This window comes from Ruegeria sp. AA3 (assembly GCF_056542905.1).
The window spans coordinates 1-55,556 of sequence record NZ_JBQGAQ010000013.1 but is presented as its reverse complement, the minus strand read 5'-3'; the positions used below and the strand labels follow the sequence as shown (position 1 = coordinate 55,556).

The following is a 55,556-nucleotide window of genomic DNA, read 5'->3' as shown; positions in this document are numbered from 1 at the left end:
GTGGTGCTGACTTCAGGTGTCGCCACGGGTCACGCCGCCGACCTCGGAAAGATAGAAACGTTCCGAAAAAACTGCGGTGATACGGCGCTTGGAATTGCATCGGGTGTCACCCCTGAAAACGCGAATGACTACAGCGATGATGTCGACCTGTTCATGGTCGCGACCGGAATCAACCATGAAGGCGATTTCTACAACATCAATCCCGCTCGCCTTCAGCAACTTATGACAATCACCAAGAGATAGAGAGGTAACTTAACATGGCACTCGACAAAGGACCCCGCGAAGACCGCTGGTATTTCGGCATCATGGCCCCCAACACCAAAGGCGACAAATTTGCCTGGCTGGATCCAACTTCGATCTACATCAATGGTAAAGCATACCACGATCTTCTCGATGATCTGTGCGCCGATCTGGACCCCGATGAGATCGACGTTGTCGCTGGCCTGGATGCTATGGGATTCGTTTTGGCCGCTGGTATCGCTGCCCGCATCGGTACGGGATTTTTGCCCATCCGCAAAGCCGGCAAACTGTGCGTCGAAACCGATAGCTCATCGATGACCAATTACTCGGGCAAAACTCAAGACATGGAGATGCGCTTGCCTGCATTCCGCCCTGGCACCCGTGTGCTGCTGGCAGACCAGTGGGTTGAAACCGGAGGCACTATGCACGGAGCTATCCAGCTTGTCGAACAACAGCAAGGCATTGTTGCTGGCATGGTTGCCGTCGTGATCGAAGAAAACGAAGCCACGGCCGAGTATCGCAAAAAGTACAAGTGCACTACGGCCATTCAACCCGGCACCAAGTGGCAGGAAGAGGCAAACAACCACTTCCTGGAGAGCTTCCGTTCCTACGATCCATCCATGGCCTTTCCCACCTAACTAGACCACTACTCCCCGACTTGCACGAGGTAACGACCAATGAAACTTATCTGCGGTAACAGCAATACCGATCTGGCTCAATCCATTGCCGGATACTTGAAAACCCCATTGGCCGAATGCCTCGTGCGCCGTTTTGCCGACGAAGAAGTCTGGGTTAAAATCGGAGAAAACGTGCGAGGAGACGATGTGTTTGTGATACAATCGACATCATTTCCCGCCAACGACAATCTGATGGAGTTGCTCGTTCTGATCGACGCGTTGAAACGAGCATCTGCAAAACGAATTACCGCTGTTATTCCATATTTCGGGTATGCTCGCCAGGATCGCAAACCCGCACCTCGCACTCCCATTTCGGCTAAATTGGTTGCAAACCTCATTACGTCGGCGGGTGCAGACCGTGTGCTTACGATGGATTTGCATGCAGACCAAATTCAAGGGTTCTTCGATATCCCAACAGACAATCTTATTGCTGTCCCCGCGATGGTACGCGACATCGAAAAAAACTATGACACTGGAAACACAATCGTCGTATCACCTGACGTTGGAGGCGTGGTGCGCGCGCGCCAACTTGCCAAACGTATTAAGAGCCCATTAGCAATTGTTGACAAGCGTCGGGACAAGCCGGGCCAATCTGAAGTCATGAATGTCATTGGGGATGTATCTGGCAAGTCGTGCATTCTGGTCGACGACATCATCGACTCTGGTGGCACATTGTGCAATGCCGCCACGGCTCTTCTGAAGAATGGCGCAAAAGATGTTTCTGCCTTTATCACCCACGGGGTTCTTTCAGGCAAAGCCGTTGAACGCATCAATGGGTCCGACCTGAAAGAGTTGGTCATTACCGACACGATTTCAGCAACCGATGCGGTCAAGGCCTCGGATCGTATTCGTGTGATCACAGTTTCCGATATGTTCGGCAAAGCCATCGTGCGTACGGCAAATTCAGAATCAGTCAGCGTTCTTTTCGAGTGATACAGCAGGGGAAGATCAGCCGGAGAGTTTCCGACACAGAATAAGGAGATAGATATGTCGCGTTTAGAGCAAAGGGCCTTTGTCAGCGGTTATGATTTTGTGCCGAAAGGTGCCGCCTCATTCCAAGTTCCCGAAGATGCACCCACGCGTGACTATCTATTTCTGCTTTTACCAAATCTAACTCTACTCGCTCTTAGTTCGGCCATCGAACCCTTGCGTGTGGCCAATCAGCTTACCGGCAAGCAGTTGTATCGCTGGTACACTACGTCGATCCAGAACAATACCGTCAATTGTTCAAACGGGATCTCAATAACGCCGGATATTGCGCTGCCACAAAACGTGGATGACAGATACACATTTGTTTGCGGTGGAACGGAACCTGGACTTAATTCCGATAGTCAAACCATAAACTGGATCCGCGGGCAGCACCGCTTTGGGCGCAACTTTGGAGCGATATGTACTGGGACATATCAATTAGCTCAGGCGGGGATTCTAAACAAAAAGCGTTTTACGTTGCACTGGGAGAACCAGTCGGCGTTTTGTGAAGCTTTCCCAACACTCGTCCCCACTATGAATCTATTTGAAAACCACTCCGGGCTTTTGACCTGCGGTGGCGGTTCAGCAGCTGCAGATATGATGTTGTCCATCATCGCCAAAGACCATGGGAATGAACTCGCCGCTCTGATAGCTGATATGTGCATCCATGGACGCAAGAACAGCGATCATGTCCCCCAAAAATCTTCCATCGCTCATATGATCGGAAATCGCAACAAGGCCCTCATAATCGTATTGGAACTCATGAAAAACAATCTTGAAGAACCATTGGCGCTAAACGAAATGACCAAGGCTGCGGGTATTTCGCGTCGGCAGATCGAAAGATTGTTTCAGATTTACTTAGGCACCTCCCCAAAGCGCTTCTATTCAGATTTGCGCCTCGAAAGGGGGCATGTACTACTTGGGGAAACCAATTTGTCCATCATGGAAATCGCGTCCGCGTGTGGGTTTTCCGTGGGACATTTCACTAATCGCTTCAAAAAGCGATATGGGGTTAGTCCGCGCGACTACAGCGCGCAGTGGCGCGTTAACCAACCGCGTGAATCTCTAACGAAACCGATGAGCTGACGGAGGCTGTATCGCTGCAATGAATGCCGGAAAAATGACACTGCCAGCACTCGACGTCGGCGCACCGATGCAGCCAATCCGGGCTTTAGTTGAATCGCCCGAACAAGGCGCCCTAGCTGTGATTGTGAATATAGAAGGACCTTCATACCGCCCGCTTGGAGCAATGATGGCAGTATTCAAAGACAAGCGGCGAGTAGGTAGCTTGTCGTCGGGCTGCGTCGAAGCCGATATAGCACTACATGCGCTGGAAGCGCTTTCAAACGGACGGCCAAAAACTGTGCATTACGGCCGCGGCTCATCGTATCGCGACATCCAGTTGCCTTGTGGGGTAGGAATGAGCGTGCTGCTCATACCTGCACCTGACCTCACTGTCCTTCACGACATATGCGAGTGCCATGCCGCCCGAGAGGTCTTGACCCTGCGCATCCACACCGAAACCGGAGCACTTTCTCTATTTGGTGATGCCGAAGCGACGGTCGAGGACGCAACTTTCGTGCTTCAGATCAACCCAGAGCTCAGATTCTACGTTTTCGGAAAAGGGCCTGAAGCAAGTACTTTTACTTCATTGGTTCAGACGATGGGTCACGCCAATCTTTTGCTTTCCCCGGACACCGAAACGTTGGAAGCAGCCATGCGAGTGGGTTGCAATACGCAACACCTGACCAATCGAAGCTTTCCACCAGGTCTTTCCGTCGATGCATACACGGCGATTATTCTCTTTTTTCACGACCACGATTGGGAACCACCGATACTCGCCCAAGCGCTCGAAACACCTGCATTTTACATCGGCGCTCAAGGTAGCCGTCGCGCCAGAGATAACCGGCTTGCTGAACTTAGGAACATGGGTGTTCTCGAAGCTTCGCTGGAACGACTCGTGGGTCCTATGGGTATTGTCCCATCGGCGCGCGATGCTGGCACTCTCGCGGTCTCTGTGTTAGCCGAAGTGCTTGCAAGGAAATCAAGTGCTTAGCATTTTGAGCTTTCAAGACTCAAAATTCGCTGATTTTACACGTTGACGATCCAGAGGACAGCCCAAGCGTTTTGATGGGCACTTTAACTTTGCGGATACAGGCATGAGCGGCGTAATTGCAATTATGTGAAGTTCTTTGGGCCGAATGCTCACCATCTAAAGTCAAGATGGGTCGTGTGGTGAATTTCGGGCAGTTTTCTCAAAGCCGCAGACGCGCTGCGGGCGAGAGCTCCACCACCTTCAAACCGCTGTTGGACGCAACACTGACTTGCCCGTTGTTCCACGCGTAAACAACCGCCATTGTTTTGCCTGTGCGCGCGTCCTGCACTTCAATTATCGGTTCGCCTTTTTTTGCGCGCTCGGTTTGTTGGTGTGTCGACATCTGCATTCCTCGGTGTTCGTAAAACCCAACCGCCACAGGCTGGTGTTGCCGGCGGGCAGGGCGTGTTTCACTGTTCTATTGTTGCGTTCCACTCTCTGACTCAAGCGGATTATGGCTCAACTCTGAGGAGAGTATGGCGGCTCGTTGACAATCGCACGAACTGGAACGAAACAGGATGAAACGGAACGAACCATAAGCGTGTAATCGATTGATAAAACACGGTAAATATTTTGTTCCCCCGCTGAAAGATGGCAGCGACTTCAAGGAACTCTTCAGGTATCTGGTTTCAGTAGGAGCCGGCCTTCCCGTTGACCAGGCGGGACTTCCTGTGGGCTCATGGACCCCAGAGCTGCTTGCCAGCACCATCTCTCAGTTTGATTCCAATAGGTCGGGTGTCGAGCTAAGGACAGTTCAGCATTGGTTTCAGGATAACGACAGAGGAATTAGCAACGACAATATTCGCTGGTTGGCGCGCGTTTTCGGTTGTGACGATCCCGACGCTATCAGCGCGTGGCGTGCGGAACTTAGCGCCGCCAACAGGCGGCTTGCCGCGAAAAGACGGGGGAAACGGAACGCCCAGAAACGGGGTGCGATTTCTCCAATCGGCGTGGCCAACGGCAGCGAAGAAGTAACGCAGGCCAAGGTTTCGAGACGCAATGATCCGGTGGAACCGAAGAGAATTCCCGGAATAGCAGGAAGAACAGAAGCGATCTTCAGCACTCATTCCTCTTTGGGTTTACCAGTCGTTGTTTTTGCCGCCGCTACCGCACTTGGCCTTATGTCGTTTTCGCTCAATATCCACAGCGTCGTCTTTGTTCCTCCAACAGGTCCTCCAAAACAGGTCGGATTTCTTTGGGCGCCAAACTGGATAATCGTCTTCACGGCAATTCTACCAGCTTACTTTGCGATACTGATCAATCTATTGCGTTCATGGAAGAGAAAGTGGCGAATAGGTTTGTCCAACTTCCTCGATCGCAAAAATCCGTTCCCGAGCTGGTCGGAAAGGGTAGCGACCGTGTCCATCGCATATTGGGCGGTATTTGGGGTCACTGTGGCAATAGCCTCCGGATTCAACTGGGTGGAAACTCATCTGATCCCACTGTTGATCGGGAACGCGGGTAATTGGACCGTCGATTGGGGCAGAATAGCTATCTTTCGTCCTGATTTGATATCTGTTCCAAGCGCGGTAATTTTCTCCGGCCTCGTCTTCCTCCTTAACGCTTTTGGCTCTTACCTGTTCTTCACTGGCCTCATTGTAATCTATTCCATTACGGATGATTTCGTTGACTTGGTGCGAGGGCTCGGGCGCGGCGAGGCGGATGAAGAACACCTGTACATAGAAATGGTAGGCCGAGCAGTCATGGCCGGGATATTTCGGTGCACGTCCCTGGGTTTGGTGATCACCATTTTGATGAAACTACAAGCCAGCTATTTGCTGTCGCATAGCAGGGATATCGTCAGTTGGATGGTGGCCGACGGTCTGAGTATTTTTCGCGGCGACGAGGTATTTTTGGACCAGTATGGGTTCGGTCGGAACGCGCCGGGGCACTACTACAGCTTCTTTTGCATGATCATCATTGTGGCTGTCTTTATCATTTGTTCTGCCAGAATACGGACCGTATTGGCCCAAATGAGTTCTCCGAAGCGGGATGATGAGGATCACATCCCGTGGATGGCGATGTATGGCGTCATGGCATTGTTGGCGATGACGTACCTTACTATTGGTGTGTTTCCCGGCTTCACGATCCTCCTGATTGCTGCCCTGACCTTGGCTGCATGTTTCCTTGCACGACCCACCCTGGGTCAGCTTAACGCAACAAAACCGAGAGAATTAGATGCCTAAGACGAATGCCCTGGACAAAGCCCCCATACATCCCGAAGTCGCGGAAGGCCCATCCGATGTGCGCGCCTATTGGTTTCACGCCGATGACAATGTGCGCCTCCGGGTGGCTCACTGGCCAACGGAGAAACCATCCAAAGGCACGGTTTTTCTGTTTCAGGGGCGAACGGAAAACATAGAAAAATACGGGCGCACCGTCGAGTATCTACATGAATTCGGTTATACGGCGTTCGCAGTTGACTGGCGTGGCCAGGGGCTTTCGGACAGGCTCACCGAAGATCGACTGATGGGCCATGTCGTTCGGTTTTCTGATTACCAGAAAGATGTTGCTGCCACGATTGAAGCGGCCAAGTCTCTCAACCTTCCACAGCCCTGGTATCTGATTGGACACTCGTTAGGTGCCTGCGTCGGTCTCCGCGCAATTGCTGAAGGGTTTCCGGTGGCTGCCTGCGCATTCACCGCTCCCTTGTGGGACATAAATCTCCCACGGTTGCAGCGTCTTGGCGCCTGGCCTTTGTCATGGGCATTTCAAGCACTGGGGAAGGGTGACACATACGCTCCTGGTACACGCGGGGAAAGCTATGTCCTTACGACTGATTTCAATGACAACAGGCTGACATATGATCCTGACATGTACGAATACTATGCAAACATATCGGAATCTCTGCCTGAGCAAGTGATTGGCGGACCAAGTATGGGGTGGCTGTTTCAGGCCCTCAAAGAGACCAGGTCGTTGTCAAAAATGCGTTCTCCCAACACGCCATGTATCACGTTCTGTGGTGCCGAAGATGAAATCGTTGCCATATCCGCAATACAGGATCGAATGGCGCGTTGGCCCGGCGGAAAGCTGGAACTAATTCCGAATGCCAGACATGACGTGCTTTATGAGACGCCGAAGGTTCGGGAGCATGTGTTGTCTCAGATTTGTGAGCTTTTTTCGGCATCAACGGCGGAAAAACCGAGAGCGCCGAAAAAACCAAGTAGTGATGCATTGGTTTAGCATCAATCAACCGGTCGGAGATAGAGTTTCTCCTGAACAGCATTGTGCGCTCAGCTGGCTCGCCTGGACGAGTTGGTCAATATGGGACCAGCTCATAATCATAACGGCCAAAAATGTCTGTCCACTCGACACCAACACCGCGAAAATAGCTTGGACAGTCTTTGCGGAGAGGCAGCCAATCCGGTCTTGGCCCAGGAGTACGATCCGACCAACGGAAATTGGCGTTCTCGTCATAGGTTCCGACAACCATATCCAGGCGCACGGAACATGGGCCTTCGCGTTCGCGGACCCTGTAACTGTAGTGCCGCACATCCCAAACGCGGATGGACCTGATCACGTCAAAGTCCGCTGACGAAAGATCGACGCTTGCCTGTGTTGGCACGGGTGGGGCAGGGGAACCGATCGGCATCCAGCTCGCATTCTGGTCTGCGTCGCTTGTTGACCACAATTCAGAGGTGAACGAGGCCTCGACAACAATTGCACTTTCTTCATCGTCGGGCAGCTCGGGAGTTGGTGTTGCACTTACGGCCTTTATGGCTTCCAGGCGTTGCATCGGCGTGAGCTGGGATGAGCCAGAGGCAACGCCCATCGGGCAGCGCCAAAGTTGCAGCGGCGGCTCTACGGGCATCGGTGTTATGCGTCTAATGAACTCTGCCCGGGCCGCATTGCAGTCAGGGTCACTCGGCCACCCGCCAGCGAGGCAAAGGAGTATCGCGCAATCAATCGGGTAGCCTTCGGCTGGGGCTGATAAACCAAGTGCCAGGGCGGACGTGCATCCAAGTAGCGTCATGCGAAACATAGTAGGATCCTTTCAAGCAACAGAGATTGAGTGAATCGTGTCGGCTGAATTCTGCTTGAATTTTTAGAACACATTATTTTCTGTTTTGCAAATTTGAAATTATGCATTATTGAAAATACCAGATCTGAACTTTCGCAGGTTTCGAAAGGATGTAAGAAGTCGTCTCATAGGGGGACGACCATGCCGCACAGAAAGAACTTTCCATTGATCACACAAGGCGAAGCACGAGACCTTGTTGAATCAGGAAAGGACTATGAATTTCGGTATGACCTAGTCGAGCTGGGGCAAAATGGACGTCCGCAATACATTTGCATCTATCGCTACGATGGGAAGGACAACGTCCTCATCTCTGAAAGGGCGACGTCTCAAGGGGTTGTTCCTCGAAGACTGTCTCTATTTCCGGGCCTGTTCAATTTCCACAGCCGCTTCAGACAAGGCAGTGACATCATCCTCCACAATGATCTCACGATCACGACCGATGGAGTACGAGGACACATCAACTTGGATTTTGATAAAGACCCTGATCAGGACGATTCAAACGACGACGGCAAAACCAAGTAGTCCGAAGGTTTGCTTAATACAGGCATTGTCTGTCGGCCGTCTGGGCCAAGCCGTTTCTCAGCTAGCCTTCGAAAAAGCGCAAGAGACCGCGATCCTGCTGACATGGCGCGGGGCAGGGGGCACGCCTGTTGTTGTTCCCTGCCTCGTTGATCGAGGTTCCGACTTTCTTTTGCAGAAAGGAGGGCAGGGCGCATGAATAAGCTCCTTCTTTGTGGTGCGGTGCTGGCCGGGCTGCTGGTCGCAAACAATCACCTCGGCCAGTCGACCAAGGTCCTGAGCGCCTCAGAGGTTGTTGCCGTTGACGGCGACACTATCGACCATGGCGATGATCGCTATCGCCTCATCGGCTTTGACACGCCTGAGACCTACCGCCCACAATGTGATGCGGAAAAGGCTCTGGGCCTGAAGGCGAAAGACAGGCTGACAGACATCATCGACACAGCCGGCCAAATTAAGTTGGTCATCAAACCAGGACTGGACGTGCATGACCGTTTTCTGGCGGTCGGGCGCGTGGGCGGACAGAACGTCGGGACCATCCTGATTTCCGAAGGTCTCGCGCGACCATACAGCGGCGGCAAGCGCCAGTCGTGGTGCACGTGATAGGAGAAAAATGCAGCAAGAGGAAGAAAACTAATCGAGCGAGGAACGGTCCTGTCGGTTGCGCCAACAACCGGCAGGACCAGAAAAACGCCCCAAAGCCATCCGGGGCCTTCCTCAAACATCAAGAGAGGACCGTAACGATGAAGAAAACAGTAACCTCCGATGCTGCTCCTAAAAAGGACAGCTACTGCACCGGAGTCAATGCCTCTGAGTCCGCGGGGCATTAACGATGTCTGAGCGTTGGCCGAGTGTCTGAAGCCTGCGTGCTCAAACGCGCCGGCCTTCCGCGCCATAAGGTTTATTATGTAAATAATGCTGACCTTTTCTTCACGACAGAAAGGACAACTGAATGACATTACATCTCAATGGCGTACCCTTGCTGGTCGATAGTCCACACGGACAGCGCGCCCTGAAGGCTGCGCACAGCACGGGCACGCGCGTTGAGTGCGGATGCCGTGTGCCCGCCCCGAAAATGTACGTTGCTGCAATGGCGGGCAAATTCATCGTCAAGCGGATGCCCGGCACTGGCCCGGATCACGCAGTTGGCTGCCCGTCATTTTTGCCGCCAGACGAACTGTCGGGACTGGCACAGATCCAGGCATCGGCCATCGCCGAAAATCCCGACGACGGTACAACCACGCTCAAACTGGGCTTCCCACTGCGAAAGAACACCAAGTCCCGGGCCGCTCCGGAGGCAACCGGTCGGAAGCCAACCGAAGCGAAGGCCGCCCCGCGTAAGCTGACTATTACCAGCGTTCTGCACTTCCTCTGGCATGAGGCTGATTTGGGCAAGTGGTATCCCCGGATGAACGGAAAGCGGTATTGGGGCCTTATCCACGCCGCCCTGCGCCGGGCCGCTGCGGGAAAGATCGTCAAAGGCCAGGACCTGTCCCGCATTCTCTACGTCCCGGAATACTTCAAAGTGAACGATAAGGCAGAGATAGCAACCAGACGGAACCGGATTTTTGCCGACCTCCGACCAGCTGGACGCGGGGCAACTCCATTCGGCCTTGTGATCGCCGAGTACAAGACCTTGGAAGCCACGGCGCATGGCGCGCGGTTCATCTTCAAACATGCCCCCGATTGCGCGTTCTTCGCTGACAAGGATTTGGCGCAGAAATTCGACAAAGTGTTCGGCGATCAGCTGCGCCTGATTGAAGCCATGGGGTCCGGCCATGCCATCGTGATCGCCAGCTTCTCCATCGCAAAGGCAGGTTATCCGGTCCTCCATGAACTTGGCCTGATGCTGGTGACGGCCAACTGGATACCGTTCGAGGGCCTGCGTGATCGGGATGTTCTGACGGCGCTGACCGAACAGTCCCGCGCCTTCCAGAAACAGATGCGGTTCAACTTGCCGCCAGATGCGCCGATCGCAACCGCCGTGCTGCTGGATACGGCTGATCCAGTGGCCCTGTTCGTTGCCGACAATCCCGACGATTCCGGAGCACTGGCGCAACTCACGACCGCCTCGGAAGAAACCCGCTATCCGAGCTGGTGCTGGTTCGACGGTGGTCCGATGGGTCCATTCCCGGCTCGCGGCGTGCGTATCTCCGGCCACCACTCACAAACATCGGAGGGACGTGCGGGCAAGCACGCGGACTCTGAGGTTCCTGAGTATTTGGCGGAAAGCAATCCCGATGAAGACGGTAAATTCCCTCCCCGCCGACAGGACGATGTCGCGACGGAGAGGGATGCCGATCAAACTCATTTTGGGATGGGGTTCGACCAGCAATCTCCCCCTACTTCAACCTCTTCAAGGTCACAAAAGGACAGTTGGTCGACATGAATAACTTGTTCAAACCGTTGCTGATTAGCCTCCCTTTAATTGCGGCGTTCGCATCATCTGCCCAGGCGCAGAATGACGAGGCTGCAATCTGCGCGAGTCGTGATGGCCCGCTGTTGAGTGGAGGGCGCTTGCTATGCGCGACCGCCCCCACCCGCACCTGCCTGGAACCGGCATTCCGGGCAGGTGCAATGGTATGCCTCAAGTACGAGGATGGCGGCCATGCTGCACAGGCTGCGACCCAAAAAGCAAGCCCGCGTAGCAAAGGCGAATGGGCCGATGAAGCGGAACGGGCTGCAATGCGCCACGGTGTTCCGGTGCCCCTGTTCCACGCCCTGATCAATCAGGAAAGCCGCTGGAACGCCAACGCGATCAGCCCCAAGGGGGCACTGGGATTGGCGCAGCTGATGCCCCCAACAGCCGCCGCACTTGGCGTCGATCCGCATGATCCGGTTCAGAATCTCGACGGCGGCGCGCGATATCTCAAGGCCATGTTCCTGAAATTCGGCAACTGGCGGCTGGCGCTGGCAGCCTACAACGCCGGACCCAAGGCAGTGGAACGCTATTCCGGCGTGCCGCCCTACTCCGAGACCACCCACTATGTCGCAACCGTTCTCGAAGGGGCCGGGCTACCCCCCGACGCCTGACCCACTCAATCCAAGGAGACTGAACCACATGAAACGCAACCCGAAGAACCTCGCAGCGCTCACAATGCTGACCCTGCTTGCGTTCAGCAGCCCGGCCCTGGCGCAGGACCTGTTTGCGGCCCCTGTATCCATTCTGACCCAGATACGCGCCTTCATCACAGGCGCCAACGGCATCCTGCTCGGCGGCGCAGCCATTGCACTTGCCGGCATCTCCGCCGCCAGCCCGCGGGTGCCGGTCACCTGGGGCCATTTCTTCGTCATCATAATCGTGTTGGGCATTTTCTTTGGCGCATTCGGGATTGCGGAAGCCATTCAGGGATTTGCGACCTGATGAGTGATGACAACCGGATATTCCAGGCGATCACCCGGCCCTCGGAGAGGGCCGGGATGCCGATGAGCTTTCACATCTTTGCCCTCAGCATCCCCCTGATGATCTTCATCACGACGCAAGGCTTTCTCGGCTTCTGGGGATTGCCCTCCATTGTCCTGTCATATCTCGCCGCCCGCTGGATCGTCAGCGTTGATCCTTACCTGCCGGATCATCTGGCAACGATGGCCGACTGCAAATTGTTCACCAAAAACAAGCCCTTCTGGGGCGGCAATTCTTACGCCGGAGACTGACATGAATGTGCACCCGGAGATTCAAAAGGCCATGCCGTCGGCACGCCGCGCCGCGCGGGAGGTACCAGCCACCACGCATATTCCATTTGTGCGCTTCCTGCAGGACGGGACATTCACAACCCGCAACGGTGATTTGGTCGCAGTGTTGGAACTCAAAGGGTTCATCCACGAAACCGCGGATCGAGTTGCAGTCAAAGCGGCCAACGACACGCTCGCCCGCCTTGCCTCCAGCTTTGAAGACAATCGAACAGCCTTCTACAGCCATATCATCCGGACCAAAGTGAACCTGTCCAACACGCTGCCGCCCGTGACCGGTCCCGCGTTTTCTGAAGAACTGGATCGCCACTATCGGGAACAGCTGGATCAGGACGAGACGTTTCAACTCCATCACTTCCTGACAATCGTGCGACGCCCCTATACCAGCGGCAAGCGGTTGATTGATGCCGGGTTGCGGTCTCTTCGCGCGGCCACCTCAGATCCGGCCGGAACCGCCGCACGTGACAGGAACCGCAAAGCCCTGCATGTGGCGGCGGAACAAGCGATGCGCGATCTGTCGGTGTTCGGCGCGCGCCGGCTCACCGGGTCAGATGCGGATCGCAGCCACACGCTGTCCTTTCTTTCGATGCTGCAAAGCGGGATTTGGCAAAAGGCTCCATCCGTCTGGACCCACCTGGCCGATGCCGTGCCAAACGGGCGCATCACGTTCCGCAAAGACCACGTTCACAGCCTGTCACCGGGCGGGAACAAGGATCGTTTTGCGGCCGTCTTTGCAGTCAACGCCTATCCGGAACGGTCCAAATACTACATGTTCGATGAGTTGCTGGGGGAGCGATGCGAGTTCATTGCGACCCAATGCTACGCGCCGCTGGACCGTGTATCAGGCGGCACCAAGATCCGAGACGCCAAGCGGGGAATGGAAGATGCAGGCGACGAAGCGGAATCGCTGCAAAAGGATCTGAATGAGGCGCGCGACGCGGTTGCCTCCCGTGCCATGTCCATTGGGCGGCACCACTTCACCGTTGCCGTTCTGGGAGAGACCCGCGACGAGATGGAAGACGCGGCCACGCGCGTGAACTCCTCACTGAACGGCGCGGATCTGCGCACAAGGCGCGAAGACATCGGGTTAGAGGCGGCCTGGTGGGCGCAGCTGCCGGGCAATTTCGCCTACCAGGCGCGCGCCAAGAAGCGCTTTGTGTCCGACAAAAACTTTGCCGACTTTGCCAACCTGCATTCCTGGCCGACGGGCTCGTGGGAAAGGCTACGCTGGGGCGGGCCCGTGGCTGCGTTCCGAACACTTGCCGGCACACCGTTCTGGTTTTCGTTTCACCGGGAAGGGTCTGACAAGGACGCGGGTCCGGGCACAACCGCAATTTTCGGTGCACCAGGAGAAGGAAAAACCCTGCTGGCAAACTTCCTGATGTCCTGTTGCTATCGCCTGCCCGATCCGCCCCATTTCATCGCCTTTGACAAAGACCGTGGGTCCGAGACATTTATCCGCGCGCTTGGAGGCACATACCTTCAGTTGAAACCGGGCCTCAATCTGGGATTCAACCCGTTTGCCGTGGCAGCCGATAAGGCCGGGATCGAGTGGCTTGAGGGGTTCATCAAACGCCTGACCGGCGCAGAAAAGCTGACGCCGGAACAAGAACGGCGGATTGCCACCGGCCTGCGCCGCCTTGCGTCGGGTGATGCAGCCCTGCGCACCTTCTCAGACTTTGTTACTACCTTGCGGTCGGTCGATGACCGCGATGCGCCTATACAGCTGCTCGATGCACTGGAAAAGTGGCACGGGTCCGGCAGTCGTGCTTGGCTGTTTGACAACCCGCAAGACAGTTTCAGCCTCGACCAGCCCATTACCGCGTTTGATATGACCGCGTTGCTGAAAGACACCGATATCCGGTCGCCGCTGCTGGATTATTTGTTCTACCGGATCGAGCGCAAACTGGCCGCTGGCAAACCGCTGATCATCGAAATCGACGAAGCCTGGAACCTGTTTGACGACCCAAGGTTTGTTGGCCGCATTCGGGACTGGATCAAGACCATTCGGAAGCTCGATGGCATTTTGGTGTTCATGACACAGGAGGCGTCGGACGCGTCGAAATCTGCCATTGCCGACACGCTGGTTCAGTCGTCAGAAAACAAGATATTCTTTGCCAACCCGCAGGCTGACCGCGAAACATATATTGATACCTTCCGCCTGACCGAAGGTGAGTTCAACGCGGTTATGTCCATGCCGCCAAAATCCCGCCTCGCACTGATCCGCAATACAGAAGGCGCCGCCGTGGTTTCGACCCGGTTGGACTTGCCAGAACCTTTCTATCGCGTGCTGTCCGCCACCGGTGAAAGTGTCGCAGAAATGGACCGGCTGCGCACGGAGCACGGTGAGGACGGCTGGCTCGATGCCTTCATGATCCCCATAATCCCACAGGAGACCTCCCAATGATCCGTAACATCGTTTTCGTTGCCCTCGGCCTGTCCCTGCTCGGGGCCTGCACGATTGCTGGCGATGTCGTCGACCCGCCCCGCGAGCTGAAAGCCAATTGCAACATCGCTGACGCAGAACCAGTTCCGCAGACCGGCCTTGCCACCACCCCGCCGCTCAGCATCGGCAAAGTCTGACCCACCCCACGAAAGGACTTGATGATGAAGACCCTTCTCAAAACCAGCGTAGCAGCCGTTGCCCTAGCCGGGTTTGTTGGAATGTCCGACAAAGCCAGCGCGCAGGGTGTTCCGACCTACAGCGCCACTGAACATGCCGAACTGATCGCCCTGCTGAATTCCACCGGTGAAATGGTGAACCTCGATACCAAGATGTTGGACAATGCGTTGCTGCAGTTGAACGAGCTGCAGGAGCAACTGCGCCAGGCTCGGGCAACCCATAATGCGATCACAGGCGCGCGGGATCAGATAAGCAACCTGTTCAACGGCGATATTACGCCGAGGCGTTTGGCATCCTCGCTGACCACTTTGTCCATGACCGGCAACTCGGTGAACAACCGTCTCGGAAATCATCTGGAGGCATTGAAAGTCGATTTCCAGCCTTTGAGCGGGTTACAGGCGATGGGACGGTCTGAGGCTGATCCGGTAACAAAATCCCATGATTTAGTGTCCGGATCGAGCCTTGCAGGCCTAGCTGTGGCCGAAGAAGGCTTTGCCGGGGCTGGCGAAGCGATGCAGCGCTATGACGGCTACCGTCAACAGATCGCGTCTACCGAAGATCTGAAAGCCAGCATCGATCTGAACACACGTATAGCGGTCGAAAACGGCATGATGCTCGCCACAATCTTGCAAACATTATCCGCACAAGGTCAGCTGGACGCTGCAATCGTCAACGAACGTCTGCGTGGTCAGGACCTCGTGGCCCGCAAGGCGTACCGACCTCAGGGAGCCAACTGATGCGCATCACCACTCACACTTTAATAATTGCTACAACCGTCGTCACCGCTCTGTTGGCGGGTCACCCGGCAATGGCACTGACAGAAGAGCAGATCGAAAACATGCGGATGCTGGATGCAAAACGTGTTGCCCGGTACCGCAAGGCAACCACCGTCAGACTCGCTTACGCCGAAACATGTGAGGCAGCATTCACCGCAAATGAACCGATGCCGGAGAAAGATGTTCGGCTCAATGGCCCCATCGAAATTGACGACGATTTGATGGAGATGACCCCAGAAGAGATCTCGGAACAATTCGGGCTTGCTTCAGCTGCGTTCCGGGAATCCGACAAAGCTGTCAACAACTGCCTACGCAAATACAGGAAAAGGAATGAAGGGTCATGAGCATCAGAGATTTCCTTGTCGGAACCGATCAGAGCTTTGACGATATTATCAATGGCGGCTCACAACAGGTGTTCCAGGCGCTTGCGACGCCAAGCGCGGAATTTCTGACCTTTCTCGCAGGAGCCGCGCTGGGGGTCTGGGCAATTACTGCCGGGTTCCGAGGCAGTTTTTCACTGGACGGCTTCATTACCTTCGTTTTTCGATTTTCCTTATTCTATCTGGCCGTGTCTGGCGGCGCGCTTTGGACACAGTACGTTTTTCCATTCCTCACCCAATTCCCCATCAATGTCGGCAACACTGTACTCAGCCAGTTTGGGGGAGCCGGGAACGCCGAGGGCGTAGCAACTGCATTTGCCGATGTTGCAGACACATCCTTCAATAACATCACGACCGCATTGGGTTCGTATGGGGTGACGGACTACCTGTCAGGCGAAGCACTAGGCGTGGTCATCATGGCGTTGCTCGCTGCGGTCGCGATCCTAGCCATGATCGTCATTGCGCTTGCGCTGCTCGTTGCTTCGAAAGTCCTGATGGCCATTCTGCTCGCCATCTTCCCGGTCATGGCCGTCTGGGCTTACCTGCGCAGCTCTGCGGAGATCTTCAACGGCTGGGTGCGTGGCATCACCATGCTGGTTCTGTTTCAGATCCTGCTCTTTGGAGTCATGGGCATTGCTCTAGCCGCGACGAAGGGTGTCTCCGATTCTGTCACTGATGGCGTTCTTTCAGACACAGACATTCCTCTCGAGATGTTCAAACTGGCGGGCATCAGCGGCATAACCGCCGGACTTCTCTTGATCTGTCCGATGATCGCGCAGCGGATCGGCGGTGCGGCGCTGGCTCTGGGCGAATCCCAGATCAAAGGTGCTGGTCATCACGGAGTGAAACTCCTGGGCGGAAGGCTGACCGGTGTAGGATCCGGCGGAAATAACCTGGGTGACGTTGCCAATCAACGCGCCAACGCAGCCAGCGCGGCAGACGGCCCCTCCCCTGCAGAGGCGAACAGTCAGCGTATTCGGGATTCTGTGAGACGAGGAGCCGAACGCATGGCCGAAGAAGCCAGATCTCGACGAACCTGAACTGAAACCACGACTGAAACCGCCGGCGGGCTGGCCCCGCAACAGACGAGGAGTCACCAGATGCAACACGCGATGGTAGAATTTACCCCTGATCCGTGCACTTCTGACGGTCACGATCTGTCTTCCCCTCTTCCTGACACGACTACCATTCATGACGGTCATGACCGTTGGGAAGATGAAATGTATCTCTCGATGCAACGCCGGGCGCGGATGGCCTACGTTGTAGGCGGGGTTGGCGCATTGATCGGCGTGATGGGCGTTGCGGCGGTCATGGGTCTGACGCCTTTGAAGCAGGTTGTTCCGATCACCATGACCGTCGACAAACATACGGGCCTGGTCAATGTGGAATCGCGTCTGGGCAATCTCACACTGGATGACGACGAGTATGTCACCCAGGCGCTGTTGTTCCAATATGCCCGCGACCGGGAAACCTATGATGCCTATGATCAGCGGGACCGCCTGAACGCTGTCTACGGCCAGACATGCCGCGGGGCTGCTGAGGATTTGGCTGCCCTCTATGAAGAGGGAAACCCCAACAGCCCTATGAACATCTATGGCAGTCATGGCCGGGTCGATGTGCGCATTCGGTCTGTCACCCTGCACAACGGAAAATCGGCCACGCTGCGCATGACGAAAAGCGCGCGGGCGCAACAAGGCGCACCCGTCTCAGAGCGCAACTTCGTGGTGACGATGGGGTACGAATTCGATCGCACCGGGCACATGACGCTCGAGGAACGTTGGGAAAATCCGACCGGGTTCTGCGTCACCAATTACCGCTTGGATGAGGAGGCGCGCTGATGCTTCGTTTTGTTTGCACTGCCGCTTTAACGCTAACTTTAGGTGCTGTCTCGGTCTCGGCTGAACAACAGGGGCGCGGCACACGTACCGATGGGCGAATACGAATGCTCAACTACCATCCCGACGACGTCTACAAGATCGACGCCTATACCGGCTACGCCACAACGTTCCAGTTGGAAGAAGGCGAGGTGATGGTTGATGAGGTCCGTGGAGACCCCAAGACCTGGGACTTCATTCCGAACACCGCGCGGGACGGGTTTGTCATCAAGGCAAAATACGCCACGCCGCAGGCCAGCAACCTTATTCTGGAAACCAATCTGCGCACCTACGTGTTCCTGCTGCACGCCCACAAAGGCGGCCCTCCCGGAGATGTGGGGTTCCTTTACCGATTCAACTATCCGGATCGCAAAAAGGGATTCAGACCCCGGCAGGCTGGCAACATTCAGGCGGCATTCAACACATCCGGGCGGCCCGCCAATCTCCAGTACAGCGCCAGCGGTGATAGGTTGCTGCGCCCGGAAGTGGCCTTTGACGATGGGCGCAAGACCTATCTGCGCCTGAAACAGCAAAGCGTTCGGCCGTCGGTCTTTGCATTGAGTGCGGATGGACGCGAGCGTTTGGTGAACTCAACCGATCTGGCAGACGGAACCATTGTTGTGACCGGTGTCTACCCGCGCCTGATCCTGCGCGACGGGCCGTATGTGGTCTGCGTGTTCAACAACCGGCTCTATGCGATCGATCGAAACCGCGACCCTTACAAACCACAAAAATTGTCACCGCGAAACGCCGCTGTGAGTGGGGAGAACCGCTGATGCCAGAGCAAAGCAAACTCCTGTCAGATCGTATCGAAACGGGCGAAGAGCCGAAGCGCAGCGTCAATTTGCCCATGATCCTGGGGGGACTCGCTCTTATCGGATTCATTGGGACTGCACTGTGGATCAATATCGGAGGCGGTGATGCCGGTCGGCGCTCCGGCATCATTCCGGAGGTCAATCAAACACCCGATCCGCGTAGTCAGGGCGGTTCGCTGTTTGGTACCGTTCCAACGCAGCCGCTGGCCCCTGTTGAGCCGCAGGTGGACCCGCGCGTGGCCGTGCTGGAGGCTGAACTGGCGGAGCTGCGTGAGCTGATTGCTGCCGCCCAGGTTCAGGACTCTGACCCTGCTCCTGAACCGGAAAAGCCGACCAGCAACCTAGATGCACAGGCGCTGGCGGCTCTGGAAAAACGGACACAACGGCAAGAGGCTGCATTGGAAGCCTTCCTGAAGAAGCTGGAGGATGATCGGCTGGCCTCCGAGCGGCGCCAGCGTGAACTGATCGCACGGATACAGGCAAGCAAACCGATTACCGAACCGGGCCAAAATCCGGAGGCTGCACCAAATGGCGACACAGAAGCACAAAGGCTTGAAGCGGAACGCAAGGCTGAAGAGGAACGGCTGGCGCGGCCATTGACCAACAGCTTGGGCGGCAGCAGCGCAAGCGTAGCTGCTGACTCTGGCGCGAGCAACAGTACCGGAAGCGACTTCCTCGACGCAGCGGCGTCCCGCTCGGTTCAGACGGCGCGGGCCACCCAGTTGCAGGACGTTCACCGCCTTGTTCCGCAAGGGCGCACCATCCCCGCCATCCTTGAAACGGCTATCTCATCGGACTTGCCGGGTGAGCTGCGCGCGCGCGTCAGCCGGGATGTCTGGTCAGCGGATGCCACAACGGTCCTGATCCCGCGCGGGTCAACGCTGGTCGGTGAATACTCCTCGGATATCTCGCTCGGCCAGCGCCGGGTTCTCGTGGCCTGGAACCGGGTGATCACAACGGATCAACGGTCCATCATGATCGGGTCGCGCGGTGTGGATGCTCTGGGACGTGCCGGGATAACCGGAAACGTGCAGCATCATTTCGGGCTCAAGTTTGAGGCTGCGTTTTTCATCTCGATCTTCTCAGGCATATCGAGCTTTGGAAATCGGACCCTCAATGACAACGACCTGAACACCGGTACCGATGGGTTTGCCGATTCCGGTCAAAGCGCATTTGAGGAATACTTGTCGATCCCGCCGTCGATCTGGATTGACCAGGGCGAACAGATCAACGTGTTTGTCTCGCGGGATCTGTACCTGTGACGTTTTCTGCGTGAACGCCTCCAAGATTGCCGTGAAGGAGTAAGTCATGAGCACCATACAGGCAAAAACTCACCTTCCTTATACGATTGCGGCAGCGGTCATCAGCATCCCGCTCTGGGCGGCGCTTTTGATTTCCTGGAAAGTGAACGGGGACATCGAGACGTGGCGGCCCTGGTTGCTGGTCAGCCAGTGGAACAGCCTTCACCCGAAGGATTGGGATATGGTACTTTGGGGCGGTATCACGTTTGGGCTGATGACCGGAGCCGGGCTCGCATATCTGTTTGGCGGCATGGTGTTTGGCGTGACCGCAACCGATGCCCATGGCGACGCCCGATGGGCCACGGTGAAAGAGATCCGCGCGGCCCCGCTTGTGAGTGATTGGGGGCTGGTGCTTGGCAAACTTGGCAAACCAGAGAAAAAAGCACCTCACCTGCGCGCCCACACCGATGACCAGGGCACAATTCTGGTCTCGGGCCCGCCGCGATCCGGAAAGGGCGTCGGCATAATCATCCCGACGCTGCTCGACTATCCCGGTTCACTCATCGTCTACGATGTGAAAGGCGAGCTTTTCGAAACCACGTCGCGGCGCCGGCTCGAAAAAGGTGACAAGGTGCGAGCACTGTCGCCCTTCGATATGCGGTTTCCCAACAACCCGGATGGCTCCCTTGTAGGTCGATCTCATGTGTTCAACCCGCTGATTGAAATCTCTCAGATGGTCGATCTGGAAGACAGACTTGTACGCATTTCTGAAATTAGCGCTGCCCTGCTCGCCCCGAAGAGCACCAGCGGTGCGGAAGTATCATTGATGGAAGATGCGCAGGAAATCTTCAAAGCCGCAACGGCAGTTGTTTGCAACGAACCCCTGCCCTCAATCGGTCGGGTGCTTCAGATGCTCACTCCGAAAGTGAAGGGGGATGATGAGGTGCCCGACTACAAGACCATGTTTGCGTCGCTGGCATCCCGAGCCCCGGACCCGATCTCGAAAGGGGTTCTGCTGCGCATGGCAGGTCAGGACAACAAGCAGTTGGGGATCTACCTGTCGGTGTTGATGGGCGGAGGTCTAAACGCCTGGAGCAACCCGGCCATCGTTCGGGCAACGGCCGCGACGGAGAGAAACGACTTCGACTTTGAGCAGATGCGGTGGAAACCGCAGACGTGTTACCTCTGCATTCCCGAAGCCCACAAGCAGGTATCGCGCCCCCTTGTCCGCCTGTTTGTCCAGTGCGCCATCAACGCATTGAGAAGGCGGCTCATGGCATCACATGAGGACTTCCTGCCGGTTCTGTTCCTGATCGACGAGTTTCATTCGCTTGGGAAAATGCAGGGCGTCCTCGATGCGGTCACCACCCTGCCCGGTTATGGCGGCCGTTTGTGCCTGGTTGTGCAGTCGCCCGCATCGCTGCGGGAACATTATGGGCCAGCAGGGGAAGAAATTCTGACCGAAAGTTCGCACCTGCATGTGTGGCTGACACCCAACTCGGAAGAAACCAAAGCCAAACTGTCCAAGACGCTTGGCAACAAGACCGTGACGCAGAAATCCGTGTCCGGGCGCAACTGGTCGAAAGAACCCGGGCGGTCTGAAAGCTGGTCGGAGAAAGGCCGGCCATTGATGACACCGGAAGAGATCGGTCGTCTGGGCAAGGAAGAGGTTATTATCACCGGCAAAGGCATGTTCCCGATCCGGACAAACCGAGTGTCCTACTATCTGGACCATCGGTTCAAAGCCCTGAATGACAGCCAACAGGGTAAACCCTGGCCGGAGATTCCCGTCGTCAAAGATGGAGTGGTGACCCGGTATGATGAGTTTTTGAAGGACGCTGGCTCCTCGAGGTCAACCGAGCCTGAAGAACCAGAACCTGAGCCGAACCCGAGACAGACGCTGTCTCAGCGTGCGGCAGTCTCGCACCCGCGCTCGCCGTTGTTTCCCGACACTGGCACTGCAGATTATGGGTTTTTCGAAGATCCGAGCGAGGTAGCTGCTAACAATGAAACGCAAGAAGATCGAAAGCTTGCGGATGCAATCGAGTCCGTCAAAGCCCCGGTTCTGGCCGCACATCTCGGCGATCTGCTTAACCTCGCGCCAATCAACCCGGAAACAGAGCATCAGTTGGCAGAGCTGGCGCATCGGCTCTCTCCGGACGAGCTGATCAACCGATTGTTGCCGCTGTTCGGAGGCGGAAATCCGAAACTGGTCTAACTCAATACGCCCAATACATACAGCCGTCCTCTGCATACGGGTGACCAAAAACGCGATCATGCTGGAAATTGCGGACATTGGCTGCGCCTTGTTCGAACTGGAAAGAAGCGGACATAGCACCATTTCGCTGCACAAACCCCAACGGCGGCAATCATCGCATCGCGAATACGGTGGAAAACGCCTTGGGCGGGAGGCTGATCTTCTCCATGGTCGCAAAGTAATCGGTTAGTGAGCGAAAAAGCCGACATTCAAGTTGCGCGACATCCAGTCTCTCTTCTGCATGCCTGCACGGCGGTTCGATGCTCGTCGCGCCAGTATTCACTGTCTAGCAAGAGATATCTGGGCAAAGATTTCACCGACAATACCTCCATCCCGAATTTTGCCAGCACCACACTTGCATAACACTAAGGGCTCAAACGCCTCCCATTGTATGAGACGGTCTCATATTTCTGACCAGTCTTATTAATTTCCTTGGGAGGTCATGAGGATGTAGCCTCATCATCAGTACCGCGTCAAAATCAGGGTAGTTCGCAATGGATCAACAGGCACCAGCAAAACAGGGCCAACAGGAAGAGCTCCCTAGAGGGCGGCGGAAGCGAGGGCGATCCAATGCTGGTTCGGACACTTCCGGCACAGCCGCTCGCAATTCGAACTATTGCGCTTTGAAAAATGGCCTCATCAGGCAACCCGCATTTTCCGAAGACCGGTTGGAGAGTTTGCACCGAACCGCCTTGCGGGTCCTCGACGAATTGGGAATTCGCGTTTTGCATGCTGAGGCCCGAAATAGGTTTGCAGCGGCGGGTGCGAACGTGGATGAAGCGACGGAGATCGTCCGAATTGATCGCGCATTGGTGGAACAGGCCCTCACGTCAGCACCCAGCGAATTTACTCTGCATGGCGCCACGCCGGAAAAGGATGTCTCGCTGGGAGGAGACAGAGTTGTTTTCTGCCCAGTAATTGGTCCGCCCTATGTCTCCGATCTTGATCACGGCAGGCGCACGGGGACGCTGGAGGATACTCGGAACTTTATTAGGTTATCCGAACATTTTGATGTGATCCATGTACAAACCACCAACGTTGAATCCCAGGATATTCCCTCTCAATTTCGGCACTTGCATACTACTGAAAGTCAACTGACGCTCAGCCGGAAGCCAGTTTTCATTTATTCTCGTGGCGCGCCACAGGTGCGTGACGCACTCGAGATGGTAAGAATCGCGCGTGGCCTAAGTGGCGAACGGTTTCGGGCGAAGCCTTACTGCTACACGTCGATCAACACAAATTCCCCGCGTCAACTGGATGTGCCCATGTGTCAGGGCATCATCGACTTCGCGGAGGCGGGGCAGATGCTGATTATCACGCCTTTCACGCTGGCGGGTGCCATGGCGCCAGTTACGTTGCCCGGCGCGCTTGCCCTCCAGCATGCAGAGGCATTGGCGGGGATTACGCTTGCGCAGATTGTCCGGCCCGGTACGCCCGTGGTCTACGGTTCCTTCACCTCAAATGTCGATATGAAATCCGGGTCGCCAGCCTTCGGGACACCTGAGTTTGTGTCCGCCGCATTCGGGGCTGGCCAACTGGCGCGGCATATCGGCCTCCCATGGCGTGGTTCTGCCGCAACTTCGTCGAACGCTACGGATGGGCAAGCCGTCTACGAAACTGCAATGTCCGCCTGGGGCACTTTGTTGGGAGGGGCAAATTTCATGATGCATTCGGCTGGCTGGCTGGAGGGCGGGCTCACTGCATCGATGGAGAAATTCGTCCTGGATGTGGAGCTGTTACAAATGTTCGGTGAGATCTTTCAAAGACAGCAACTTGACGATGCCGACACGGACTTTGAGGCGATTGCAAGCGTTGATCCCGGTGGGCACTTTTTTGGCAGCGATCACACTTTGTCACGCTACCGAACCGCATTTTACGAACCGCTTGTCTCAGATTGGAACAACTTTGGCACCTGGACTGAGGCAGGCAGTAAATCTGCACCTCAACGTGCCAATGAGATCTGGAAACGCATTCTGCGCGAGTTTGAACCTCCGCGCTTGGATGACGCGGTCGCCGAAGAGCTCAGGGGCTTTGTGGAGCGCCGCACGAGCGAGGGCGGTGCGCCGCCGGAATCTTGACTTCTCCGAAAACTCGGAAGCCCTAAAACGAGGCACTATCGTATGCGTATCAGCGAAATTCATGTCTTTCAAAAAGATCTGCCGATAAAAGGTGGCCCATACACTTGGTCAGGAAATTCTTTGCATTCGGTTGATTCCACTATCGTAAAGATGGTTTCCGACACAGGGCTGGTTGGTTGGGGAGAGGTCGCACCCGTTGGGCCAACTTATCAACCGCAACATGCACTTGGCGCACGCGCGGCGATTGCGGAAATGGGGCCAAATCTGATCGGGCAATCAATTCTTACGCCACTTCTCTTGCGTCGGCGGATGGACGGTCTTCTCAACGGTCACAACTACGCCAAGACGACAATCGATGTCGCGGCTATGGACATGCTGGCCCGGAACTATGGGGTTCGGGTCTGTGATCTGCTCGGTGGTGCGGCGGCCGAAAGGCTGCCCGCATATTATGCGAGCGGTCTAGGCGAGCCTGATGAGATCACACGACTGGCAAAAGAAAAAGTTGCACAAGGCTATCCAAGGTTTCAGATCAAGGTTGGGGGCCGGGACGTTGCCATTGACATTGCGGTCGTCCGAAAAGTTTGGGAGGCGGTTGGCAACGGGACACAAATTGTTGTCGATGCAAACCGCGGCCTGACGGCAAGCCAAACCTTGCGGTTGAGCTTGGCCTGCAAGGATATTCCATTCGTTCTAGAGCAGCCCTGCAGCACCATAGATGAGATCGCTTCTATTCGGGCACAGGTTGCTCACCCCATCTATCTCGACGAGAGTACGGAGAGCCCCAACGACGTCCTTCGGGCCATCGCACTGGGGATTTGCGACGGGTTTGGTCTCAAGTTGAGCCGTTTGGGTGGTCTGACTCCCTTTGCAACAGTGCGTGATATATGTGCGATGCGGTCTCTCCCGCATACCTGTGAAGACACCTGGGGTGGCGATATTGCCGCAGCTGCCTGTATTCACATCGCAGCAACCGTTGAGCCACGTCTGTTAGAGGCTGTCTGGACGGCAGGAAGCTACATTGAGCAACATTATGACCCTGAGAATGGCATTGCCATCGAGGGCGGTCACTTCGCGGTCCCCAAAGGGGTGGGACTTGGCATCACGCCCGACGAAAGCCTGTTCGGTGAGCCTGTTGCAAGCTTTGGCTAGAGTTTTGGCGCACATCCGTCAAGGTCTAGGTCGGGCCAGCGGGTGCCAATCTAGTCGACACCTTGGCACCAGTTCTGGTCGGATTTTGCTTGAAGGCTTCAAAGATTACACATGAGAAAATAGCGCGCCTGCGCTCCAAAACATGTGCGATCGCATTTTTCACAAGTGAACGCGGCAGCAATGCTATTTTGCATCGAACACACGCTTAATCGGAACCAAGCAGGACGGGCCGATATGGCACTCATACTGTATATCGACCACCGAATTCATCAGGAAACCCAATCACCTGTTGCACCGAGGTTTCCCAGAATTTGCCGAAATGCTGTGTGACCTCGGTGCAGGGCGTCGCTCTCAAGTTCGACGAGCTTTTCGGGGCTGAACTCCGATTGCTGTAACACGACGACAGCCGGGTCGAATGGAGGGTCGAGAAATGCAAATGTGCCCTCGCCCAAGTTTACCCCATCCAGCGCTGTGCGACCTTCTTGAATAGGCGCGCTATAAGCCCAGACGTTTTCGAAAGTGAACCGCCGCAATCCCTGATTAAGCAAACGGAGGGTCAGTTCGGTAAGAGGCAGGAATCCGTCCCCCACCGGGACACCCGCAACGGTGAGCTGGCCAGCGTCCTCAGGGCGTATCATCACATGGTCTTTGAAATGGATGGAGTGGACATGGGGCAGCACCGCTTCCAACGCTGCAATCGGGTCCTCGAGAACCATCTGCGAATTGCCGTAATCATAGAGGATTTTCAGATTGGGGTGGGTCACCCGCTCCACAATCTCTGCCAGTTCTGGCCCGGTGAAATCCTCGTGGTTTTCCAGCACGATGATCACGCCCAGTTCACCCGCCTCCTGCATCACCTCCGCCAGATCAGAAGCCGTGTTTTGCATCATCTCCCGCACCTCCCCGCCATGGCGGGTATAGGTGCGCAAGGACGTTGCCCCCATGCGGTGGGCCACCTTCAGCATCTCGGACATATTGCCCGGTGACGTGTCCGAAGTGTCGATCTCCAGGCTCATCCCATGGGCTGTCAGATAGGTGCGCAGCCGATCCATCCGCTCAGTCTCGCGACCGCCCAGATGACGGTAGCTGGTATCATTCAGCGAAAGGCTGATGCCCTGAAAGCCCATTGACCGCGCGAGATCCGCAAAGGCAACGGCGTCAAATCCGGGCTTGTGCGCGAAGTGATGCCAAAGGCTGAAACTGTGGATGGTGGTCTCAACGATCATGCAGGTTGCCTCATGTAATCCAGTTCTGCGCCAAGCGCGCGGCGGTACCGGGCGCAAATTTCTGCGTCCATCAATACTTCGGCCCGCCATGCGCAATAGCCCGCAAAGCGCCAGGCATAGGCCGGGCGCAGCAAGGCATATCGTTCAGCAAGATCCGGGCGGGCCAAGGCTTGCCAGAAGGCATCTACCTCTATGCTGGTTAAAGCCTCACGTTCCGCAAGGATCTGAAACGCAGGTGAGAGAAAGCTATAGATGTCCTCGCAGATGTCACCAGCAGCAGGGCATTGCCAGTCGATCAGACGCAGCGCCGTTTTCGAGCCGACAAGGTTCACACCTATGTCCGTATGGATAAGGGACAGCTTTTCCAGAGCGGGTACCCCGGGCGCCGGCAGCGGTGCGGAAGCTGGCATGTGCTGGCAGCGTGCGAAAAACGCAGCCCCCTCGGCTATGATATCCGGGGACGTCAAAGGCACTTTGCGAAACCCGGAGGGATCGGCGGCTTCCTTGCGTAAAAGCAGCTCTGCGACGCTTGGCATATCCCCGTCCCACATGTCCCCTTCGACAAATTCGTAAACCAGCAGCGCGGCTTCAGGCCAATACCCAACCAAATCCGGAGCAACGTCCAGCCCAGCAAGGCGGCGCAAGGCCTCTGCTTCATCATCTGGCAAATTGGGAAAGAGGGTGCCTGTCATCGGCTCTGCAAACTCTTTGGCGACAAGGCGCACGCCAGGCGCATCGACACGCCAGACAGTGTTGAGATACCCTCCCTTGAGTTTCCGAAAACCCGTCCGGTTGCCTGCCAGACCTTGCTCACAAAGGAACCGTCGCAGTTCAGCCTCTGTCATGCGAAACCTTTCAGCGTTTCATAGAGTTCTACGTCAATCGGAATGCCCTGTTTTGCAAGGTGCTGCTTGTTCGCCTCGCGCCGCGCATTTGGCAGACGGGCGCCGTCCTGTTCGGTGATGGAGGCCACAAGCGCAGTGATCGTCTGATCGAAACTGCCGCCAGACAGTTTGCCCGGATCAAAGGCCACAAAGAACTGGCCGTTATCGATCGGCTTGCCGTCATTGTCGGTGAATGACCCCTGATCCGGCCCCAGCTTGCCCCCGGCAAGGGCGGCGCACAGCACCTCTACCAACAGCCCGATGCTGAACCCTTTGACGCCGCCCGCAGGTGCCATCGATCCGTCAAGCCCGGCTCCGGCGTCGGTTGTGGGATTGCCATTCGCATCCAGCGCCCAGCCTAGGGGGATCGGTTCGCCTTCTTCGGCAGCACGTTTCACCGCGGTCCAGGCCACCTGCGTTGCCGATTGATCAACCAGAAAGGCTATCCCGCCATTCGGAGCAGGCACTGCATAGGAAATGGGGTTGGTTCCGATGATCGGGGTCTTGCCGCCGACCGGCGCAACGGTAGGAACAGCATTGGTTGCACCGATGGCCAGAAGGCCTGCGCGCGCAAGATACCCGGTATGAAACCCCAGCGTCGCGGCGTTGTAGGAATTATGAACGCCCATCGCCGCAACCCCATGCGTCTTGGCCGCCGGGATCAGATGTTTGAACCCGGCCTCAATCGCCGGATGGGCGAACCCGTGCTGCGCGTCCACGCGAAAGCTGGTGTCGGACAGCGCCTCGATCTGCGGGACGACCTTGCCATCCACCTTGCCGCTGCGCAGATGGGCGCAGTAATATTGCAGCCAGTAGAACCCGTGGCCCTCCAATCCGGACAGTTCGGTATCCAAAATGGCGTCAGTGAAATACCCTGCGTTCTCTGGCGCGGTGCCGCTGCCGGTCAACGCATTCCAGATCAACGCCCGGGCGTCCTTGGGGGAGAGTAAAACGCTCATTTCGCGTGCATCCTTCTTTTGCGGTCACGGATGACAGCCGTCATCTCTTCGGTTCCGTCGTGGTAAGTGCCGAACCATTTATCGAGCGGGAATTCCGGGCTGCCATAGTTGCATTCGTAATAACGGTGGTGAAGCTGGTGAAAGAACCCGCCAATCAAAATGCGCGCCTTGTTCCTGGCAAACACAGCCTCGTATCCGGAATGACCGGTCGGTGCCCCCAACATCTGCCAGTGCAACAGGAACATCATGTGTACGGGATGGGCGGGCAGCACAAAAAAGACTAACAGACTGCTGAAGTAGAACAGGTGTTCAACCGGGTGCATCGACAAGCCGGACCAGGGGCCGACATTGACATTCCGGTGGTGCACCGAATGCACATGCCGGTACAGCGGCGGCCAGTGGATCAGGCGATGGATCAGGTAAAAGTGAAGACCTTGCAGCACTGTCAGCACCGGAAAGAGCAAGACAAACCAAACCGGGTTTTCGGAAAAGGTAACTGGCGTCGTCCAGCCGGTGGCGTAGGCCCAACGTATGGCGATCTCAAAACCAGATGCAATCGGCACACCATAGACCAGCGTGTGAAACATGTTGTCCCATGTCTGGTACCCGAACAGGAACAGCGCGTTCTTGCGGCCCGTGATTGGGCGTACATCAAAACGCAGCACGTTGCCCTGCCCGTCAACTCCATAGAACCAGATATGCAGACAGCCAACCACCAGAAAGACAGCAACCATGTTGCGCAGCAGAACCAGTGTGGCCCAATCCCAACTGAGGGTTGCCTCCGCAGGCACAAAGGGCATCAGCCAGAATGCGATGACAAAGCTGTAGACCAGAAACAGCGCCCGGTCAGAGACCTGCAAGAAATTCTCAAAAAGCCAGCGCAGAACAGCCCATGGCCGGGGCGGCCAGTGCCAGTAGGGCATGGATTGCAATGGTAGTTCTGGCGCGTGGTTCCAGGTCGAAGATTTTCGTTGATTTGTAGACATGGCTCAGCCTGCTTTCGAAGGGAATGCCCATGTTTCCTGGTTTCGGTGATGCACCGAGGGCACTGTTGCAAGCCGTCCGGTTCGACTTCGACCTGAAAACTCGGAAATGGGGCGGCCAAATGGCCGCCCCATCCCACTAGCTATCGAGCCAGACGAGATCGAGGTGTTGCTCCCGCCCTTGCTGCATCTCGTATCCATGAACGCCCTCGCGGTAGGACCGGAAATACGACCGCCAGTAGGGCTGGATAATTGCGCCGGACTCGCGCAGCAACGTTTCCAGCTCAGACATGATTGTGCGCCGGGCATCAACATCCGGCGTCGCCAAAGCCTTGTCCAGAAGGGCATCGAACTCGGGATTCGAATGGGCGCTTTCGTTCCAGGGAACGCCTGACCGATACGCGAGTGACAGCACCTGAACACCGAGTGGTCTCGGATTCCAGTTTGTCGAAGAGAAAGGATACTTTGCCCAGTCGTTCCAGAAGGTTGAGCCAGGCAGTACCGTCCGCTTCACCTTGAGGCCGGCGTCGCGAAGCTGGGCCGCGACTGCGTCGGTGGTGTTCTTGATCCAGTCGACATCGACCGAGATGATTTCGAACTCATGCTCGGACTGTCCTGCCTCGGCCAACAAGGCTAAAGCTTGCTCTACATCGCGAACATGGGGTCCGATATCGGCATATTCCGGGTGCATCGAACCCACGTGGTGGTTCTCGGCAACGACTCCAGTGCCATTGATGCCCAACTCGAGCAGAATGCTGTTTTCAACAGCCAGCTGTGCAGCCCGCCGTACTCGAACATCGTCGTAAGGAGGTTGATCCGCATTCATCCTGATGACGATTGTAGCTGCGGTAGCGATGCTGGAGTTCACAATTCCGATGTTTTCGAACGCTGGCAAGGAGTCCGGCGAAGTTTCATGATTCCCATCTACCTCTCCGGCATCAAAAGCGGCGACTTCCGACGCAAAATCTGTTCCGTAGTCAATCCACTCGATACCATCGAGCCAGAACTCACCGCGCCACCATGGTGTCTCCTTTCGGCGCACCTCAGCCTTTTGACTGACAGCGTACTCAACAAGTTCACAAGGCCCAGTGGTGATCGAAAGTGCCTCGAAAGGGTCCGCGCTGCCTGAATAACTGCGATGCATTATAAGGGCAGGATAGTCCGCCATGCCAGCGACCAGCGAAATGTCGGCAGTGGGCAGGTTCACGCGAACGGTGTGGTCGTCAACTCTTTCCAGAGAACCCTCACGGACCTTTTTGGTTTCGGCGTCGACGAGTCCACCCATCCTGGCCGCCATCGAGTTTCCTTCCACGTCCGCCTCGCACCAGCGCGATATGTTGTGGATCACGTCGTCTGCATTGAATTCGTCGCCATTCGACCATGTGATGCCTTTGCGAACGTTGAGAGTGTAGGTCTTGGCATCGTCGCTCGTCTCCCAGCTTTCAAGTAGCCAGGGCTCGAAGGTGAAGTCACGGTTCCAGCGCACGAGGTACTCGTTGCACTGACGGGCGACATTGGCAACTTCGTCCCAGTCGAACGTACGCGGGTCCTTGAAACCTTTCACCGACATCGAAATCCGCATGACGCCGCCTTTTTGCGGGCTTTGCGCCAATGCCGGGGTTGCAGTTATACCTCCGAGTGCCAAAGCCCCCGAGGCTGTCACCCCGAAAGCAGCCATGCTTGCCAGATACTCTCTGCGGCTGAGTTTACCCGCCCTGAAGCTGGCGGCTGTTGGCTCCGCAAGCGGATGCAATGATCTATCCGTCATCATGAAGTCTGTCATGTGTTCCTCCCAGGTTGCCATTCCAGGTGCCGATTACTCGCTTCGAAGGCGACAACACTTGATCTTTCCAAGGCGAGACTTCCGGTCTGGTGCAGTCGATATTTGGTTCGGGCGGCACCGCCCCAACATTGGGGAGCGTAGGTAATTGCCTTGTCTTAAAGAAATTAATAATATTCACCAAAGGTATGATGAGGATTAATTCATGGCGGTTCTGGATTTGCGGCATTATCGTGTGATCCGCACACTCCAAACACAGCGCACAACTGTCGCGGCTGCCGAGGAGCTTGGCCTGACGCAATCCGCAGTCAGCCATCAGATTGCGGAGGCAGAGCGACGTCTGGGCCGACCTCTTACGAGACGAGTGGGTCGCAGGCTCGCCCTAAATACCGCGGGTGAGCTTCTGGCAGCAGCCGCTGAGTCGATCCTCCGTGAGGCAGAATATGTCGAGCGTAATTTGTCAGCGGGCCCGGATGTTGATCGCACCGAGATCATGCGAATTGCCAACTATGCCTATAGCTCCTACAAATGGCTGCCGTGGTTCTTGAAGGAAGTGCAGGCAGAAATTCCGAGCCTGTTTTTTGAGTTTGAAGCCAATACATCGAAACTGCCTGTCCGAAGCGTCGCCGACGGAGAAGTGGACATCGGAATCGAACCCGGGACTATCTCGTCGCCGTCCGTGCATGTGGAGCCACTTTTTGCAGACGAGCTTGTTGGTGTTTGCCACGTGCATCACAAGGTTGCTTCGAAGGACTATCTTGAGGCAGCCGATTTTCTGGATGACCCCTTCATCACCTATTCTTCGATTTTTGAAACTGGCATCGAGGAAGACTTGTTTTGGCGCCCGTCGGGAATGAGGCCAAGAACATTGCTCAATGCCGGGCTGACCGATGCGGTCGTTGAACTTGTCAGGGCCGAATTCGGCCTGACCATTCTCAGCCGCACAACAATCGCACCGTTTCTCAAGGATAAAGAATTGACCTGTCTAAAGCTCACAAAAAATGGTCTCCCTTTGCAATGGAATGCCCTCTACCGACTGGGAAGCCCCCGCGCCGATAGAATTGAATGGATTGTGGGCAAGTTGCGCGAGTGGTGCCAACAGAGATTTTAGTCCTGCCGCCGGTCCGGCCTTTGTCGCTGGGCTAGACGAGAGCATTCGACATGACGAAGACTGGCGGCCACGATTGCAGGAAATAGGCATTTGCAGATCGCGACAAAATACCGGGGGAGCGATCAGCTGTAAGGTGTCCCACTTCGCCCTCGCTCACATCGATCAAATTGTGCTGTTGTAAGGAATGGCCGGTTCGGTGGTACTGTTTCGCGGCGAGGCCGGGCCCAATGAATGACCGATAAGGACCTGTCATTGCCATGGCCAATGGCAGCAATTCGCGGTTCGCACCTGTTCATGCGAAGCGCAGCATTAGGTAGATTGGGCTCTTCTTCCTCCTTCGTCGAAAAGAGAACGAACGGCTGCTATCCCAATTGCCTGCGCCGGCAGCATAGAACCAAGACGACGAGAGTCGTAAAGCACCAAGGGGCTTTCAGATTACCGTTGTCGCAACACTCTGATAGCAACCGGCCGCCTCTGATCCCCCGTCTTCCGAAACTGCACAATCACATCGATCATCGAGCGACAGTATTCCAGGATCTCCGAATAAGTCAGACCGGTATCCGCCTGCAGGACCATCAGAGCCAGACGTGACAGTGCGGAGTCCGGCGAGGCTGCGTGCAAGGTGGAAATTCCACCGGGATGACCAGAGTTGATCGCAGACAGGAAGTCGTAGGCTTCCGCGCCACGCAGCTCGCCCATGATGATCCGATCCGGCCGGAACCGCAGGCAGGCTTTCAACAGATCACTGCTGGTGGCATTCTTGTTCACGATCAGGGACACGGCATTGGGCTGACCAGGCCGGATCTCCAACACGTCCTCAATGGTCAGAATCCGCTCGGATGGATCGACCTCAGCAAGACAGGCGCGCAACCAGGTGGTTTTGCCAGATGACGTGCCGCCAGACAAAAGGATGTTCCACTTGGCCTTGACTGCTGCCCGCAGAAAACCTCCAAAACCACCATTGTCGTAGGCATCGAATACGGCAGCATCACCCGGGTCCACGCCGGTTTTCAGATCAGCCATGTTGGCTTCCGAATCCGGCAGACCCTTTATCAGATCATCAAGCGACATTTCACTGGCAACGGCGCGGCGCAGGGCAAAGGCAACGCCATCCTCAACAGAGGGTTTGACCACCACTTGGGCGCGCCAGAGCGAGCCGTTGATTTCAAATTGCGAACCGGCCAGAGGCGTTTTGCTGGAAATCGGGTTTCCACCGGCCAGGTCCTGCGCAAGCGCTAAGGCGTCGTCCTCCCCCATGGGGTCGTCAAGCGAGCGCATGGCAGGCTCGCCGCTGCGCTCGACCCAGATCCGCCCGTCAGGGTTCAGGACAATCTCAGACAGGTGCGGATCGGAGAGCAATTGCTCTCCGAACACACGCTTCAATGTGCTTTCGAGATGACGGCTCATCGGGTGATCCCCCGATCCCCCTTGGCGCGATCCTCCCGGTCCCGGCGCAAGCGCTCCTGCACCTCCGGATCACGATCAATCTGGCGATCGATGTTCTTCACATCCCAGGCTTTCCGGGTGACATTGACCCGTTCCATCTCGTCCGTCTCGGTGTTTCTGCGCGAGCGGGTGACTTCTTCTTTACCTGCTTCGACAAAGGTGACGGTGTCGCCGACCGAAATGTTGTTCCGCGCCATCTGGTCTTGCAGAGCTGTGCCCCAGATCCGGTGTGGCACGTCTTTGCCCTCGACCTTCATATCCACGTAGAACGACGTACTGCTCGGATCATCAGGACGCACCAGGCTTTCTTTTGCGTCGATGATGACACCGGTGACGCCTGTCCGTGCGATCTGCTCGACACGCTCCGCCTCCGGCGAAGACACGCGGAGCGGTACGGAACGGTCATGAGACCGATCGGTCGCGCGTGGCCCACGCTCAATGTCAGATGCCCTCCAGGCACGGCGCTTGGCTTCGACCTCTTTCTCGTCGCCGGTTTCTTTGTCGCGTTTTTTCACGGTGACATATTTGAACCCGTCATGCGCCAGGGTGGCGGTGTCGCCAACGGTAAGGTTCTGGCGCTCCATCATGTCGGGCAGATCTACACCCCAGACGCGGTAAGGCTTGTCGCGGCCATCCATTTTCAAATCGACATAAGGTGACTGACTGTCTTTGTCCTCTGTATCGTAGAGCCTCGATCCCATTGCCACGATCTGGCCGCGCACACCGACCTTCAAGTCCGGGCGCCCCGACGCCCGCCGAGTCTGACCATCCGTGCGCGAGGTTGCTTCTTTATCGCGCGCCTCACCATAGACCTGCTTGTCCACGGTGGCCTCAATCTCTCTCAGACGTCCGCCAATGGATGCGTTATCAAACCCAAGCCGTTTTTCGCGGGCGATGTCTTTGTCCAATCCCCTGGATGCGCGATCCGCCAGATATTGATCGCCTCTGTTTTCAGAGAAGGCGCGGTTGATCTCGCGGATTTCCGTTCGGGCATCCCGGTATATCTCAGCGGCGGTCTTGTAGACAGCTTTCATGTCCGTGCGGGCCTGGTTCTCGCTGAGGGATAGAGCATTGGCGAGGGTTCGCACATCGCGTTCGAACCAATTCTCCCGGGTCTGACGATCCACATCCGCGCCATTGCGGATGCGCGAGAGAGCCAGATCCCCGTTCATGCCGATCATTTCGAAATGCTCGGAAACCCTTCGATCCGCTTCCGTCAACATCGCCTTGGTAGCCGAACCGCGCGGATCATCTGTAGGTGACCGCTCCTGACCATCCGAGGGTGCGCGACCTTGACCAAGCAACTGCGTCCGCGATGGATCTGCTGCATCGCGCTCAGCAGCGCGGCGCTGGCGGATCGGGTCCGTATCGTCGCGCCCAACCTCGACATCATCGTCCCGCTCCAGACGCATGCCAAAGAATGTCCTGGTCTCGTCATCCATCAGCGGCTCATAGTCCCGCAGAACACGGGAAATCGCCGCCTCTGTCTGGCTGCGCTTATCCTCATCCTCCATCGCATCGGCCTTGTCCGTCATGCCCTGGATAAAGCTGCGGATGTCGCTGCCTATTGCTTTGATCTCACCGTCAATGGCCGAAGCCTGTGCCGGATCTAATTGTTTGTCGACTTGAGCATTCATGTCGATGTCCTCTTTCTCAAGAACCCCGTCCGGCAACAGGATTTTGGCTGCGCCGAGAACAGCCGTTGCAATTGTGCCCAGGGTCTCGGCCCGCCCTGGGTAATGCGTAGTGAAAATGCCCTGTTCGACTCCGGCCTGATGCGACCGAAGCGTTTTGCCCAGAGCGACATAGTCTGCGTTCCGCTGATGTTTCATCATCTGCAGCTGGTCAGGCGCGACCGGCTGCTGCCGACCGACCCCAAAGAACGGAAACCCACTGCGACGGTCCGGTATCGACCGCTCGCGAAGACTCCGGCCCTCCCGCCGCGCATGAACCCGAGCTCTGCTCTCCCGGTCGGGGCGCAGATTGCGGCTGAATCTGCTGGTGGCGCTCAGGACGATGCCAACGTCCCGTGCGGTATCGGCCTGCAGCTCGCGCAGATCCTGGGGCGTAATGCCATACCGGCTCAGCTGAAGGGTCTTGTCCAACGCCCCTGCCCTGCTGATGACCAGATGGGTATGCGGATGACCGGTGTCGTCATGATGGGCCATGACGTATTTGTAGCGATCACCATACTCACCATTTGTCAGCCGTTCCGCAAAGCTGCGAGCGGCCTGCTTTGCGGCTTCCCGGTCTGTGTCTTTCGGGTAAGACAGGATCACGTGATAGGTGTAGCTTGTCGTGCGCGTATCCATTCGGGCCCAGTCCTTCGCCCAATCGTCCTGGACATCACGCAGCGCGTCCATGCCATGTGTCAGCTCTCCGGTATCGCCGCGCTCCATCTCTACGGTGCCTTTGCGAGTGATATAGGACAGCTGGCCACCCAAACGGCCGGATCCCGTGACACCGCCACCGCGGACAACTTTGACCACAGCCTGATGGGTCAGTAAAGCGTTGGCGATCATGTCGGCCGGTCCGCCTGACACGCTTGGTCGTTGCGCAGACCGTCGTCCAGATCGCGTGGGGTTTTGGCCCGGACGCGGTTTCAGGTTCGGAATGAGTTGAAACTCACCAAACAAGGCCTCCCAGGCCGGGTCATATGCCGTGGTCAGGCTGGTCATCTCCCGGCCTTTGCTCTGGGGGACACCCGCGCGGCCCGCCGCTTCTCGGCCCGCCGCTCAATCTCAAGGGCACGCGTAAACGATCGCTCGCGGGCCGCATCGGCATACTCTTCGAACAGTTGACGCAACTCCCGGATCTCGACCTTCATCGCCTCGATCTGATCTTCTGTGCGTTTGTTGAGCCGAAGCTTTCCGGCTCCGGCGTCACGGGTTAGCTGGTTGAGGCTGTTTGCTATGCGCACCAGCTGGACCAGATGAGCTTCGAACCGTTGGGTCCTGAACTCTTCTTTGGTGGGAATTCCGAACGCCACGCGCAAGCAAACGCGCACCAGCCCGGTGACGCTGCGGAGCTGCATCGCCTGACTGCGCTGCTTGAGGAACGCCAATTCGTCCTCATCAAACCGCATGGTTGTGGTGACGGATTTGGGCTGGCCGGTTGGCATCGGGGCGGTTCTCCACGATCAGAAATCGTGCGAGGCCCCGGCAGACCGCGCGCTGATAGATTCAAGTGTAAGTTGAAGGTAGGGCCGACTGCAAGTCCAACAGATTGTCGATAGCACAATCTGTATTATCCCGCAAAACAAGCGTAGGATATCGACGGGCTGCAGTGGGAAGCACCATCTTTTGTCGCACCCTCGCGACGGCTCGTCACAGGCCAAGTGGCGCAATCCCATGTGTCACTTGGCAGACGGCAGTGGGCAGACGGAACTTGGTGGACGCCCGTCGCCACTTGGCACGCGGCATCGGCCAGAGTGACATATCTCATGTCCCGTAGGCCATAAAACATAGCACCAAATGGCAATTGCCGATTGCTTCAAAACGCAATAGTGTTGGGATCAGCGCGGGTGCCGGGTCGCGCGATAGTTTGAAATCGCAAGCCCGGTTGTGGCACGCCGCTGAGTGGCGTGGCGTTCGGGCGCAGACCCGGAGACCAAATTGAAAATCTATGCCGCTGTAAACTCCAAGGGCGGAGCTGGGAAATCTTCCATGCTCGTCGCCTTCGCTTCTGCTTTGCACCATCAAGGCAAACGTGTCCGTATCCTCGATCTGGATTCACAAGGCACACTCTCGGAATGGTTGAATCCTGAAAACGGGCTGGGCCCGATCCCCGCAGATGAGCTTCTGATCGAGGCCGGGCAGTTTGCTGCAGACGATGCAGAGAATGCCCGGCTGGCTTATGCCCACATCCTCGAGGCTGAAAAGACCGGTGGGTACGACTACCTGCTGATCGACACCAAGGGCGAACCCAGCATGACCGCCGCCGTGACAATGGCTGTGGCGGACATGGTGCTGTGCCCGTCCGATGGGTCGTCGGCAGAGTACAATCCAATCATGGTGACCTACAGGTCGTGCGAAGCTGCACTGAAGCAAATCAGCAGCACAATGAATCCGCAGGACAAGTTCCGGATTGTCTTCACCCGGCAATCCATCGCGCAGTCAGCCGGAATTCAAAAGGGCAAACAGGCGCTGGAAAAGCGGTTCCGCTGTGTCGGTGGACTTGCCGACACAGCCGCTATGGATGACGCGCTTCGGACAGGGACAACAATCGGACGATTGATGGGCTTTGCTGAGGAAGCGATGCAGCAGGCGGAGACACAAACAGCCCGTTCGAATGCGCACCGCATGGCGGATCGTTGTAGAAAGGCGCTGAGCAATGCTGAGTTTGTGCTGACTGCCCTCAAGGAAAGCGAGGTGCAGCATGTCCCGGCCTGACAGCATCGAAACCCTGTTGGCGGGGTCCGCGTCAGACATCGCGCCGACTGTGGCAGATCTGACCAGGCGGGGGCGTGACGAACCTGCCGCAATAGAACCGCCAGCAGCCGAGCCACAGCCTGCGAAACCCGAAAAGCCAAAACCTGTCAACGAGGGTCAAAAGCAGGAAAGGGTTTCTGTAACCAGTCAATCCAACGCAGCCGGTCCGCCGATCAGAATTCAGATATCCACTTCTGACGGCAGTGAGATTGCGGCAGCGCTGGAAGAGGTCCGCAGCAACATACCTGCCGCCTTCCAGAAGAATTTTAACCTTGGGGCGTTCTTCAAAGAGGTCCTGCAGGACAATGATGCAGAAATTGCCGCGATGATCCGGACAAGCACGGGACGGGAGTAACCGCGCTGACTCAACTCGGCCCGGCGCCAGAGCACAGGAAAGGGCGACGTGTGCCGCCCTGCCCTTCTCTCAGTTCTGCTCGTTGTCATCCCGTTTCGGGAAGGCCACCATTTCAACGCCAGGGAACATACTGTGCTTGACGGTGATCGACTTGATTTCGCCGGTGGCGTCATCGGTGTTGACAAAGAGAACCCCGCAGCGGTCCCAGTAGTTCGTGCCTTCTTTTTCGCCGGATTTGACATTCAGTTTCAGAGTTTGAGTAGCCATTGTTTGATCCTCGCTATGACGTGTTTCGATGAACATGGCTTTTGCGGGCACTTAGGGAATGTCAGCGGCTATTTTGTTTCGCGATGCAAAGCCGGGCGTGCCCGGCGGCGGAAAATAGCCGTTGAAGCTCCTGATCTGCTGCCAGATCGGGAGCGCCATTCCCGACTGCTCGCATATGTTCATCTTGAAGAAACACGGGGAGCGAGGATCTTCATTGGCTACGGAGTTGAACATGTCTGACCGGCGGAACGGCACGAACGACTTGGACAGCTGCGCGCGGGACGGCTGAACAGAGAACCACGATGCGTATTGGCGAAATCAAGTCGATCGGACAGAGGCACCACGTTCAGATCCGCGAGCTGGTGGCCTTCCCGAGGCAGGGTCACCTGCAGGACGATGATCGGGGTTGCGGTACAAGTCGCCCCTTTCTTTCAGCGGAGGTGGAGGGCCGGGTTCACCAGGCGCCACGGGTCCGACGCGCACCGGCCGCGGTGGCGGCCGTCAAAGCGAAGCGCAAGTCGGGCCGGCACGTGGGGTGCAGGCCCCAGGTGCCAAGCGACACCAGAAGAACATCGCCGCCTGGACATCGGCAAAAGAAAGGCCCACCGAAGCGAGCCAGAAGTACTACCAAAGGAAAGTCTCGAGGTATTGGTTCAATGCTAACGCTTGCGCGCCCGATCAACAACACCGTCATGGGTAATGGCAGCAATCCGATCATCGGTGCGGCGGGTCATTTCGATCCCGTCACCTGTCATGTGCGCTTCGGCAAATTCGGTCCATTTGAAAATACTGCCATCGGCTTCAACATGGGTCTCATCCTCTGCCCCACGCCGCTTGATTGATCCATCATGCCGGATTTCAATGATCGTGTTGTCGGCCATGCGGACGGTCACGGAATGATCGTCAACCGCGACACCCTGCCAACGGCTTTCCGCGTCCCGACGCACAACGATCCGGCTGGGATGCAGCTTGATCTGCACATCCTGAGTGGTTTCAGGATCAGCGGTTTTGACTACGACAATGGCCTCCTGTTCGGCGGTATCATCATGCAGAGATGCGCTACCGTTCTTCGGTGGCCAAAATTTCGGCTCATCGCGCTGGCGTTTGTTCTGGTCCTTGTGAAACGCGATATACATCTGCGCGGATTTCCAAACGCGGTGGATGGCACTGTTGGTTGCGGCGGAAGTGGTAACTTTGGTCATGTTTGCCAGTCCTCATAGATCAGATTTTCAACCCGGCGAAACTCTTTGACGTTATTGGTGATGAGCGTCAGGGAACGCGAAACCGCCTGCCCTGCGATCAACAAATCATAGGCCCCTATCGGCCTGCCTTTCCTGTGCAGATCAGCACGGATCAGACCAGCGGCTTTTGCATCGGCAACTGACAGGTCCAACACTTCGAACCGGAGCGCATCCACACGCGCCACATTCTCAGCAACTTTTGTGCTTTTGTATGCGCCCCAATAGAGTTCATACATGACGACAGATGGCACCGCGAAGTCGCTTGGAACATACTCGGACAAGCTGGAAATCAGGCTGCTATTGGCCGCAATGATCCCAATGACGGCGTTGGTGTCGAGCAGGTATTTCACTTGAACACATCCAGTTCGGGCCGGTCCTGCGGCGGTACATCTTCCTCGGCAGCCCGCGCAGCATCCTCATCAAGCGGACCCAGCTTGTGCAGCTCGTCCAACCACTCCCAATCGTTTTCGATGGGTTCAAGAATGACCTTTGAGCCTTCGGCCCTAATCCTCACTTCATCGGTCTTGAACCGGAACTCTTTCGGCAACCGAACCGCCTGAGACCGACCGGTCATGAACACTTTTGCAACCGCTGTATCTGGCATTGTTACCTCCATTTGGTATCTATCGTTAATATATATCACCCACGTATTGCTTTCAAGCTGGCACTGAATGAAGCTTGGGCATCATGGGCGGGTTTCCGCGTCGACTTTCAACCTGTTATCGCCCGGTGGAATATGTCCGGAGTGGCAGGGCGCTTGCGCGCCCTGCCTGCGGGTCTCAGACCATGCCCTCTGGCAACCATGTGGCGATCCGCTTCTCAACCCCCTTGCTCAGCTTCATCGCGGCGCAGGTCTCAGGCTCATTGAACAGCGCGTGCAGCTTTTTGCGCTTCTCGCCAACCTTGAGGCTTTCGAAGGTGTTGACCTGATAGTTGCCCGCCTTCAAACCCAGCACGGTTTTCCAGATTTCGTTGAGGTAAGGCCCGGCGATGCGGCCGAAGAAGTTGTCGAATGTCGGAGTCCAGACCGTGCGAATGTCAGTCTTTACCTCTTTGTCGATCAGGGTTTTCAGCGTCTTGTCGCCGCCGCTCAGCAGCGCCGCCAGATGCCGGATCAACTCAGCCTGCACGTGGTCGGCACCTTTCTTGCGGAACGCGCGGAACGCCTTCGCCAGATCACGGTCAAAGGCATCACCGTCCCATTCGGTTGGCGTCGTCAGGCGCTCATCCAATGCATAGCCCGCAGCTTCCGTTGTCGGCCAGTTCGGCACATCACTTGCGTTCAAACCGATGGGATTGCCGTATTTCGTGCCGCCCGACACCTGAAACGCCAGTAGCGCAAGGATCAGATCAGGATCGTTGACCGCTGCGTGTTGGCGCGCACCTGTGACTACGCGAGCCAGATCATCAACCAACGCCTGAGACATGCGCGGTTTGCTGGTTGCATCGGCGGCGTTGTCACTCTTTTTGTGCTGGGACGCTGTCAGCACACCGGCCTCTACTGCCGCTGCCTTGTCCTCTGGCTTCACCAGACCCTCAGTCACAGACAACTCACCAGAATTGGTGACATGGATGACAATACCGGCGCAGTCTTTTTGAACGTCGGAATAGGCCCCATGCAAGATGGATTGCAGCGCCTGCAACTCAGCCTCGCCAACAGCGTCCAGCACTTCGGCTTCTGCAAGCTCGGCCAGTTCGTCATAGCGCTCAGCCTGTTCCTCGGTCAGTTCGCCTTGTTCAGCATAGATGCGGGCGCATTTCATCTGGTCGATATCGTAACCGCCGAAATGGCTGTCATGGACAACCTCGGCCCATTTCCAACCCTGTTCCTGCCGGATCGTGCGCGTGGCGACCGTCAGCTTTTCACCAAAGCATTGATCAAGGATCGCTTCATCATCCAGAAGCGTCTTTTCGGCAAAGAGGTCGGCAGAGACACGACCACCAGCCTCCTTGTAAGCGTCCAGACCCACATATTTGGCCCGCCGATCTGTTGCACTGACGCTATCCGGTTTCAGCATGGTCTTGATCTGGTATTCGGACAGGTAGCCTTTCCGGGCCTGTTCCAGCACTTCGCTAATCAGGTCGGTATCGTCGCAGATGGTAAACGCAGCCGCTTCGCCAAGGTTGATTTCCTTGGCGTCCAGTGCGTCGATCACCTGTTCCGGCAGGTTGGCGAGTTTCAGGCGCTTGTAAACATGCGCCTCGGTTACAGCAAAAGCACGGGCAATTCCGGAGACTGGCGCACCGGCCTTGTCCATTTTGCCATAAGCGCGGATTTCTTCGGCGGGCGACAGGTTCTTGCGGGTGATGTTCTCCGCGTTGGCCCAAGCTTTAGCCGTTTCAACATCCGGCGCGATCATCACCAGCGGGTTCGCCAGTTCGGGGCGGATAGTGGCAAGGTCAGGGTGTTTCTCAGCCAGATATTGCAGCGCGCGCAGGCGGCGGCCACCGGCGACGATTTCAGCGCCGCCCTTGTCGTCGGCGAGACCGGCGATGCTCTGGATCAGGCCAACAGTCCAGATGGACTCGGCCAATTCGATAATCTCACCCTCTGTCACGCTCTGGCGCGGGTTCATCGGGGAAAGCGCCAGTGATGCCAGCGGAAAGCGGGCCTCGGTTGCGGTGATCTGTGTTTGCTTGGTCATAGGGGTAACCCTTTTCTGAAGATGAAGTTTCGTGGTATGGGTGCCCCAGCCCTGATGGGCTGAGGCGAGGCCGCTTAGGCGGCTCCGTGTTGTTTCAAGAAGGCGCGGGCAATCTTGCCGGAGAGGCCGCCCTTCTTGAGGTTCTTCCAAGCCAACTTGCGTTGACGCTCAATGGTGTATGGATTCATGAAATCGCCTCCTTTCTTGCGCGGGTTGCGCTTCCAGCCCAAATCCGTTGGGCCGGGCTGAACTCAGTAATCGCTGGGGAAAAGGATGGTCAGGACGCGGCGCGTCTTGCTCAAATCGGTGGGGGCCGGTGTCCCGTACTGATAGTTCTCGTCGTACAGATCGATTTTGAACCAGACCTTGCGACCCATGACTTCCATGACCCCCATCTCATGGGTGCCATGGGGATCGTTGTCCTCGGTGAAGTCGTCATAGCTGACGATCTGGACCAGACAGGCCGCGACAAATTCAGGCCCCATATTGTCGATGGCGGTTGTCTGAACGATGATCCCTTCCCCACCTTCGGGCAGGCGCTTGCGAAACGCGTCATTCTGCTGAGCGATGAGGGCATGATCGACCTGACCTGTTTCATTGGTCTGTTGTGCGGTTGCAGCCATAGTAGACCTCTCTTTCGTGGTGATGCGGTGGCCGATCTGCGCCTGACCTGTCCGCTCTCGGTTCCGTTTGCTCCAATGGGCCAAGGCAACGGCCCATTGGCTATGACATCGCCCCCCAACACCCCTTCCGCGTTTTTCCCCGGAAAGGAGGGGGGCCGATGGAAAAGATCCGTTTCTGATCGGAGGACTGGGGGTCAGGCTGAAATCGGGGAAATTTGGGAGGGACCCGCGCGGCCCGCGTGGGAGGAACCGGAATTTGTACGATTTCTGCTTGAGGCGCATGGAAAAGAGGAATGTGAGCCGCGCCCCTGGCGCGGGTCTCACTTTGCGCTTTCCCCCTGGACCGGATCAGATACGAGAGCTTTCGGCCCCCTGACGCCCGGGAAAACAAGCACAGCAGACCGCACACAGCGGGCTGCGATCAAAAGATGCTGAGTGTCAGGGTTGGGGTGAGCGCGCGCCAGCGCGTCGAGCCCCTGCCCTGTCTATTGATCCATGTGAGCCGCGCTCCCCGCGCGGAACTCCACCGATTTAACAATGACCAGTTCCAGTCGGCCTGGGTCAACGCACCCGCGAAAGGAATCGTCATCCGAATGGGCAGATCACCGGGGTATGGTCGACCATGACCCGAAGCCTCGGGAGTGGCTCGGATGAGACGCGCCAGAGGCTATTGGGGCAGGAAGATCAGGCTGCGGTGTTCTGGTTGAGCCCCGGCACCGCCGGGGTTCGACTAGAGCCCGGTCACGATGCCAAGGGCAGCGGGGTTCGCCCGATCACACCATGAAATGGGAGAGATCGAGCCTCCAATTCAGGACGCTATTTCGAGTTCGTCAGGTGTAGTGCCATTTTCGAGCGCCTGTTTGAAGCACTTTGGCCGTCGTCCCATGGCGAAGTTCCGGGGCGCTGGTGTCGCCGCGTCCAGTGATGGACAGTTCTTCCTGGCGGCGCGTCCCGCTTTCTCGCTACGAACAGAACGTCGGGCACCGATCTCCGCAGGCCCCCTCAAGTTAAGTTCCGCGATTGACCCCGGATTCTCAATCGTGCCTACTGCGACGATTGAGGAGAACTGATGCATGCAAGAACCAATAATTCGTGAACTGCTGGGCAGGATGCCTGCCCACCGTTTGCTGATTGAACGTTTGATTTACCGCCTTCGAGAAGTCGATGATTTCCAATCCATGGGACTGGAATCTGACTTGAGAAAGATCGAAGCGGATATTGAAGCATACGATTTGCCAGAGGGTATTTCAGAAGCCTGCCAGGACGAGTTGGAAAACCTCGGTGATCATGTCCATTCTGGCCGGGTGGCCAAAGAATAGATCTCTCAACTGGGTTGAGAGATAAAAGATCTACGATCGCTGGCGGTAGGTACTAACCACCGACCGGAACATACCCGCGACGGCGCTTTTGCTTTTCGAGGTTTTGGAGCGCTTCACCGGCCTGGGCTTCGTCATCATATGTCACCATCATGGCTTGCCCGTTTGTCCCAATACGTCCCCAGGTCCGAAGGACGGACACTTCCCCAAACAGCGTCGGCAGCAACTCAATTCCGTAGAACCGTGCCATGTTGACGTCCGGGTCCACATGGATCAGGTGGACAGGTGTGGTTGCCGTCAGTTCCATGACGCGATTGTCGGCGAACTCAGCCCGTCTGTCCAATGACATTGCGAAATCAATTCCCGGGAAAGGATTCTGATCCTGAATGGAAAATGACATCGAATGCATCCGCTACTACTATAGCTGACCAATATGTAGGTAATAGGATCGGCCATGTTTCGTTTTCTACTATTTGCCTTCGTGATGGGTCTTGCCGCCAGCGCAGGCACGGCGCAGACACCGCCTTCGGCTGATGAGGTCGCACAATACGACGGTCTCTTTGCAGCCGCTCACACCGGCAACGAAGAAATGATCCGGCAGCTCGTGGCGGCAGGGGCAAACGTCAACGCGCGGGACTCGCGGGGTCGCACACCAGCCCATGTGGCCGCGTTTGCTTCAGAGGACGAGGCATTGAGTACACTGGCTGAGGCAGGCGCCGACATGAACGCACTCGAAGATCAGGCCTACGACGTAGTCACGATTGCGGCCGTTGCAAATGATCCGGAATTGATGACACTCGCAATCGAATTGGGCAACGATCCAGGCCTAACGACCAGCCCTTTTGAAGGAACGGCTCTGATTGCGGCCGCGCATCTCGGTCATGTTGAGATTGTCAGACGGCTAATCGCTGCTGGCGCACCTCTGGATCATGTGAACAATCTGCACTGGACAGCAGTTATCGAAACCGTTGTGCTTGGCGATGGCAGCCCGGATCATCTTGCGGTTCTGGATGCGTTGTTGGCAGCGGATGCCGACCGATCGCTTGCCGATCGTAACGGAACTACGCCACTCGAACACGCCGAACTACGCGGATTTTCTGAGATGGCAGAACGGCTAAGAAAAGAGGATTGAGACCAAACCAGCAGACTAAAGCGGTGAATTTACGTGAATGGCGCCGATGGCAGCTTGGATACGACAGACCTCTGATCAAAGTGGTGTCGTGGCACAGTGGGGAAAAAGATGAGTATGTTATCCATTTTAACCTCTCACGCATCACCCACATCGTCACAAAACAGTTCATACAACACAGCAACGACCGCTGATACTCTATGATCGGCGATCCTGTAGTAAATGTTCTTCCCATCGCGTCTTGCATCAATCAACCCAGAAAGGCGCAGACGGGACAGTTGCTGCGAGGCAGCGGCCTGGCGCATGGAGAACATGTCCTGAATTTCACCAACAGATTTCTCACCGGTGAGAAGCAAGCACAATATCTGCAGACGACCATCATGCGCCATGGCCTTCAGAAAGTCGGTTGCTTCAAGGGCGTTTTCCCTGAGGTCTGCCTTCAATGGGCGCTCCAAAAACAATGTTAAATCTTGATATCACAATTTCTGTTAACAGTCCCCTCGCTGCGCGGATAGCGTAGCAATCTATCTTCATGCCTGCGTGTTGACTGGCCACTGCTGGCCATTGGACCTTTCAGAATTTCCGCTCATACTTAGAGCATCTGAGCATCAAAATGAGATATTCCCGATGATTAAACTGATCATGTGTTTGCGCCGCCGTTCGGACATTAGCCGTAAAGAATTCCAGGATTATTGGCTGAACAAGCACGGGCCATTTTTTCAAAAGAACGCGACGGTAATGCGCTCTAAGCGGTATGTACAAAGCCATACGATTGACAGCCCACTGAATGACGCGATGCGGGTGTCCAGAAACATGCAACCGGAATTTGACGGTGTGGCTGAGGTCTGGTTCTCTTCTGAAGAAGATCTGATGGAGGCGACGGGCACCGCCGAAATGCAAGAGCTAAGCACAGAGTTGCTGCAAGACGAGGCCAATTTTGTCGACCACACAAAGTCATGCGCATTTATTGTTCAAGAGCGGGAACTCTAGACCAGTCGCGTAAAGTCGTTCAGCCCATAAGTGGCATTCAGGCGCGCGAAGAATGGCGACGTAGTTGTCGATCATCACGGTCGGCGCGCGACAACTCTTCGGGGCGACAAGGCGGAATGGTTTCTGCAAGACTTGAATGGTCTGGATTTCGAGAGCCAGCAGCAGGAAATGGCCCGTGTCACCGGCAACTACAAACGAGGAAATGAACGCAAAGCGCGCAACCATCCCCGCAACCGGTAGGCTTTGGAATAAGATACTGACCCGGTACCTCGCCGTCGTGTTTGGTGTCGCTCAGGTATCCGGATTGGGCGGTGGTCCTTTGCAGCTCCCGATGCGCCTCAGCCTCCCAACCCCGCCTCGACATCCCAAAACGGCCTGCCCCTCCCGGTCCGTTCGGCAAGGAAATCCACAAAGGCGCACACTTTCATTGGCATATGACGGCGTTCGGGGAACACCGCATAAAGCGCCTGTTCCGGCAATGCGTATTCCGGCAAGACCCGGATCAGACGGCCAGCGGCTACATGGGAACCTGCCACAAATGTAGGCAGCCGCCCGATCCCAAGCCCGTCAAGCAAGGCAGTGCATAGCGTTTCACTGTTGTTTATGCGCAGGGTGCCTGTGGTGCGAGTCCGCACTTCCCCATGCGGACCTTGGAACACCCATTCCATAGGATCCCGTGAATAAGCGTAATGCAGGCAATTGTGCGCCAGCAGATCTTCGGGATGCTGGGGTGAACCCTGTCGCGAGAGATAGTTGGGCGCAGCAACCAAGACGCTATGGATCGGTGCCAGCCGACGCGCGATCAGGGCGGAGTCTGGCAAAGTACCGGCTCGGATGGCCATATCCAGCCCGGCATCTACCAGATCAACGACCCGGTCATCCATGGTCAGGTCCATCGTGATATCAGGATAGGCGGCCAGAAACTCGGTGAGGAGCGGCGCAATATGCAGCCGTCCGAAGGACATGGGCGCGCTTATCCTCAAATGCCCGACCGGTTGACCCTGCACGGCCGCAACCGCGTCTTCTGCTTCCTGTGCCGATCCAAGCGCCTGTATTGCATGCGTCAGGTAGATTTCCCCGGCTTCGGTCAACGAAATGCTACGTGTCGAGCGATGAAACAGCTGTGTACCAAGATGTGCTTCCAGTGTGCCAATCCGTTTGCTGACGGCTGATTTCGTGATCCCTAACCGCCGCGCTGCCGCGGCAAAGCCGCCGTTCTCGGCCACAGCGACAAATACCGGGATAGCGCTGATTTCGACCATGTCACCCTCACACTGTCAACTTTTTCTCATCCTTGAGTATCCCAAATAGCCAATTATCCCGCCTTGGGAAACACGTTAAGTCGTCCTCAACACATATTGGATGGAGGCGACCATGCCCAAAATGCTCATCAACGGGATCCTGCGCGACAAGCCAGCGCAATCTGATGGGCGCTTTCACCGACTGCCCAGCCCCTTTCGTGACTGGATCAGTTCAGACGCTGAGGCAGATTTTCCGGCGGCGTCTGGCCGTTACCACCTCTATATGTCCAGGGCTTGCCCATGGTGTCATGGCGTCGACCTGGTATTGGCGCTCAAGGAGCTGCGCAAGGTAATCAGTATCACCTGGATGGACCCGGTGATGTCCGAAAACGGATGGGTCATCGACCAATCCAGCTTTGACGAGACGGCCGGGGTGCCGCGGGACCGATACCTCTATCAAGTCTATCAGCGCGCCGCGCCAGCCCATACCGGCGCGATTACGGTCCCGCTACTGCTGGACAAGCACAGCGGTAAAATCGTAAGCACCGACTCCGCAGACATCATGCGGATGCTCAACACCGCATTCACGGGCGCGAGTGGTACGGACCTCTACCCGACAGAATTCGCCACCGAGATCGACCGGCTGGCGGATGTAATCCAGGCTCCCCTTCGCAATGGCGTCTATCGTGTTGGCTTTGCCACCACACAGGACGCCTATGACGAGGCGATCCATCAGCTCTATGCAACGCTGGACATTATCGACGCGCTGCTGAACACACGGCGTTTTCTGGCTGGCACAACGCTGACCGAAGTTGATCTGAAGCTCTTTCCGACGCTCCTGCGGTTCGATCCCGTCTATGTGACGCACTTCAAGATCGATCGGAATCGGATCACGGACTACCCCGCCCTTTCGCGCTACCTGACGGAGTTCGCTCAACTTCCTGGCGTGGTTGATACGATCGATATGAAGCATATTCGTGCGCATTACTTTCTCAGCCACCGTCACATTAACCCGAGTGGGATCATCCCGATCGGACCAGAACCGATCTACGTAACAACGGCACTGACAAAGGGGGCCGCGTGATGCCCCGCTTTGTCACACATCTTCCGCCCACAGCACTGATCATCATCATTGGTGCGCTGGTTGGGGTCAGTTTTACCTTGACCAAGTTTGTGGCGATTGCGGGCATCGCGCCACAACTGGCCTTGTTCTGGCAGCTCCTGATCGCAAGTCTGGTTCTGTTTGCAATTGTACTGATTTCCGGCAAGCGTCCCATGCTGCATCGCAGGTATCTGGCCTATTACCTTGGGGCTGGCATCCTTGGCATCAGCGGGCCTGCCCTGATTGGCTATACTGTGCTGGGATACGTATCCACCGGTTTCTATTCGGCGCTGGTCACGCTCTCACCGCTTTTCACATTTGCGATCACGGCTTTGGTCGAAAAGCGAATGTTGCCAACATATCGATTGATCGGGATTCTGATCGGGCTGGCTGGCATCAGTTTTGCCACTCATAGCGGCTTCGACCTGTCGGGTGTCGCGCCGCGCTGGATTGCTGTTGCGATGGTCGGCCCGCTGTTGCTCGCGATGGGCAATGTCTTTCGCAGCCGTGCCTACCCGCCGTGCGGTGATCCCATGGCACTGGCTACCGGAACACTTGGTTTGCAACTGCTGGTGATCGGTCTGCCAGTTCTTGTAAGTGGCCAGATCGCGCCCGGTTCCTCAGGTCCCGGCCCGATTGCTGCGATCATTGGAATCGGGTTGATCACTGCCCTCAGCTACGTGCTGACTTTCGAGGTACAGCGTCGCACGGATGGCGTCGGATTTGCCCAGGTCGGATACTTCGCCACCCTTTTTGGCATTGCCGTTGGGGCCTTGGTCTTTGGTGAGCCGATCCGCATCACATTAGTTGTGGCGCTCGCGGTGCTCTTTCTTGGATTGGCCATCACCAACGGGCACCTCCGCTTTGACCACTTCCGGCGTCTTTCTCTCAAAACGCAGGCTGGATCGCCGCTTTACGTCACAACACACAAAACATCTGTCATGGAGAACAAAGGTGCAGATCACCAATGAATACAGCTCACCGCACGTCGCACTGATTGCCGAGCTCTATACAGCCGTCGATGCAATGAACGCAGACGAAATTGTCGGATTTGTAACCGAAGACGTCACATTTCGGCTCGGGAATTTCGATCCTATTATCGGGTGCGAACCTGTCCGTCAGGCCAACGAAGCGTTCTTTCAAACCATCTCTGCCATGCACCACACCATCACCGGCATCTGGTCGAGCGGAGACACGGTGTTCTGTGACGGAACAGTTCATTACATACGCAAAGACAAAAGTGAGCATGAAGTCCCGTTTGCCACACGCCTTGGCCTGGAAGAGGGTAAAGTGGCTGATTACGTAGTCTACGTGGACATCTCAGGGCTCTAGCGGCGCCGATACGGATATGCGGCTTCGGGTTTCAGAAGCCGCCATTCGCGCAATACAGAATCTTGGTCGGCACGGCTCAAACCCCGCATTTCCTGCGCTTGGCGCATACGACAATTTTGGCTTTATCGAATGTCTACAACGCTTAGGCGACGGACAGTAATGCAATACTCTTTGGACCAGTGCGTCCACAACAGGTTGCACGCAACCGGTCATTCCAAAGAATGCCATTGGAGCGTTTTCAAACTGCCTCTTCGCTGCATCGTAATCGATGTAACGAGACTTGCAATTCAGCCGACCTTGACCCCTGAGCGCCTGGCGCAGAGAGTGTCCGAAAATCGGGAGCCCCATTCATGTCACTTGAATTTCTACTAACTTCATTGGTTGTGGTACTACTGCCTGGAACTGGGGTAATCTACACTCTGGCAATCGGCCTCGGTCGCGGATTTAAGGCGAGTGTCGCTGCTGCGGTTGGATGCACCATTGGAATTCTACCTGCAGCTGTAGCCAGTATCATTGGTTTGGCAGCGCTGCTTCATACCAGCGCAATGGCGTTTCAAGTAATTAAGTATCTTGGGGTCGCATATCTGTTTTTCATGGCTTGGCGAATTTTGAAAGATGACACCGCCATGGAAATGCCTGAAGATAAGAACCAAATCGGGTATCTGCGCATCGCGACAACAGGAACCTTGTTAAACGTTTTGAATCCCAAATTGTCCCTGTTCTTCTTGGCATTCCTTCCTCAGTTCATTTCCCCATCGGCGCCAAACGCAACAGCTTCGCTGATCTGGTTGGCGATCTTGTTCATGATGATGACCTTCATTGTATTTGTCGGTTATGGCGCGTTTGCCGCTCATGCACGTGAGTACGTAATACGCCGCCCCAGTGTTATGAAGTGGATCAAACGATGCTTTGCCGGGACATTCGGATTTTTAGGAGCCAAGCTCGCTATTACCAACTGAAGCATTCGGTCAATATGGGGTCGCTGTGGTCCTCGGATTGAGTGCGGCGTCACACCAATTTAAGCGCCTAGGACCGGCCCTAAGGCAGCATCCAACCAACTGAGATGCTGCGGTCGCCTTCTGCTTTCTAGAAATTCGCCGCAGGTGCAGAACATCTCCCACAGTGAATTCAACTAGCGAAGATTTTACCGAACCGGAAACACCCACCCACGAATACCGAAATCCTATTGCGTAGAAACTGATATCAACGTCTTTGAAGTTGTTCTTGCGCACCGCACGGGTGCGGATGTTCTTCATCTTGGATCGCCTCGTTCCTTCCGGCCGCCTGATCCAGAATCCAGTCAACGCCGCGCAGAAAGTCGTCGATTGTCAGGGGATTGTTTTCTCCGCTGGATGCCGAAAGCACGAAGCCATGAGCATAGTCTATCAGGAGGTGAACCAGCACATCTCCGCCATCGCTGTTCTTCAGTTGGTCCGTGCAGGCCTTCAATTCCACCGCAACACGGACAAGGTCCTCGCTCATGAGTGTCACGTCGTTGAGGATCGCGCGCAGAAGATTGGCGTTCTTCAACGCATACTCATAGTAGGTCGCCAGTATGCTACGGGCCTGTTTGTCCGGGGACGTCTCTTCAATGCCGTCCACGACCCCCTTGAATGCATCCTCCACCAGATCGGTCAAAAGCTGCTTCTTGTTGCCGACGTGATAGGTGACTGCCATCGGGCTAACGCCCAGCTGATCAGCAAGCACACGGAATGACAGCGCATCGACACCGCTTTTCTGAACGATTGGCAGCGCAGTTCTCAGGATCACTTGCTTTGACAGGTGTTGAGACGATTTTGTCGGTCGTCCAACGGGTGCGACCCTGGTCACAGCTTCACCTTATATTCGAGGTCCACAAGCCCGGACGGGAAGGGGGTCGATGACACCAGCTCCAGATCAATGTCCGTGTTATTGGAACCAAATATCCGAATGCCTTCGCCAAGAAGGATCGGCACAATGGATATTTTCATGTCCTCGATAAGCCCTGCCTGGATAAAGGACCGAATAACCGCGCCGCCATCGACATATGCCTGTTTCAAACCGCGCTTCTCCAACGAGTCCAACAGGGCTTTGGGCTCAAGTGTTGAAACCTCAACCTTGCCGCGCAGATCCTCCGGAATGTCTTCGTCAGTCATTGTGCGGCTCATCACGATGCAGGGGATGGAGTATGGCCACTCCCCGAATCCCACAACCGTGCGAAACGATCCCGACCCCATGACAATCACGTCCATCCGCCCCTGAAACGCGGCAAAGCCGTGATCTTCGTCTTGCGTCGCTTGCTTGTTCAGCCAGTCAAGCGCGTGGTCGGGTCTTGCAACAAATCCATCCAGGCTCATAGCCATCATGATATGTCCGGTTGTCATATCGGTGTCTCCGTGAATCGTATTTATACGCCGTATAAATATGGAGTCGATGATGTTCAAGCTGGACGTCATCAGGATTGGCTAATCAGCCAATCCGAGAAGGCGACCATGGCGTCTGTGCCAACAGAGCTAAGCGGTTGAACCAGAAAGTACCCGTAGTCGGGCAGTTCAATATCTGACAACCGGAACAGCAGTTGCGCCTCCAGGTCGACGGACACAAGGTCGTCCATCAAGGCAATCCCCTGCCCGTCGATGACAGCCTGCACGCGAACATTGGGGTCAGGGACGATCAACACATCTTGACGCGTCTGCTGGGGCAGACCTGCGGCAGTCAGCCAAGCGGACCAGGCGTTGCTGTCGTCCCGGTCTCTGAGCAATGTGAGCTGTGATATCGCAACGCCCATTCCCAACGCCTCAACCTTTTGCGCCACAGATGAGTTCCCGACGGGATAGGGCGGCAATGACATAAAGGGGGTCACCACGCCTTCTCCCCAATCTCCATTCCCCCACCTGATCGCCAGATCAACATGCTGCATTTCCTGCTCAGAAAACTGGATCATCGGCTGAATGCGCAGCTGCACATCCGGGTGGCGCTGCATAAAGGTCATCAGACGCGGGGACAGCCACCGCGCTGCGAAGTAGGTTGACACTCCAACAGTCAGGGATCGCGATACGCGCCCCTTCATCTCCTGAATATCAGCTTCGATTTCCTGATAACGGTTCTGGCAAGCCGCCAGCAACTTTAGTCCCTCATCCGTAAGCGTGACGCCGCGCGTCGTGCGGCGAAACAGGGCCATTCCCAAATCAGTCTCAAGCGTCTTTATCTGATAGCTGATCGCGCCTTTGGTCATGTTCAGGGCCGCGGCGGCGTCCGAGAAACTGGAATATCGGGCAATCTCGGCAAACAGCCGCAGAAGGTCATGGTGATGAAAGTGACGGTGCATACCCTCGTTGTATAAGAAATTTGAACGCTGAGACCAGAAAATTTCGATTTCCAATCACGCACCATTGCCCATTCTAAATCCGATACTGAAGAGCAGGAGTAACGCGTTTGGGTTCCTTGAACGCAACAACCGATACACCGCAACCGGCAGAGCGCCGCAGCCGCTCCCGTCGCGGTCGGTCGTCGTGTCGTGGCATGCTTGCGGCCAGCGCTCCGTTTACGACGCGGAAGATACCTGCATACGCGTTGCTGAACGACGCGGATTTGGCGCGGATCGAAGATCAGTCGGACTGGATCCTCAGCAAAATCGGGATCGATTTTCGAGGCGACCAAGCAGCGTTAGAATTGTTTGCCGAGTCAGGCGCTCACGTCGAAGGTGAGCGCGTTCGGTTCGACCCGGGGCATGCACGCGACCTTTGCGCTACGGCTCCGTCCGAGTTCAAATTGCATGGTCGGGAATCCGCCAGAACCGTGACCCTTGGCGGCGATAATATTGTTCTGATGCCGGGTTACGGATCTCCCTTTGTTAGCGATCTGAGCAATGGAAGGCGATACGCGACGCTCGAAGACTTCCGCAACTTTGTCAAACTCACATACAACTCCCCTGCCCTGCATCATTCCGGCGGCACGGTGGTCGAACCAACGGATGTGCCCGTGAACAAACGGCATCTGGACATGATGCTTACCCACCTCACCCTATCGACAAAACCCTTTATGGGGTCCGTCACCGCGCCAGAACGCGCGCAGGACAGCATCGACATGGCGCGGTTAGTCTTTGGGCGCGACTTTATGGAACGCAACGCGGTGATGCAGGCCAATATCAACGTCAACTCTCCGCTCGTGTTCGATGACACTATGTCCTCTGCGCTCCGCATCTACGCCAAAGCAAACCAGTGCGTGTGCGTCTCTCCGGCGATTTTCGCTGGGGCCATGGGGCCGCTCTCTCCTGCGGCAGTGGCGGCTCAAACGCTGGCCGAAGCCATGGTCGGTATCGCCCTGGCACAACTTGCCCGGCCCGGTTGCCCGGTTGTCATGGGGTCGTTTCATTCCAGCATGAACCTCCGCACGGGTGCGCTGACCTTTGGATCAGCAGAAGCGAACATGGTCACCATGGCGCTGGCACAACTGGGGTGCAGACTCGGCGTTCCGGTGCGTTCTGGCGGTGGTCAGATCACCGCGTCCAACGCCCCTGACGGTCAAGCGATGCAGGACAGTACGGGGGCCATGTGGTCCACCCTTCTGTCCGGCGCGCATCAGGTCTGGCATGCGGCGGGCTGGCTCGAAGGCGGGTTGGTCATGTCCTACGAGAAGTTCATCATGGACCTCGACCATTGCGGCGCGATGCTGAAACTTTTGCAGGGTTTTGACACTGGCGATGAAGCCTTTGGCCGCGATGCCTATCTCGAAACCGGCCCGGGCGAGAATTTCCTCTCCACCAGTCACACGCTGCGCCACTACAGATCGGCAAATTTTGAACCGCAAATCCCGGATGCCGGTCCTTTCGAGACCTGGACAGAGAACGGCGCGCTCACGTCAGACCAACGCGCTACGACGCGGTGGCGCCAGATGCTGGACGACTATCAACAGCCAGAAATGAGCCCCGGCACCCAAGCCGCGCTCGAAGACTTCGTGTCCGAACGCAAGGCAAGCATGTCGGACGAATGGTACTAGAAAGGAAGACCCATGACCGAAGAACTTAGCCGCACATCCGCCCTTGCATCGCGCCATACCGCGCTTGGCTCTGGGTTGGAGGACTGGAACGGCATGGGTACGGCCTGGACCTATA

General features: G+C 56.4%; 59 protein-coding genes (1 of these 59 running past the window's edge). 37 read left to right on the top strand and 22 right to left on the bottom strand.

The window, feature by feature from the left end; genetic code table 11:
• The 5 genes in view from ACR0JR_RS18885 to ACR0JR_RS18865 are tightly spaced (at most 54 nt apart) and all read left to right on the top strand, a layout consistent with a single transcriptional unit that may run on beyond the window.
• Window positions 1-243, top strand: partial view of a BtpA/SgcQ family protein gene (locus ACR0JR_RS18885; protein ID WP_480457456.1) — the 3' end only. Its footprint begins 495 nt before the window's first position; only the last 243 of its 738 coding nucleotides appear in the window; its start codon lies off the left edge, out of view; it ends in the stop codon at window positions 241-243.
• Between the two features lie 14 nt (window positions 244-257).
• Window positions 258-878 carry a phosphoribosyltransferase family protein gene (locus ACR0JR_RS18880; RefSeq protein ID WP_480457455.1) on the top strand — a complete coding sequence of 207 codons (621 nt, stop codon included), beginning with the start codon at window positions 258-260 and terminating at the stop codon, window positions 876-878.
• Window positions 879-917: 39 nt separating this feature from the next.
• A complete protein-coding gene (locus tag ACR0JR_RS18875) occupies window positions 918-1,850 on the top strand; it encodes a ribose-phosphate pyrophosphokinase (RefSeq protein ID WP_170425085.1) in 933 nt (310 codons plus the stop codon).
• A gap of 54 nt (window positions 1,851-1,904) precedes the next feature.
• Window positions 1,905-2,972 (top strand): GlxA family transcriptional regulator, encoded by a 1,068-nt coding sequence (locus ACR0JR_RS18870; RefSeq protein ID WP_170425087.1) that lies wholly within the window; start codon window positions 1,905-1,907, stop codon window positions 2,970-2,972.
• A gap of 19 nt (window positions 2,973-2,991) precedes the next feature.
• Entirely contained in the window at window positions 2,992-3,942 is a 951-nt protein-coding gene (locus tag ACR0JR_RS18865) for an XdhC family protein (protein WP_480457453.1), read from the top strand.
• Between the two features lie 199 nt (window positions 3,943-4,141).
• On the opposite strand, the gene ACR0JR_RS18860 is transcribed toward ACR0JR_RS18865, so the two are convergent.
• Complete coding sequence (locus ACR0JR_RS18860; RefSeq protein WP_480457451.1) at window positions 4,142-4,324, bottom strand: hypothetical protein; 183 nt, start codon at window positions 4,322-4,324, stop codon at window positions 4,142-4,144.
• 208 nt (window positions 4,325-4,532) lie between these two features.
• Between ACR0JR_RS18860 and ACR0JR_RS18855 the strand changes: the two genes are divergently transcribed.
• Together ACR0JR_RS18855 and ACR0JR_RS18850 are read left to right on the top strand one after the other, a co-directional pair.
• Window positions 4,533-6,167, top strand: coding sequence for an RcgA family putative transporter (locus tag ACR0JR_RS18855; RefSeq protein WP_480457449.1), 1,635 nt, complete (start codon window positions 4,533-4,535; stop codon window positions 6,165-6,167).
• Entirely contained in the window at window positions 6,160-7,164 is a 1,005-nt protein-coding gene (locus tag ACR0JR_RS18850) for an alpha/beta hydrolase (protein ID WP_480457447.1), read from the top strand. The genes ACR0JR_RS18855 and ACR0JR_RS18850 overlap by 8 nt, the downstream gene beginning before the upstream one ends.
• A 76-nt stretch (window positions 7,165-7,240) precedes the next feature.
• On the opposite strand, the gene ACR0JR_RS18845 is transcribed toward ACR0JR_RS18850, so the two are convergent.
• Window positions 7,241-7,792: a hypothetical protein gene (locus tag ACR0JR_RS18845; RefSeq protein ID WP_480457446.1), complete on the bottom strand. Its 552-nt coding sequence runs from the start codon at window positions 7,790-7,792 to the stop codon at window positions 7,241-7,243.
• Between the two features lie 351 nt (window positions 7,793-8,143).
• Between ACR0JR_RS18845 and ACR0JR_RS18840 the strand changes: the two genes are divergently transcribed.
• The 17 genes from ACR0JR_RS18840 to ACR0JR_RS18760 all read left to right on the top strand — a co-directional run bounded on the left by ACR0JR_RS18840 (window position 8,144) and on the right by ACR0JR_RS18760 (window position 25,404).
• Window positions 8,144-8,524, top strand: coding sequence for a hypothetical protein (locus tag ACR0JR_RS18840; RefSeq protein ID WP_480457443.1), 381 nt, complete (start codon window positions 8,144-8,146; stop codon window positions 8,522-8,524).
• Window positions 8,525-8,716: 192 nt separating this feature from the next.
• Window positions 8,717-9,124 (top strand): thermonuclease family protein, encoded by a 408-nt coding sequence (locus ACR0JR_RS18835; RefSeq protein WP_480457442.1) that lies wholly within the window; start codon window positions 8,717-8,719, stop codon window positions 9,122-9,124.
• A 349-nt stretch (window positions 9,125-9,473) separates the two neighbouring features.
• Window positions 9,474-10,910 (top strand): DUF1173 family protein, encoded by a 1,437-nt coding sequence (locus ACR0JR_RS18830; RefSeq protein WP_480457440.1) that lies wholly within the window; start codon window positions 9,474-9,476, stop codon window positions 10,908-10,910.
• Entirely contained in the window at window positions 10,907-11,554 is a 648-nt protein-coding gene (locus tag ACR0JR_RS18825) for a lytic transglycosylase domain-containing protein (RefSeq protein WP_480457438.1), read from the top strand. The genes ACR0JR_RS18830 and ACR0JR_RS18825 overlap by 4 nt, the downstream gene beginning before the upstream one ends.
• A 28-nt stretch (window positions 11,555-11,582) precedes the next feature.
• A complete protein-coding gene (locus ACR0JR_RS18820) occupies window positions 11,583-11,885 on the top strand; it encodes a TrbC/VirB2 family protein (protein ID WP_480457436.1) in 303 nt (100 codons plus the stop codon).
• A complete protein-coding gene (locus ACR0JR_RS18815) occupies window positions 11,885-12,175 on the top strand; it encodes a VirB3 family type IV secretion system protein (RefSeq protein WP_480457435.1) in 291 nt (96 codons plus the stop codon). The genes ACR0JR_RS18820 and ACR0JR_RS18815 overlap by 1 nt, the downstream gene beginning before the upstream one ends.
• Window position 12,176: 1 nt before the next feature.
• Complete coding sequence (locus ACR0JR_RS18810) at window positions 12,177-14,618, top strand: VirB4 family type IV secretion/conjugal transfer ATPase (RefSeq protein ID WP_480457433.1); 2,442 nt, start codon at window positions 12,177-12,179, stop codon at window positions 14,616-14,618.
• On the top strand, window positions 14,615-14,794 hold the full coding sequence (locus ACR0JR_RS18805; RefSeq protein WP_480457431.1) for a hypothetical protein: 180 nt from the start codon (window positions 14,615-14,617) through the stop codon (window positions 14,792-14,794). The genes ACR0JR_RS18810 and ACR0JR_RS18805 overlap by 4 nt, the downstream gene beginning before the upstream one ends.
• Before the next feature lie 24 nt (window positions 14,795-14,818).
• A complete protein-coding gene (locus tag ACR0JR_RS18800) occupies window positions 14,819-15,571 on the top strand; it encodes a type IV secretion system protein (RefSeq protein WP_480457429.1) in 753 nt (250 codons plus the stop codon).
• Window positions 15,571-15,954: a hypothetical protein gene (locus tag ACR0JR_RS18795; protein ID WP_480457428.1), complete on the top strand. Its 384-nt coding sequence runs from the start codon at window positions 15,571-15,573 to the stop codon at window positions 15,952-15,954. The genes ACR0JR_RS18800 and ACR0JR_RS18795 overlap by 1 nt, the downstream gene beginning before the upstream one ends.
• Window positions 15,951-17,030 (top strand): type IV secretion system protein, encoded by a 1,080-nt coding sequence (locus ACR0JR_RS18790; protein ID WP_480457427.1) that lies wholly within the window; start codon window positions 15,951-15,953, stop codon window positions 17,028-17,030. Before ACR0JR_RS18795 ends, ACR0JR_RS18790 begins: the two co-directional genes overlap by 4 nt.
• Before the next feature lie 60 nt (window positions 17,031-17,090).
• On the top strand, window positions 17,091-17,828 hold the full coding sequence (locus ACR0JR_RS18785; protein ID WP_480457426.1) for a VirB8 family type IV secretion system protein: 738 nt from the start codon (window positions 17,091-17,093) through the stop codon (window positions 17,826-17,828).
• Window positions 17,828-18,640, top strand: a complete 813-nt coding sequence (locus ACR0JR_RS18780; protein WP_480457424.1) for a TrbG/VirB9 family P-type conjugative transfer protein — start codon at window positions 17,828-17,830, stop codon at window positions 18,638-18,640. The genes ACR0JR_RS18785 and ACR0JR_RS18780 overlap by 1 nt, the downstream gene beginning before the upstream one ends.
• On the top strand, window positions 18,640-19,941 hold the full coding sequence (locus ACR0JR_RS18775) for a TraB/TrbI/VirB10 family type IV secretion system protein (protein WP_480457421.1): 1,302 nt from the start codon (window positions 18,640-18,642) through the stop codon (window positions 19,939-19,941). The genes ACR0JR_RS18780 and ACR0JR_RS18775 overlap by 1 nt, the downstream gene beginning before the upstream one ends.
• Before the next feature lie 46 nt (window positions 19,942-19,987).
• Window positions 19,988-22,138, top strand: a complete 2,151-nt coding sequence (locus ACR0JR_RS18770) for a type IV secretory system conjugative DNA transfer family protein (RefSeq protein WP_480457420.1) — start codon at window positions 19,988-19,990, stop codon at window positions 22,136-22,138.
• A 533-nt stretch (window positions 22,139-22,671) separates the two neighbouring features.
• Window positions 22,672-24,255: a trimethylamine methyltransferase family protein gene (locus ACR0JR_RS18765; protein ID WP_480457419.1), complete on the top strand. Its 1,584-nt coding sequence runs from the start codon at window positions 22,672-22,674 to the stop codon at window positions 24,253-24,255.
• A gap of 42 nt (window positions 24,256-24,297) precedes the next feature.
• A complete protein-coding gene (locus ACR0JR_RS18760) occupies window positions 24,298-25,404 on the top strand; it encodes a mandelate racemase/muconate lactonizing enzyme family protein (RefSeq protein ID WP_480457417.1) in 1,107 nt (368 codons plus the stop codon).
• 269 nt (window positions 25,405-25,673) lie between these two features.
• Here ACR0JR_RS18760 and ACR0JR_RS18755 read toward each other — a convergent pair whose 3' ends face one another.
• From ACR0JR_RS18755 to ACR0JR_RS18735, 5 genes are all read right to left on the bottom strand, one after another.
• A complete protein-coding gene (locus ACR0JR_RS18755) occupies window positions 25,674-26,630 on the bottom strand; it encodes a sugar phosphate isomerase/epimerase family protein (RefSeq protein ID WP_480457416.1) in 957 nt (318 codons plus the stop codon).
• A complete protein-coding gene (locus ACR0JR_RS18750) occupies window positions 26,627-27,475 on the bottom strand; it encodes a hypothetical protein (RefSeq protein WP_480457415.1) in 849 nt (282 codons plus the stop codon). Before ACR0JR_RS18750 ends, ACR0JR_RS18755 begins: the two co-directional genes overlap by 4 nt.
• Window positions 27,472-28,473 carry an Ldh family oxidoreductase gene (locus tag ACR0JR_RS18745; RefSeq protein ID WP_480457413.1) on the bottom strand — a complete coding sequence of 334 codons (1,002 nt, stop codon included), beginning with the start codon at window positions 28,471-28,473 and terminating at the stop codon, window positions 27,472-27,474. The genes ACR0JR_RS18750 and ACR0JR_RS18745 overlap by 4 nt, the downstream gene beginning before the upstream one ends.
• Window positions 28,470-29,459: a sterol desaturase family protein gene (locus tag ACR0JR_RS18740; protein ID WP_480457411.1), complete on the bottom strand. Its 990-nt coding sequence runs from the start codon at window positions 29,457-29,459 to the stop codon at window positions 28,470-28,472. The genes ACR0JR_RS18745 and ACR0JR_RS18740 overlap by 4 nt, the downstream gene beginning before the upstream one ends.
• Window positions 29,460-29,595: 136 nt before the next feature.
• Window positions 29,596-31,239: an ABC transporter substrate-binding protein gene (locus ACR0JR_RS18735; RefSeq protein ID WP_480457410.1), complete on the bottom strand. Its 1,644-nt coding sequence runs from the start codon at window positions 31,237-31,239 to the stop codon at window positions 29,596-29,598.
• A gap of 202 nt (window positions 31,240-31,441) precedes the next feature.
• Between ACR0JR_RS18735 and ACR0JR_RS18730 the strand changes: the two genes are divergently transcribed.
• The gene (locus tag ACR0JR_RS18730; protein ID WP_480457408.1) at window positions 31,442-32,347 is read left to right on the top strand and encodes a LysR family transcriptional regulator; all 906 of its coding nucleotides are present in this window, start codon (window positions 31,442-31,444) and stop codon (window positions 32,345-32,347) included.
• A 435-nt stretch (window positions 32,348-32,782) separates the two neighbouring features.
• On the opposite strand, the gene ACR0JR_RS18725 is transcribed toward ACR0JR_RS18730, so the two are convergent.
• From ACR0JR_RS18725 to ACR0JR_RS18715, 3 genes are read right to left on the bottom strand one after another with little or no spacing between them, the layout of a single operon-like run.
• Window positions 32,783-33,754 (bottom strand): ATPase, T2SS/T4P/T4SS family, encoded by a 972-nt coding sequence (locus tag ACR0JR_RS18725; RefSeq protein ID WP_480457407.1) that lies wholly within the window; start codon window positions 33,752-33,754, stop codon window positions 32,783-32,785.
• A complete protein-coding gene (locus ACR0JR_RS18720; protein ID WP_480457405.1) occupies window positions 33,751-36,471 on the bottom strand; it encodes a relaxase/mobilization nuclease domain-containing protein in 2,721 nt (906 codons plus the stop codon). The genes ACR0JR_RS18725 and ACR0JR_RS18720 overlap by 4 nt, the downstream gene beginning before the upstream one ends.
• A complete protein-coding gene (locus ACR0JR_RS18715) occupies window positions 36,468-36,914 on the bottom strand; it encodes a hypothetical protein (protein WP_480457403.1) in 447 nt (148 codons plus the stop codon). Before ACR0JR_RS18715 ends, ACR0JR_RS18720 begins: the two co-directional genes overlap by 4 nt.
• Window positions 36,915-37,371: 457 nt before the next feature.
• Between ACR0JR_RS18715 and ACR0JR_RS18710 the strand changes: the two genes are divergently transcribed.
• Window positions 37,372-38,184: a ParA family protein gene (locus ACR0JR_RS18710; protein ID WP_480457401.1), complete on the top strand. Its 813-nt coding sequence runs from the start codon at window positions 37,372-37,374 to the stop codon at window positions 38,182-38,184.
• On the top strand, window positions 38,171-38,578 hold the full coding sequence (locus ACR0JR_RS18705) for a hypothetical protein (protein WP_480457399.1): 408 nt from the start codon (window positions 38,171-38,173) through the stop codon (window positions 38,576-38,578). Before ACR0JR_RS18710 ends, ACR0JR_RS18705 begins: the two co-directional genes overlap by 14 nt.
• Before the next feature lie 69 nt (window positions 38,579-38,647).
• On the opposite strand, the gene ACR0JR_RS18700 is transcribed toward ACR0JR_RS18705, so the two are convergent.
• The 6 genes from ACR0JR_RS18700 to ACR0JR_RS18675 form a co-directional block, all read right to left on the bottom strand.
• Window positions 38,648-38,881 carry a hypothetical protein gene (locus tag ACR0JR_RS18700; protein WP_480457397.1) on the bottom strand — a complete coding sequence of 78 codons (234 nt, stop codon included), beginning with the start codon at window positions 38,879-38,881 and terminating at the stop codon, window positions 38,648-38,650.
• 623 nt (window positions 38,882-39,504) lie between these two features.
• Window positions 39,505-40,047, bottom strand: a complete 543-nt coding sequence (locus ACR0JR_RS18695) for a hypothetical protein (protein WP_480457396.1) — start codon at window positions 40,045-40,047, stop codon at window positions 39,505-39,507.
• Window positions 40,044-40,436 carry a PIN domain-containing protein gene (locus ACR0JR_RS18690; RefSeq protein ID WP_480457394.1) on the bottom strand — a complete coding sequence of 131 codons (393 nt, stop codon included), beginning with the start codon at window positions 40,434-40,436 and terminating at the stop codon, window positions 40,044-40,046. The genes ACR0JR_RS18695 and ACR0JR_RS18690 overlap by 4 nt, the downstream gene beginning before the upstream one ends.
• On the bottom strand, window positions 40,433-40,690 hold the full coding sequence (locus ACR0JR_RS18685; protein ID WP_480457392.1) for an antitoxin: 258 nt from the start codon (window positions 40,688-40,690) through the stop codon (window positions 40,433-40,435). The genes ACR0JR_RS18690 and ACR0JR_RS18685 overlap by 4 nt, the downstream gene beginning before the upstream one ends.
• Window positions 40,691-40,865: 175 nt before the next feature.
• On the bottom strand, window positions 40,866-42,731 hold the full coding sequence (locus tag ACR0JR_RS18680) for a ParB/RepB/Spo0J family partition protein (RefSeq protein ID WP_480457390.1): 1,866 nt from the start codon (window positions 42,729-42,731) through the stop codon (window positions 40,866-40,868).
• 251 nt (window positions 42,732-42,982) lie between these two features.
• On the bottom strand, window positions 42,983-43,354 hold the full coding sequence (locus ACR0JR_RS18675; protein WP_480457389.1) for a DUF3768 domain-containing protein: 372 nt from the start codon (window positions 43,352-43,354) through the stop codon (window positions 42,983-42,985).
• A 622-nt stretch (window positions 43,355-43,976) separates the two neighbouring features.
• Here ACR0JR_RS18675 and ACR0JR_RS18670 point away from each other — a divergent pair.
• The gene (locus ACR0JR_RS18670; RefSeq protein ID WP_480457388.1) at window positions 43,977-44,138 is read left to right on the top strand and encodes a hypothetical protein; all 162 of its coding nucleotides are present in this window, start codon (window positions 43,977-43,979) and stop codon (window positions 44,136-44,138) included.
• Between the two features lie 289 nt (window positions 44,139-44,427).
• The gene (locus tag ACR0JR_RS18665) at window positions 44,428-44,673 is read left to right on the top strand and encodes a hypothetical protein (RefSeq protein ID WP_480457386.1); all 246 of its coding nucleotides are present in this window, start codon (window positions 44,428-44,430) and stop codon (window positions 44,671-44,673) included.
• 52 nt (window positions 44,674-44,725) lie between these two features.
• On the opposite strand, the gene ACR0JR_RS18660 is transcribed toward ACR0JR_RS18665, so the two are convergent.
• On the bottom strand, window positions 44,726-45,070 hold the full coding sequence (locus tag ACR0JR_RS18660) for a WGR domain-containing protein (RefSeq protein ID WP_480457385.1): 345 nt from the start codon (window positions 45,068-45,070) through the stop codon (window positions 44,726-44,728).
• A gap of 54 nt (window positions 45,071-45,124) precedes the next feature.
• Here ACR0JR_RS18660 and ACR0JR_RS18655 point away from each other — a divergent pair, with 54 nt between their 5' ends.
• Window positions 45,125-45,802 (top strand): ankyrin repeat domain-containing protein, encoded by a 678-nt coding sequence (locus ACR0JR_RS18655; protein ID WP_480457383.1) that lies wholly within the window; start codon window positions 45,125-45,127, stop codon window positions 45,800-45,802.
• 134 nt (window positions 45,803-45,936) lie between these two features.
• On the opposite strand, the gene ACR0JR_RS18650 is transcribed toward ACR0JR_RS18655, so the two are convergent.
• Window positions 45,937-46,242, bottom strand: coding sequence for an ArsR/SmtB family transcription factor (locus tag ACR0JR_RS18650; protein ID WP_480457382.1), 306 nt, complete (start codon window positions 46,240-46,242; stop codon window positions 45,937-45,939).
• 184 nt (window positions 46,243-46,426) lie between these two features.
• Here ACR0JR_RS18650 and ACR0JR_RS18645 point away from each other — a divergent pair, with 184 nt between their 5' ends.
• Window positions 46,427-46,789 (top strand): EthD domain-containing protein, encoded by a 363-nt coding sequence (locus ACR0JR_RS18645; RefSeq protein WP_480457381.1) that lies wholly within the window; start codon window positions 46,427-46,429, stop codon window positions 46,787-46,789.
• Between the two features lie 30 nt (window positions 46,790-46,819).
• Window positions 46,820-47,029 carry a hypothetical protein gene (locus ACR0JR_RS18640; protein WP_480457379.1) on the top strand — a complete coding sequence of 70 codons (210 nt, stop codon included), beginning with the start codon at window positions 46,820-46,822 and terminating at the stop codon, window positions 47,027-47,029.
• Window positions 47,030-47,127: 98 nt separating this feature from the next.
• Here the strand turns inward: ACR0JR_RS18640 and ACR0JR_RS18635 are convergent, their stop codons facing one another.
• Complete coding sequence (locus ACR0JR_RS18635) at window positions 47,128-48,051, bottom strand: LysR family transcriptional regulator (RefSeq protein WP_480457378.1); 924 nt, start codon at window positions 48,049-48,051, stop codon at window positions 47,128-47,130.
• A gap of 112 nt (window positions 48,052-48,163) precedes the next feature.
• Here ACR0JR_RS18635 and ACR0JR_RS18630 point away from each other — a divergent pair, with 112 nt between their 5' ends.
• From ACR0JR_RS18630 to ACR0JR_RS18615, 4 genes are all read left to right on the top strand, one after another.
• Window positions 48,164-49,114, top strand: coding sequence for a glutathione S-transferase family protein (locus ACR0JR_RS18630; RefSeq protein WP_480457377.1), 951 nt, complete (start codon window positions 48,164-48,166; stop codon window positions 49,112-49,114).
• The gene (locus ACR0JR_RS18625; protein WP_480457375.1) at window positions 49,114-50,103 is read left to right on the top strand and encodes a DMT family transporter; all 990 of its coding nucleotides are present in this window, start codon (window positions 49,114-49,116) and stop codon (window positions 50,101-50,103) included. The genes ACR0JR_RS18630 and ACR0JR_RS18625 overlap by 1 nt, the downstream gene beginning before the upstream one ends.
• On the top strand, window positions 50,087-50,464 hold the full coding sequence (locus tag ACR0JR_RS18620; RefSeq protein WP_480457374.1) for a nuclear transport factor 2 family protein: 378 nt from the start codon (window positions 50,087-50,089) through the stop codon (window positions 50,462-50,464). Before ACR0JR_RS18625 ends, ACR0JR_RS18620 begins: the two co-directional genes overlap by 17 nt.
• A 350-nt stretch (window positions 50,465-50,814) precedes the next feature.
• Window positions 50,815-51,423: a LysE family translocator gene (locus ACR0JR_RS18615; RefSeq protein WP_480457372.1), complete on the top strand. Its 609-nt coding sequence runs from the start codon at window positions 50,815-50,817 to the stop codon at window positions 51,421-51,423.
• 244 nt (window positions 51,424-51,667) lie between these two features.
• Here ACR0JR_RS18615 and ACR0JR_RS18610 read toward each other — a convergent pair whose 3' ends face one another.
• The 3 genes from ACR0JR_RS18610 to ACR0JR_RS18600 all read right to left on the bottom strand — a co-directional run bounded on the left by ACR0JR_RS18610 (window position 51,668) and on the right by ACR0JR_RS18600 (window position 53,771).
• Window positions 51,668-52,234: a TetR/AcrR family transcriptional regulator gene (locus ACR0JR_RS18610; RefSeq protein ID WP_480457371.1), complete on the bottom strand. Its 567-nt coding sequence runs from the start codon at window positions 52,232-52,234 to the stop codon at window positions 51,668-51,670.
• Between the two features lie 56 nt (window positions 52,235-52,290).
• The gene (locus tag ACR0JR_RS18605) at window positions 52,291-52,827 is read right to left on the bottom strand and encodes a dihydrofolate reductase family protein (protein WP_480457370.1); all 537 of its coding nucleotides are present in this window, start codon (window positions 52,825-52,827) and stop codon (window positions 52,291-52,293) included.
• Between the two features lie 71 nt (window positions 52,828-52,898).
• Window positions 52,899-53,771, bottom strand: coding sequence for a LysR substrate-binding domain-containing protein (locus ACR0JR_RS18600; protein WP_480457369.1), 873 nt, complete (start codon window positions 53,769-53,771; stop codon window positions 52,899-52,901).
• Window positions 53,772-53,878: 107 nt separating this feature from the next.
• Between ACR0JR_RS18600 and ACR0JR_RS18595 the strand changes: the two genes are divergently transcribed.
• Window positions 53,879-55,441, top strand: coding sequence for a trimethylamine methyltransferase family protein (locus ACR0JR_RS18595; protein WP_480457367.1), 1,563 nt, complete (start codon window positions 53,879-53,881; stop codon window positions 55,439-55,441).
• Window positions 55,442-55,556: the final 115 nt, after the last annotated feature.

Bases quoted from the DNA above. Each gene is read 5' to 3' on its own strand.
- ACR0JR_RS18760 (WP_480457417.1), top strand. From the start codon at position 24,298: ATGCGTATCAGCGAAATTCATGTCTTTCAAAAAGATCTGCCGATAAAA.
- ACR0JR_RS18830 (WP_480457440.1), top strand. From the start codon at position 9,474: ATGACATTACATCTCAATGGCGTACCCTTGCTGGTCGATAGTCCACAC.
- ACR0JR_RS18630 (WP_480457377.1), top strand. From the start codon at position 48,164: ATGCCCAAAATGCTCATCAACGGGATCCTGCGCGACAAGCCAGCGCAA.
- ACR0JR_RS18700 (WP_480457397.1), bottom strand. From the start codon at position 38,881: ATGTTCATCGAAACACGTCATAGCGAGGATCAAACAATGGCTACTCAA.
- ACR0JR_RS18705 (WP_480457399.1), top strand. From the start codon at position 38,171: ATGTCCCGGCCTGACAGCATCGAAACCCTGTTGGCGGGGTCCGCGTCA.
- ACR0JR_RS18625 (WP_480457375.1), top strand. From the start codon at position 49,114: ATGCCCCGCTTTGTCACACATCTTCCGCCCACAGCACTGATCATCATC.
- ACR0JR_RS18780 (WP_480457424.1), top strand. From the start codon at position 17,828: ATGCTTCGTTTTGTTTGCACTGCCGCTTTAACGCTAACTTTAGGTGCT.
- ACR0JR_RS18870 (WP_170425087.1), top strand. From the start codon at position 1,905: ATGTCGCGTTTAGAGCAAAGGGCCTTTGTCAGCGGTTATGATTTTGTG.
- ACR0JR_RS18755 (WP_480457416.1), bottom strand. From the start codon at position 26,630: ATGATCGTTGAGACCACCATCCACAGTTTCAGCCTTTGGCATCACTTC.
- ACR0JR_RS18840 (WP_480457443.1), top strand. From the start codon at position 8,144: ATGCCGCACAGAAAGAACTTTCCATTGATCACACAAGGCGAAGCACGA.
- ACR0JR_RS18845 (WP_480457446.1), bottom strand. From the start codon at position 7,792: ATGCCCGTAGAGCCGCCGCTGCAACTTTGGCGCTGCCCGATGGGCGTT.
- ACR0JR_RS18685 (WP_480457392.1), bottom strand. From the start codon at position 40,690: ATGCCAGATACAGCGGTTGCAAAAGTGTTCATGACCGGTCGGTCTCAG.
- ACR0JR_RS18675 (WP_480457389.1), bottom strand. From the start codon at position 43,354: ATGGCTGCAACCGCACAACAGACCAATGAAACAGGTCAGGTCGATCAT.
- ACR0JR_RS18850 (WP_480457447.1), top strand. From the start codon at position 6,160: ATGCCTAAGACGAATGCCCTGGACAAAGCCCCCATACATCCCGAAGTC.
- ACR0JR_RS18725 (WP_480457407.1), bottom strand. From the start codon at position 33,754: ATGAGCCGTCATCTCGAAAGCACATTGAAGCGTGTGTTCGGAGAGCAA.
- ACR0JR_RS18655 (WP_480457383.1), top strand. From the start codon at position 45,125: ATGTTTCGTTTTCTACTATTTGCCTTCGTGATGGGTCTTGCCGCCAGC.
- ACR0JR_RS18740 (WP_480457411.1), bottom strand. From the start codon at position 29,459: ATGTCTACAAATCAACGAAAATCTTCGACCTGGAACCACGCGCCAGAA.
- ACR0JR_RS18835 (WP_480457442.1), top strand. From the start codon at position 8,717: ATGAATAAGCTCCTTCTTTGTGGTGCGGTGCTGGCCGGGCTGCTGGTC.
- ACR0JR_RS18810 (WP_480457433.1), top strand. From the start codon at position 12,177: ATGAATGTGCACCCGGAGATTCAAAAGGCCATGCCGTCGGCACGCCGC.
- ACR0JR_RS18790 (WP_480457427.1), top strand. From the start codon at position 15,951: ATGAGCATCAGAGATTTCCTTGTCGGAACCGATCAGAGCTTTGACGAT.
- ACR0JR_RS18665 (WP_480457386.1), top strand. From the start codon at position 44,428: ATGCAAGAACCAATAATTCGTGAACTGCTGGGCAGGATGCCTGCCCAC.
- ACR0JR_RS18815 (WP_480457435.1), top strand. From the start codon at position 11,885: ATGAGTGATGACAACCGGATATTCCAGGCGATCACCCGGCCCTCGGAG.
- ACR0JR_RS18735 (WP_480457410.1), bottom strand. From the start codon at position 31,239: ATGACAGACTTCATGATGACGGATAGATCATTGCATCCGCTTGCGGAG.
- ACR0JR_RS18745 (WP_480457413.1), bottom strand. From the start codon at position 28,473: ATGAGCGTTTTACTCTCCCCCAAGGACGCCCGGGCGTTGATCTGGAAT.
- ACR0JR_RS18730 (WP_480457408.1), top strand. From the start codon at position 31,442: ATGGCGGTTCTGGATTTGCGGCATTATCGTGTGATCCGCACACTCCAA.
- ACR0JR_RS18820 (WP_480457436.1), top strand. From the start codon at position 11,583: ATGAAACGCAACCCGAAGAACCTCGCAGCGCTCACAATGCTGACCCTG.
- ACR0JR_RS18860 (WP_480457451.1), bottom strand. From the start codon at position 4,324: ATGTCGACACACCAACAAACCGAGCGCGCAAAAAAAGGCGAACCGATA.
- ACR0JR_RS18770 (WP_480457420.1), top strand. From the start codon at position 19,988: ATGAGCACCATACAGGCAAAAACTCACCTTCCTTATACGATTGCGGCA.
- ACR0JR_RS18750 (WP_480457415.1), bottom strand. From the start codon at position 27,475: ATGACAGAGGCTGAACTGCGACGGTTCCTTTGTGAGCAAGGTCTGGCA.
- ACR0JR_RS18600 (WP_480457369.1), bottom strand. From the start codon at position 53,771: ATGCACCGTCACTTTCATCACCATGACCTTCTGCGGCTGTTTGCCGAG.
- ACR0JR_RS18875 (WP_170425085.1), top strand. From the start codon at position 918: ATGAAACTTATCTGCGGTAACAGCAATACCGATCTGGCTCAATCCATT.
- ACR0JR_RS18635 (WP_480457378.1), bottom strand. From the start codon at position 48,051: ATGGTCGAAATCAGCGCTATCCCGGTATTTGTCGCTGTGGCCGAGAAC.
- ACR0JR_RS18800 (WP_480457429.1), top strand. From the start codon at position 14,819: ATGAAGACCCTTCTCAAAACCAGCGTAGCAGCCGTTGCCCTAGCCGGG.
- ACR0JR_RS18645 (WP_480457381.1), top strand. From the start codon at position 46,427: ATGATTAAACTGATCATGTGTTTGCGCCGCCGTTCGGACATTAGCCGT.
- ACR0JR_RS18825 (WP_480457438.1), top strand. From the start codon at position 10,907: ATGAATAACTTGTTCAAACCGTTGCTGATTAGCCTCCCTTTAATTGCG.
- ACR0JR_RS18765 (WP_480457419.1), top strand. From the start codon at position 22,672: ATGGATCAACAGGCACCAGCAAAACAGGGCCAACAGGAAGAGCTCCCT.
- ACR0JR_RS18880 (WP_480457455.1), top strand. From the start codon at position 258: ATGGCACTCGACAAAGGACCCCGCGAAGACCGCTGGTATTTCGGCATC.
- ACR0JR_RS18605 (WP_480457370.1), bottom strand. From the start codon at position 52,827: ATGACAACCGGACATATCATGATGGCTATGAGCCTGGATGGATTTGTT.
- ACR0JR_RS18615 (WP_480457372.1), top strand. From the start codon at position 50,815: ATGTCACTTGAATTTCTACTAACTTCATTGGTTGTGGTACTACTGCCT.
- ACR0JR_RS18660 (WP_480457385.1), bottom strand. From the start codon at position 45,070: ATGTCATTTTCCATTCAGGATCAGAATCCTTTCCCGGGAATTGATTTC.
- ACR0JR_RS18680 (WP_480457390.1), bottom strand. From the start codon at position 42,731: ATGACCAAGCAAACACAGATCACCGCAACCGAGGCCCGCTTTCCGCTG.
- ACR0JR_RS18670 (WP_480457388.1), top strand. From the start codon at position 43,977: ATGACCCGAAGCCTCGGGAGTGGCTCGGATGAGACGCGCCAGAGGCTA.
- ACR0JR_RS18720 (WP_480457405.1), bottom strand. From the start codon at position 36,471: ATGACCAGCCTGACCACGGCATATGACCCGGCCTGGGAGGCCTTGTTT.
- ACR0JR_RS18805 (WP_480457431.1), top strand. From the start codon at position 14,615: ATGATCCGTAACATCGTTTTCGTTGCCCTCGGCCTGTCCCTGCTCGGG.
- ACR0JR_RS18785 (WP_480457426.1), top strand. From the start codon at position 17,091: ATGCAACACGCGATGGTAGAATTTACCCCTGATCCGTGCACTTCTGAC.
- ACR0JR_RS18865 (WP_480457453.1), top strand. From the start codon at position 2,992: ATGAATGCCGGAAAAATGACACTGCCAGCACTCGACGTCGGCGCACCG.
- ACR0JR_RS18795 (WP_480457428.1), top strand. From the start codon at position 15,571: ATGCGCATCACCACTCACACTTTAATAATTGCTACAACCGTCGTCACC.
- ACR0JR_RS18775 (WP_480457421.1), top strand. From the start codon at position 18,640: ATGCCAGAGCAAAGCAAACTCCTGTCAGATCGTATCGAAACGGGCGAA.
- ACR0JR_RS18715 (WP_480457403.1), bottom strand. From the start codon at position 36,914: ATGCCAACCGGCCAGCCCAAATCCGTCACCACAACCATGCGGTTTGAT.
- ACR0JR_RS18695 (WP_480457396.1), bottom strand. From the start codon at position 40,047: ATGACCAAAGTTACCACTTCCGCCGCAACCAACAGTGCCATCCACCGC.